Source organism: Thalassobacterium sedimentorum (assembly GCF_031127905.1).
Classification (GTDB): Bacteria; Verrucomicrobiota; Verrucomicrobiia; order Opitutales; family Coraliomargaritaceae; genus Thalassobacterium; species Thalassobacterium sedimentorum.
Window position 1 is genome coordinate 1 of the sequence record NZ_JARXIC010000021.1, and the last position, 57,671, is coordinate 57,671.

52 protein-coding genes (1 of these 52 running past the window's edge) are annotated in these 57,671 nt (G+C 51.2%); 35 read left to right on the forward strand and 17 right to left on the reverse strand.

What is annotated here, in order from left to right; genetic code table 11:
- Positions 1-623: 623 nt before the first annotated feature.
- Entirely contained in the window at positions 624-1,526 is a 903-nt protein-coding gene (locus tag QEH59_RS12415) for a hypothetical protein (protein WP_308985696.1), read from the reverse strand.
- Positions 1,527-1,982: 456 nt separating this feature from the next.
- Between QEH59_RS12415 and QEH59_RS12420 the strand changes: the two genes are divergently transcribed.
- A complete protein-coding gene (locus tag QEH59_RS12420; protein ID WP_308985697.1) occupies positions 1,983-2,588 on the forward strand; it encodes a DNA adenine methylase in 606 nt (201 codons plus the stop codon).
- Between the two features lie 4 nt (positions 2,589-2,592).
- Entirely contained in the window at positions 2,593-3,441 is an 849-nt protein-coding gene (locus QEH59_RS12425; RefSeq protein ID WP_308985698.1) for an 8-oxoguanine DNA glycosylase, read from the forward strand.
- 589 nt (positions 3,442-4,030) lie between these two features.
- Here QEH59_RS12425 and QEH59_RS12430 read toward each other — a convergent pair.
- From QEH59_RS12430 to QEH59_RS12450, 5 genes are all read right to left on the reverse strand, one after another.
- Positions 4,031-4,636: a 7-cyano-7-deazaguanine synthase gene (locus QEH59_RS12430; RefSeq protein ID WP_308985699.1), complete on the reverse strand. Its 606-nt coding sequence runs from the start codon at positions 4,634-4,636 to the stop codon at positions 4,031-4,033.
- Positions 4,618-5,823 carry a PfkB family carbohydrate kinase gene (locus QEH59_RS12435; protein WP_308985700.1) on the reverse strand — a complete coding sequence of 402 codons (1,206 nt, stop codon included), beginning with the start codon at positions 5,821-5,823 and terminating at the stop codon, positions 4,618-4,620. Before QEH59_RS12435 ends, QEH59_RS12430 begins: the two co-directional genes overlap by 19 nt.
- On the reverse strand, positions 5,823-6,155 hold the full coding sequence (locus QEH59_RS12440) for a hypothetical protein (RefSeq protein ID WP_308985701.1): 333 nt from the start codon (positions 6,153-6,155) through the stop codon (positions 5,823-5,825). Before QEH59_RS12440 ends, QEH59_RS12435 begins: the two co-directional genes overlap by 1 nt.
- A gap of 287 nt (positions 6,156-6,442) precedes the next feature.
- On the reverse strand, positions 6,443-6,865 hold the full coding sequence (locus QEH59_RS12445; RefSeq protein WP_308985702.1) for a hypothetical protein: 423 nt from the start codon (positions 6,863-6,865) through the stop codon (positions 6,443-6,445).
- A 187-nt stretch (positions 6,866-7,052) separates the two neighbouring features.
- Positions 7,053-7,556, reverse strand: coding sequence for a DUF3347 domain-containing protein (locus QEH59_RS12450; protein WP_308985703.1), 504 nt, complete (start codon positions 7,554-7,556; stop codon positions 7,053-7,055).
- Between the two features lie 79 nt (positions 7,557-7,635).
- Between QEH59_RS12450 and QEH59_RS12455 the strand changes: the two genes are divergently transcribed.
- Entirely contained in the window at positions 7,636-7,830 is a 195-nt protein-coding gene (locus tag QEH59_RS12455) for a hypothetical protein (RefSeq protein ID WP_308985704.1), read from the forward strand.
- A gap of 380 nt (positions 7,831-8,210) precedes the next feature.
- Here QEH59_RS12455 and QEH59_RS12460 read toward each other — a convergent pair whose 3' ends face one another.
- The 5 genes from QEH59_RS12460 to QEH59_RS12480 form a co-directional block, all read right to left on the reverse strand.
- Positions 8,211-9,020 carry a DUF2231 domain-containing protein gene (locus tag QEH59_RS12460; RefSeq protein WP_308985705.1) on the reverse strand — a complete coding sequence of 270 codons (810 nt, stop codon included), beginning with the start codon at positions 9,018-9,020 and terminating at the stop codon, positions 8,211-8,213.
- Positions 9,021-9,111: 91 nt separating this feature from the next.
- On the reverse strand, positions 9,112-9,699 hold the full coding sequence (locus QEH59_RS12465; protein WP_308985706.1) for a DUF3347 domain-containing protein: 588 nt from the start codon (positions 9,697-9,699) through the stop codon (positions 9,112-9,114).
- Between the two features lie 4 nt (positions 9,700-9,703).
- Positions 9,704-13,480 carry an efflux RND transporter permease subunit gene (locus QEH59_RS12470; protein ID WP_308985707.1) on the reverse strand — a complete coding sequence of 1,259 codons (3,777 nt, stop codon included), beginning with the start codon at positions 13,478-13,480 and terminating at the stop codon, positions 9,704-9,706.
- The gene (locus tag QEH59_RS12475) at positions 13,470-15,389 is read right to left on the reverse strand and encodes a heavy metal-binding domain-containing protein (RefSeq protein ID WP_308985708.1); all 1,920 of its coding nucleotides are present in this window, start codon (positions 15,387-15,389) and stop codon (positions 13,470-13,472) included. Before QEH59_RS12475 ends, QEH59_RS12470 begins: the two co-directional genes overlap by 11 nt.
- Positions 15,382-16,719, reverse strand: a complete 1,338-nt coding sequence (locus tag QEH59_RS12480; RefSeq protein WP_308985709.1) for a TolC family protein — start codon at positions 16,717-16,719, stop codon at positions 15,382-15,384. The genes QEH59_RS12475 and QEH59_RS12480 overlap by 8 nt, the downstream gene beginning before the upstream one ends.
- A gap of 485 nt (positions 16,720-17,204) precedes the next feature.
- Here QEH59_RS12480 and QEH59_RS12485 point away from each other — a divergent pair, with 485 nt between their 5' ends.
- The 30 genes from QEH59_RS12485 to dmeF all read left to right on the forward strand — a co-directional run bounded on the left by QEH59_RS12485 (position 17,205) and on the right by dmeF (position 50,651).
- The gene (locus tag QEH59_RS12485) at positions 17,205-17,663 is read left to right on the forward strand and encodes a hypothetical protein (protein ID WP_308985710.1); all 459 of its coding nucleotides are present in this window, start codon (positions 17,205-17,207) and stop codon (positions 17,661-17,663) included.
- Between the two features lie 96 nt (positions 17,664-17,759).
- Positions 17,760-19,058, forward strand: coding sequence for a TolC family protein (locus QEH59_RS12490; protein ID WP_308985711.1), 1,299 nt, complete (start codon positions 17,760-17,762; stop codon positions 19,056-19,058).
- On the forward strand, positions 19,045-20,193 hold the full coding sequence (locus QEH59_RS12495; protein WP_308985712.1) for an efflux RND transporter periplasmic adaptor subunit: 1,149 nt from the start codon (positions 19,045-19,047) through the stop codon (positions 20,191-20,193). Before QEH59_RS12490 ends, QEH59_RS12495 begins: the two co-directional genes overlap by 14 nt.
- The gene (locus QEH59_RS12500; protein WP_308985713.1) at positions 20,186-23,338 is read left to right on the forward strand and encodes an efflux RND transporter permease subunit; all 3,153 of its coding nucleotides are present in this window, start codon (positions 20,186-20,188) and stop codon (positions 23,336-23,338) included. The genes QEH59_RS12495 and QEH59_RS12500 overlap by 8 nt, the downstream gene beginning before the upstream one ends.
- Before the next feature lie 29 nt (positions 23,339-23,367).
- Positions 23,368-23,952 carry a hypothetical protein gene (locus tag QEH59_RS12505; protein WP_308985714.1) on the forward strand — a complete coding sequence of 195 codons (585 nt, stop codon included), beginning with the start codon at positions 23,368-23,370 and terminating at the stop codon, positions 23,950-23,952.
- Positions 23,953-24,003: 51 nt separating this feature from the next.
- Complete coding sequence (locus QEH59_RS12510) at positions 24,004-24,180, forward strand: hypothetical protein (RefSeq protein WP_308985715.1); 177 nt, start codon at positions 24,004-24,006, stop codon at positions 24,178-24,180.
- A gap of 85 nt (positions 24,181-24,265) precedes the next feature.
- The gene (locus QEH59_RS12515; protein ID WP_308985716.1) at positions 24,266-24,694 is read left to right on the forward strand and encodes a hypothetical protein; all 429 of its coding nucleotides are present in this window, start codon (positions 24,266-24,268) and stop codon (positions 24,692-24,694) included.
- Positions 24,695-24,798: 104 nt separating this feature from the next.
- Positions 24,799-26,070: a TolC family protein gene (locus QEH59_RS12520; RefSeq protein WP_308985717.1), complete on the forward strand. Its 1,272-nt coding sequence runs from the start codon at positions 24,799-24,801 to the stop codon at positions 26,068-26,070.
- Between the two features lie 30 nt (positions 26,071-26,100).
- A complete protein-coding gene (locus QEH59_RS12525) occupies positions 26,101-27,201 on the forward strand; it encodes an efflux RND transporter periplasmic adaptor subunit (RefSeq protein ID WP_308985718.1) in 1,101 nt (366 codons plus the stop codon).
- 20 nt (positions 27,202-27,221) lie between these two features.
- Positions 27,222-30,332 (forward strand): efflux RND transporter permease subunit, encoded by a 3,111-nt coding sequence (locus QEH59_RS12530; RefSeq protein WP_308985719.1) that lies wholly within the window; start codon positions 27,222-27,224, stop codon positions 30,330-30,332.
- Between the two features lie 13 nt (positions 30,333-30,345).
- Positions 30,346-30,672, forward strand: a complete 327-nt coding sequence (locus tag QEH59_RS12535; protein ID WP_308985720.1) for a P-II family nitrogen regulator — start codon at positions 30,346-30,348, stop codon at positions 30,670-30,672.
- Positions 30,673-30,744: 72 nt separating this feature from the next.
- Entirely contained in the window at positions 30,745-31,023 is a 279-nt protein-coding gene (locus QEH59_RS12540) for a hypothetical protein (protein WP_308985721.1), read from the forward strand.
- Positions 31,024-31,099: 76 nt separating this feature from the next.
- Positions 31,100-31,642, forward strand: coding sequence for a hypothetical protein (locus QEH59_RS12545; RefSeq protein WP_308985722.1), 543 nt, complete (start codon positions 31,100-31,102; stop codon positions 31,640-31,642).
- 23 nt (positions 31,643-31,665) lie between these two features.
- A complete protein-coding gene (locus QEH59_RS12550; protein WP_308985723.1) occupies positions 31,666-32,475 on the forward strand; it encodes an AlbA family DNA-binding domain-containing protein in 810 nt (269 codons plus the stop codon).
- A 24-nt stretch (positions 32,476-32,499) separates the two neighbouring features.
- Positions 32,500-34,449, forward strand: coding sequence for a heavy metal translocating P-type ATPase (locus QEH59_RS12555; protein WP_308985724.1), 1,950 nt, complete (start codon positions 32,500-32,502; stop codon positions 34,447-34,449).
- 17 nt (positions 34,450-34,466) lie between these two features.
- The gene (locus QEH59_RS12560) at positions 34,467-36,053 is read left to right on the forward strand and encodes a putative Na+/H+ antiporter (RefSeq protein ID WP_308985725.1); all 1,587 of its coding nucleotides are present in this window, start codon (positions 34,467-34,469) and stop codon (positions 36,051-36,053) included.
- A gap of 77 nt (positions 36,054-36,130) precedes the next feature.
- Positions 36,131-36,817, forward strand: coding sequence for a hypothetical protein (locus tag QEH59_RS12565; protein ID WP_308985726.1), 687 nt, complete (start codon positions 36,131-36,133; stop codon positions 36,815-36,817).
- A 312-nt stretch (positions 36,818-37,129) separates the two neighbouring features.
- Complete coding sequence (locus tag QEH59_RS12570) at positions 37,130-38,053, forward strand: cation diffusion facilitator family transporter (RefSeq protein WP_308985727.1); 924 nt, start codon at positions 37,130-37,132, stop codon at positions 38,051-38,053.
- 123 nt (positions 38,054-38,176) lie between these two features.
- Positions 38,177-38,608 carry a hypothetical protein gene (locus QEH59_RS12575; RefSeq protein ID WP_308985728.1) on the forward strand — a complete coding sequence of 144 codons (432 nt, stop codon included), beginning with the start codon at positions 38,177-38,179 and terminating at the stop codon, positions 38,606-38,608.
- Between the two features lie 134 nt (positions 38,609-38,742).
- The gene (locus QEH59_RS12580; protein WP_308985729.1) at positions 38,743-40,080 is read left to right on the forward strand and encodes a TolC family protein; all 1,338 of its coding nucleotides are present in this window, start codon (positions 38,743-38,745) and stop codon (positions 40,078-40,080) included.
- 21 nt (positions 40,081-40,101) lie between these two features.
- Positions 40,102-41,970, forward strand: coding sequence for an efflux RND transporter periplasmic adaptor subunit (locus QEH59_RS12585; RefSeq protein ID WP_308985730.1), 1,869 nt, complete (start codon positions 40,102-40,104; stop codon positions 41,968-41,970).
- A gap of 21 nt (positions 41,971-41,991) precedes the next feature.
- Positions 41,992-45,102, forward strand: coding sequence for an efflux RND transporter permease subunit (locus QEH59_RS12590; RefSeq protein ID WP_308985731.1), 3,111 nt, complete (start codon positions 41,992-41,994; stop codon positions 45,100-45,102).
- On the forward strand, positions 45,102-45,899 hold the full coding sequence (locus QEH59_RS12595; protein WP_308985732.1) for a cation efflux transmembrane domain-containing protein: 798 nt from the start codon (positions 45,102-45,104) through the stop codon (positions 45,897-45,899). Before QEH59_RS12590 ends, QEH59_RS12595 begins: the two co-directional genes overlap by 1 nt.
- Before the next feature lie 122 nt (positions 45,900-46,021).
- Positions 46,022-46,369 (forward strand): hypothetical protein, encoded by a 348-nt coding sequence (locus QEH59_RS12600; RefSeq protein ID WP_308985733.1) that lies wholly within the window; start codon positions 46,022-46,024, stop codon positions 46,367-46,369.
- A gap of 199 nt (positions 46,370-46,568) precedes the next feature.
- The gene (locus QEH59_RS12605) at positions 46,569-47,228 is read left to right on the forward strand and encodes a HupE/UreJ family protein (protein ID WP_345785344.1); all 660 of its coding nucleotides are present in this window, start codon (positions 46,569-46,571) and stop codon (positions 47,226-47,228) included.
- A 31-nt stretch (positions 47,229-47,259) separates the two neighbouring features.
- Positions 47,260-47,862 carry a hypothetical protein gene (locus QEH59_RS12610; protein ID WP_308985735.1) on the forward strand — a complete coding sequence of 201 codons (603 nt, stop codon included), beginning with the start codon at positions 47,260-47,262 and terminating at the stop codon, positions 47,860-47,862.
- A gap of 10 nt (positions 47,863-47,872) precedes the next feature.
- A complete protein-coding gene (locus QEH59_RS12615; protein WP_308985736.1) occupies positions 47,873-48,007 on the forward strand; it encodes a hypothetical protein in 135 nt (44 codons plus the stop codon).
- A gap of 32 nt (positions 48,008-48,039) precedes the next feature.
- A complete protein-coding gene (locus QEH59_RS12620) occupies positions 48,040-49,278 on the forward strand; it encodes an MFS transporter (RefSeq protein ID WP_308985737.1) in 1,239 nt (412 codons plus the stop codon).
- Positions 49,279-49,363: 85 nt separating this feature from the next.
- Positions 49,364-49,639, forward strand: a complete 276-nt coding sequence (locus QEH59_RS12625; RefSeq protein WP_308985738.1) for a metal/formaldehyde-sensitive transcriptional repressor — start codon at positions 49,364-49,366, stop codon at positions 49,637-49,639.
- Positions 49,640-49,658: 19 nt separating this feature from the next.
- On the forward strand, positions 49,659-50,651 hold the full coding sequence (gene dmeF / locus QEH59_RS12630; protein ID WP_308985739.1) for a CDF family Co(II)/Ni(II) efflux transporter DmeF: 993 nt from the start codon (positions 49,659-49,661) through the stop codon (positions 50,649-50,651).
- On the opposite strand, the gene QEH59_RS12635 is transcribed toward dmeF, so the two are convergent.
- The 5 genes from QEH59_RS12635 to QEH59_RS12655 all read right to left on the reverse strand — a co-directional run bounded on the left by QEH59_RS12635 (position 50,626) and on the right by QEH59_RS12655 (position 55,991).
- Positions 50,626-51,213: a hypothetical protein gene (locus tag QEH59_RS12635; protein WP_308985740.1), complete on the reverse strand. Its 588-nt coding sequence runs from the start codon at positions 51,211-51,213 to the stop codon at positions 50,626-50,628. The two genes, dmeF and QEH59_RS12635, sit on opposite strands and share 26 nt — an antisense overlap.
- 85 nt (positions 51,214-51,298) lie before the next feature.
- The gene (gene glgP / locus QEH59_RS12640) at positions 51,299-53,020 is read right to left on the reverse strand and encodes an alpha-glucan family phosphorylase (RefSeq protein ID WP_308985741.1); all 1,722 of its coding nucleotides are present in this window, start codon (positions 53,018-53,020) and stop codon (positions 51,299-51,301) included.
- Between the two features lie 25 nt (positions 53,021-53,045).
- A complete protein-coding gene (locus tag QEH59_RS12645; RefSeq protein WP_308985742.1) occupies positions 53,046-54,647 on the reverse strand; it encodes a putative Na+/H+ antiporter in 1,602 nt (533 codons plus the stop codon).
- Between the two features lie 15 nt (positions 54,648-54,662).
- Positions 54,663-55,058, reverse strand: coding sequence for a DUF3347 domain-containing protein (locus tag QEH59_RS12650; protein ID WP_308985743.1), 396 nt, complete (start codon positions 55,056-55,058; stop codon positions 54,663-54,665).
- A gap of 213 nt (positions 55,059-55,271) precedes the next feature.
- Positions 55,272-55,991, reverse strand: a complete 720-nt coding sequence (locus QEH59_RS12655; protein WP_308985744.1) for a class I SAM-dependent methyltransferase — start codon at positions 55,989-55,991, stop codon at positions 55,272-55,274.
- 237 nt (positions 55,992-56,228) lie between these two features.
- Here QEH59_RS12655 and QEH59_RS19005 point away from each other — a divergent pair, with 237 nt between their 5' ends.
- Positions 56,229-56,399, forward strand: coding sequence for a helix-turn-helix domain-containing protein (locus tag QEH59_RS19005; protein ID WP_425609244.1), 171 nt, complete (start codon positions 56,229-56,231; stop codon positions 56,397-56,399).
- Positions 56,400-56,517: 118 nt separating this feature from the next.
- Here the strand turns inward: QEH59_RS19005 and QEH59_RS12660 are convergent, their stop codons facing one another.
- Complete coding sequence (locus QEH59_RS12660) at positions 56,518-57,327, reverse strand: DUF5677 domain-containing protein (RefSeq protein ID WP_308985745.1); 810 nt, start codon at positions 57,325-57,327, stop codon at positions 56,518-56,520.
- A gap of 197 nt (positions 57,328-57,524) precedes the next feature.
- Between QEH59_RS12660 and QEH59_RS12665 the strand changes: the two genes are divergently transcribed.
- Positions 57,525-57,671 carry the beginning of a competence protein CoiA gene (locus tag QEH59_RS12665; RefSeq protein ID WP_308985746.1) on the forward strand. It continues 648 nt past the right edge of the window, so the window shows 147 of its 795 coding nt (coding positions 1-147); the start codon lies at positions 57,525-57,527; its stop codon lies beyond the right edge, outside the window.

A 57,671-nucleotide genomic window follows, 5' to 3' on the forward strand; every position in this document is an offset into this window, starting at 1 on the left:
ATTATCACATCAATGTCTCGGGGCAGGGGCACTTCCTGGAGGTCGGCAGCGGTAATACCGACATTCGGGTGTCGAACAGGTCCGGAATGGATGAGATTCGTGCAGAAGTGGAATAAATGGGCGTTGTTTCTGGTCGTGCAGTATCTCTTCAATCTCAGGTGGTAGGCTTTCCCCTTGGCGTTGAACTATGTTTAGATGCAGTTTCTTTTCCTCTATTATAATTGCTGCAGGCATTTGCAGAGAAACCCATGCCGTGTCTGAAACCTGTATCTCCACATCGCGTAGGTTAATCATTCCAGAGCCTGCCCGGACATACTCTAAAAGCTCTTCGACTGGTATGTTTCCGATCATTATTTTTCCCTTTTTGGTTATTCAACTGAGCACTCTGATCTAGGCATGTTTACCTATGTCTAGATTGCATGATTAATTGCTCAAACTATCTTTCATTTATGTGAAAAGGAGGCCAATCTGGCAAGTCCTCAAGCTCCTTCTCAAGGGCAAGAAGTAAATGGTGTGCTCGTTCACTATTTCGATGAGCTATGAAGTTCGGTATGCAATAGAGGCGTCTCTTAATTCTATCGTTCATTTAATACTCTTTTTGTAGACGATGCTATATGCTGGAGTCACCGATAGTGCTTAGCCATTTTCTCTAGGAATTCGGGGACTTGATCCTTATTGCATAATGTCCCCCAAGCGTTCCCTGCAACTTTAAGGTCTTCTGGATCTGGATCAGAAATCAGGGATTCGGCCCAGCGATGGCTTTGCTTAAATATTTTTCGGAGCGGCTGCGTTCCGGAGTTTCCCTCAGTCCAGATTACTAAGCCATGAACATGCTCCTGACGATTTAACCAGTCGTGCAGGTCGCGAACCGCATTTTCAGAAATAGGGTGGTAAATGGTCAGTGCTGCAACATTTGCAGAATCATCGGGGACTGGGCCGAATTTGCATGCTATTTTACTCGAAGAAGCATTTGGTTCACCACGTTTAAACATGCGATTGATGTTCCCAGTTCTCCTCTTTACTTCAAGGTTGATGATACAGTCGGCTAGACCGTCCTGTATTTGTAGCTTCCAATCGAAATCCTTATCCGTTCCGAACTTCTTGGGAGCGTGGCTCACCGACCGAATTCCACGCCAAAACTTGAGCCACCAGATCTCATTGAGACAATCCAAATGCTCCCGCCCTAAAAGCCGTCCTTTGAAAAACAAAGGCCATTGCTTAGGCAGATACAGCCTGCCCATTTGAGCTGCCTGAGCGAGCCTCAGCAAATTTCCGCATGTAAGAAAGCTCCCTTCCATCGCCTCCGAGTCTGTCTCGGAACCTGTGTTAAACTGATTCTTAGGCACCTGATATTCAGCTTGTGGGTTGACTCCATGCTGAACCCAAAATCCGTAAGGCGTAAAACTAGATTGCAGCAAATGGAAATCAATCGCAGACATGTCTTCCGCCAATTGACGAGACAAGACCGCCGCCTGATCCGGCAAAACGTAGTGCTCCAATTGCCTGCTGAGTTCGTCGCGATTCATATCCATAACAAAGATAATTAGTTAAGGGATAAGAAGCTCCTTATGGCTATCTCAAAAGTCAGTCATGAGTCTCTTGCTCTAGAGTTTTTTTGCCTCTCGTGCTAATCTAGCAACGCGATAGAGTTGCTAGATACGATACTAGCCATGTTGCTTTGCAGTGGCTCGCAGACTTGAGCCACACACGCACTTGAATCCCATTGCCATAAATATACGAATCCTTTGTGTCTCATCTCCTCCTGACGCTACGTGTAAGTTTTACGCTTCGCCGTATATTTAAGCGCGACCTAGTTTGTAATGCCAGTCAGGGATTGTGTCTGACTTCACAATGCTTGCATCTTACATTGCAATTTCAACTTCAAGTAAACTCTCTTGACATCATCGTCAAAAGTGACGATGTTCTTGGACATGAGGTATCCGGGAGGAAAAGGTAAGTGCTTTCATCAGATCATAAATCTGATGCCTCCACACCGTGTATATATCGAGAGCCATCTAGGTGGCGGTGCGATTCTTCGCAGTAAAAAGCCTGCCCCGATATCCTATGCTATTGATGCTGATCCAAGGGTTATAGGTAACTTTAGGCAGAATCACTCCTCGCTTGCTGAGTATCAAGAAATGGATGCCGTCGAGTTTTTGAAAGCTTATCAATTCTCTGGAGACGAGTTAGTTTACTCAGATCCCCCATACCCGAAGTCCACCCGTCTTAAACAGAAAATTTACCGTTGTGAATATGAAGATGCCGACCACGAAGAGTTACTCGAAACGCTGATCAGCCTCCCATGCCAGGTGATGGTCTCTAGCTACGAAAACACCCTATATTCGAGTATGCTTAAGGGGTGGAACGAGGTTAAGTTTCCAAACAAGACACAAACTGGAATCAGAATCGAGAGCCTCTGGACTAATTATCCGAAGCCAAAAGAAGTACACGACACGAGATACCTTGGGGGAACTTTTCGTGAGCGCCAAACCATTCGCAGAAAGCAAGAGCGCCTGCGTAATAAAATTTCCGCCCTGCCGACATATGAACGGCAAGCATTGTTTGAATGGATATCGGAAGCCTACTAAGATCATGAAGCAGAAACAAATAATTTTTATAGACGCATGTAACACTACCGTGAGAGTTGAGTTCCCGCCCGCAGCAGAGGAGCTACTGCCTGGAGTAAGGTGGGGCAACGCATGCGGTTTTTCTACACCAGCCTATTGGAAGTATCATGTGCTCGAACGCAGATTGACCGCCAACCGAATTGAACATCGGCTTGGAAGGAATCTTGCAGAAGAAATCGGAGCCTGCCTTCTCGGCGGTCATGGAATACCTGCAAGTGTAGGTCTGGCAGCGTATTACTACTTGCGCGATCATGGGATATTTGAAACCGCACCCAGCGAGTCGCAAATAAAGTCTCTTTTAGAAGCAGGAATTCCGCATGATGGTAAAATTATCCGCTATCGTTTCACAAACCAGAAGTCCAAATATTTAGCAGGTAGTCTCAGCAAGTATCACGACGAATATAGCTCTGATTTAACGGGGAGAAAGCTGCGCGACTGGCTTTCGACGATGCCAGGGATTGGGCTTAAAACAGCGTCATGGATTACTCGGAACTTCGAAGATTCTGATGATGTGGCGATTCTAGATATTCACTTACTCCGAGCGGGCATCATTGGGAAATTCTTCAGTCCTAACTTAGATGTTACGAAAAATTATTTGGATCTCGAAAATAGATTTCTGGAATTTAGTGCATCGCTCAGTGTGAAACCATCCGAACTAGATTCAGTGATATGGTTCGGAATGATGTCTTCACCTAGTTCAGTAGATAGAGCGTTGAGTCGCGTTGATATGAAGAGTGGTGAAGCAATCAAGTTAACTCGGCCTAGAGCCCACCCACGCAAGACCAACTCCCGTCAATTGGCTATGGCTGTTTGATTTTCGCAAAAAAGAGTCACCAGTCAGTCCCAATGCGCATAAATTTAGGCCTAAGCCCTCACTAACAATTGATAAATAGCCGAGAACAACCCCGGCATCGCGGTATATCAAAGATTTAGCGTGTTTATATTTGGACATTGTTATGGCTGGCTCCGCAACCAGCTGAATTAGTGTACCAAGTTCACCAATGACTAATTCATCTGCCTTGTGCCTGATTGCCTTCGAATTGATGAAATCTGAACTACATAGCCCGAGAGAATGCTCTTCAGAAAGATACTTGTAGCACTGATTTTCAGGGGTATGGATCAATATGTGTATGGGGTGCAGGGCACCAGCAGAAGGTGCCGGACGATGCTGAACTTCTAACCCATTACTATCAATCTCACTTATTATTGTCCTAGAGGTATACCATAAAAGCGTATTTTTCTGGGATTCCGATAATTTACCGAATTCTCGCCTCGTGCGCCTACGATCAATAATTTGATCAATTGAATCGAAGGTTATATTCGCGGGCTTCTTGAGAGTGAGTTTCTCGCCAAACTGCCAATTAAATCGCTCTGTCCTGACAGCAAAGTCTCTCGGTATCGGGTCAAACATGAGGATTGTTTAGTTCATACAGAACTTCCAAGTGCTTGTAGCACCCCCGGCAGCGTCCGCATGGGAAATTTGATTTATGGCAACTGTGAGACCATCCGAGTAGTCCTCGTGGAATTTGGGATTCAACAATAAGCTCAAGAGTCGATAAATTCACCGCAGGTGCAGTTAGTTTCATCTCTCCCTCCTGCATTTGAATCAACTCAGAAATTTTTTCAATAAATCCAATACTACCATCAACGTGGTAAGTATCCGAACGCACGGTACCAATCATCAACTCGGCAATACCAAACTGTATCGCCTTCATCGCTGCGACAGTGATCAAAAATTGATTTCGGTAGGGCCACCAGTCCGACTCGGGTGCAATCGTCAATGCAGGCGTGCCAGATAAGTCTCCAGAGCCTAAGCAACTAGCATCAATCGGAATCACGTAATGCTTAATGTTTATTCGCTTACATATTGAAGCTGATGCTTTTATTTCTGCCTTTGCAGGTATCTGACCATAATCAATGGTTATTCCAACTGCTGGACGTTTCCAATATGCTAGGCAGACTGAATCCATGCCTCCGGACATTAAGATGGCTACTCTGGAGGTGTCCATGCTGTCCATACGGATTGATAAATCGCGGCGCTAAAATCGGAGATTACCTCGCATCCTGACCCTTTCATCATTTTTAGATCCTCGGGGCCTACGCTTTCGGCATACACTACGACGGGCTTACTTAAGGATCTTGCGTAGCCGATCTCGTAAAGCGTTCCAGGGTCGCAACCGTCTGTAATTGCGATCATCAAGTCGCATCGGTGAATACCATCAATGTCCTTTTGTACTACCTTTTCCGCAGACCCCACTCCTACGTCATGAAGCGGGGAGAATACTTCAAGGCCAGCTTCCTGAAGCAGACTTCTCATCTCGTTCACTAACCAGACCTGTGCTAGATTAAAGAACGGGCCGGCAAGATAGATCATGGGTTTTCGCTCCTTAGGCTCATATTCTATCGGCTCAAGTGGAAACGATTCAAGTGAGCCGGGCGTTGGCACTGCCTTTGTTGCGCAATAGTATGCAGCGGCCTGTGATGCTTTTTGAGCGGCGTCATTAGCCCTTATACCTTGATCCATCCACCAGTATGCAAAATGCGCTGCAAATACATCCCCGGAGCCAATTTTCCAAACCTTCTTTGTTTTGAAGGCATGGCCGTAAGTAAACTCGCCATCCTCATAGGCAATAAAACCCGCTGCACCTCTTTTAAGAACAACGACTTCAGCACATGAAGACTTTGCGACTTGTTGAATCATCTCGTGCACATCCCCAGAATTCGAATCTGCTAGAATTCGAAGCTCTGACTGATTTAGAACGAGGGCAAGGTGCTCAGCTGTAGAGCCATTCGCTCCAAAAGGACTCGCAGTCTCAACGTTTTGAGGGTCGTAGACCGCCCATTTAGCATGAATGATAGGGTCGATTTCTAAAAAGCCGTAAGATAGGACTTTATCTTCTCTAATACTGAGTTCAGGGAAAGGACCTATGGCTGATGATATAAGAGGCGTTGACAACGGGTGCATGTACTTGAACCCGGCGGATTCACCAATGGGCTCTGCCTTAACTTGAAATTTCTCAACCTTAGCCCGAGCGCTGATCTGACGGATATCATCGGCAGATGCAACAGAATGGAGCGTTACTGAGCTCCCCATTGCAGCAAGTGCTGATGCAGCTCGGCCACCAGAACCGTAAACTTCATTCCACGCGGGGCGAACACAATACTCTTTATATATGCTCCCGACTATGTGAATCATCAAGCTCCCTCCGAGATACTGATTCGAACACGCACGACACCACCTTCGATTTCAATAACCTCTGCTTGGTAAGCATTTCCGGCACTAATACAGTCTCGCAATCTTTCATGTATCACTGCTCCTACGGTATCACTTTTGTGGAGCACTACGATAGCTTCTTCGCCATCTTCTACATGCAGCGTAACGTCCAGTAAGTCCCCAACTTGAAGTAGATTAACAACGTCTTCATCTGGTGAATGAATCTGTGTCGTTACATTTAAGCTATGGCAGGGACTGTCAAAATCACCACCGCCCCAGCGAGTGCCACCATTACCGCTTCCTCCTCCTGACATAATAAGAAATCCTAACTAGTTGATCGTTTTAAATTACTGGACGTATTCATTAGTGAGTGAGTATTTGAGCTCTGTCGAACGGAAAGTCATTTCAGACTGAATTCGTGATTTAATTAGTATTAGAATGGCTGCTTTGTTATTTTCCACATGAGAATTCACCTTATGCGTAACTCAGCTACAAATTGGCTCAAGGTGTCGTGGAAAAGTGTGCCAGCACGCTCTTTGCGTAAAATAAAGCACCGTGGATCATCGGTTTGACGATCCACGGTGCTGCTGAATTTGATGGCCTAGCGGTGTGGCGTATTGGAGCCGCGGTCGATGGACTTGTGCGTATCGCCAACGCTATCCACCTTAGCCATGAACATGCACTCTTTGCCGTGTTCATTCACGAAGCGAACTGCGCCGCGATCACTTTCAGGGCGAGGGCTTCCACGAGTTGCTTTGGCTTTGCTGTCACAGCTGGGGCAATTAATCATTGCGCCTTCTTTGCAAAGCTCCATGGCCTGCTCCTTGGACTTGATCTGGATCGTTGATACGGTGTCGCACATAGTGCAGACTTGAGCGACGGTGTCGCCGGCTTTGAGGCTTTGGAAATCCTCGACCGAAGATAGACTTCTTTCAGGCTTCCAATCTGGCCCGCGAGGTGCCGCAGTGGAGATAGCGGCAACGCCGAGAATTGATAAGAGGACTACAGACAACAGCTTTTTCATATATTACCTTTGTTTTGGTTGGATTGTTTTAAGACGCGTCGTGCGCCTAATAGTTTAAACGTAACTTAAGCTTGAAACCCTCAGAGAATTTGAAGTTTTTTGCCTTATATATTCTGGCGATAATCGAGTCGCTAGGGGGGGGGGGCAAATGTCCCGGCCGCTCACGAGATGAGCCTGCTCGACCGCTCTACTTGCTTTTGCCCAGCGCGTCGATGTTTCCACAGCGCAGCATAGACGCCCCTAAGTATGGATTTGAGATAACTGTGTCGGCTTGAATCCAAGATCCGCCTTCATTGCCAAAGGCCATTGGGCAGCGTGCGACATAGAGTAGGGTGCCCCTCTTAATGCCGACGTCTTCGACTAAACTTTGCATCTCGGTCGAGAGTTTCTGAAATGCTACGCGAGCGTGGTCGAGGTCATCTGCTTTCCTGAGTTTACTGGCAGCTCGTTTAATTTTAATGATAGATGGCTTCATGCTCAGAGCAGGCTGTAAATTCAATATCTTGGTATATTGAGTCGCCGCCGTTTGAGTCTCCGCGAAGTTGTCCGCCGCGAGTGCCTGTTGCACCTCGAAGTATTGCTCCATTAATTCCTCAACAAAATCGGGCTGTATTTCTTCCGAATGCGCAAACAGATTGGAAGTTGCGAATAGGACAACGGCTATCGCCAGGATACATCTCTTAAATTTCATGTGTTGTTTTAGTTCTTTTGCTTTCTTGCAAGTGATGAAGCAACTGACTGGCGTGTCTCTTTGCTAGATAGAAGCTTTTATGCTGATTGAATCGTTTTGCGCAGTAAGGGCAGCAGATCCGCACGAATTCCTCATGGACTTTTATGCGCAGAAAGACGTCGCTGCGAAGGGGACGATCGCAGACTACACACTCTGTATTTTCATTCGCACACACAAAATAGCTTACTGCTCAGCAGTCGTCATTTTCTTTGATTGGAATAACTCACATGAGTAAGGTCCAGTTTCACAAACAGAGCATTTGTGCTCAAATTTGCCTTCTTGAAACAAGGTCGTGAGCGCTCCTTGGCATCCAGGGCACTCATGCTGGAAGTATGCAGGCTCTCGGTATCCTTCATCGGCCCATTGCATATAGTATGATTCCGATGGTTGAACCAAGACAGACTTACACTGAGGGCATGCCGTGCCAGCTTGACTGCCGGATACACTGGCGTTTTCTGAATGAGAGGTGCTGGCACATCCCGATAAAAAAGCAATCGAAGTGACTGCAAGTAGGCTGCTTATTAATACTTTATTCATGATGAGGTCCGGTTTGTTTGATTGATTGTCTCTTCAACCCATTAAACGCAGCTGATTGCCCGAACCCTCATTAATTCCTCAGAAAGGATAGTTTTTTCCGTAGATCAATGTGCCTCCCAGATGGGCTGCAACTGGCACCAGGACAATCAGTATGAATGCAAGGCTTCGATAAACATTTAAGGCGCGGGGAGACTTGAAGTTTGCCAGCAGCAAGGCGAGTAGCCCGATTGCTGCGATACTGGCGACCGAGACGCCAAGCCAGCGGTGCCACGTTAAAATATCTGCCAATTCGCCGCTGTAACTACTCTGACTTGCGGCAATCCAACCAAGCACTGCGGCCAGAATGGCCATCGAAGCGCCCGCTATAAAATTAAGTCTGGCGGCAAACCGCCACTTTTCGGATTTGAAGAAGAGGCTCATCGCTTCCAGCAATCCAGCAATGGGAAGCAGCGCTATTGGCAAATGAACGGTTAATACGTGAAAATTTCCGAGTAATGCCAGCCAATGGCTACTTTTCGTATCATCAGTTGAACCATGGTCTGTGGCGTGGTCATGCCCACCGGCATCCTGATCGGCGTGGGACGATGCGTCTTCAATAGCCTGATTCTGTCCGTGATCGCGCTCAGTATCATCTGACGCCATGACTGCAGTCTCCCCATGGGACGCTGCCTGCATATCCAGGTTCGCCAAATAGGCTTCAGGGTCTGCATTGAATTTGCGAACACACTTTTTACAGCAAAATCCGATGGTTTTGCCTTTATATTCGGTCGTGTACCAAGATTCCGCCGGTTCCTCTGGAGTTACGGGGCACATCTTATTCACGGGCTCTGCTGCTGAGAGCCCTAGCGAACTAAAAAATAGAAAGAGTAGTGTGAGTCGTTGTATCATGCAATGGATGAGAATGGCTTAAAAGGTCTCCGGCACCCCATACGCAATCGGTAGTCGCTTGGGTGCCGAAGACGATTAAGTCATTTTTCAATTAGTGAGAGTGCCCGGAATGGTCTTCTTGCATGGCTTTGCCACCATGCCCCGAGTGATCCATTGTTCCACCGTGTGCGGAGTGATCCATTTCACCTGCGATTTGTTCTTTGATGCTTCCGCAGCGAAGCATCATCGAGCCATAGTAAGGGTTGGCTACGGTTTTGTCGGCTTGAATCCACTGACCACCGTTGCCATCAAATGCCATCGGGCAAAAGGCGGTGAAGAGCGGGGTGTTCTTGGTCACGCCGACATGCTGGATTAGAGACATCATTTGACGGGAGATATCGAGAAACGCAGTTCTTGCGACTTTTATGTCGGACGCTGAGGAAATGGTCTTTGCGGGGACTCTCAGATCGGCTGCTTCTTCGTGAGCTTCACCTTCGTGAGGTGCCTTTTCCATCGCTTTGAGAAAAGTTTGGGCTCCGACTTGAGCGGCTTTCAGGTCATCCCCCGCCAGAGCTTGTTGAATGCTAAGGTAAGGGGCGACGAGTGTATCCACGAACTGTGGCTTGAAGGCATCGCTGTGCGCTTGGAGCGCGGATACGCTGATAAGAAGCCCGAGGGCAAGCTGTAGTATTTTTTTCATAGTATTATTGATTTTTATTGGATGTGAATCGGTGGGATATTTCTGCCAGTCCGCAATAAAGCACGGGCACGACAAAAATGGTGATAATGGCGAGCAACATGCCGCCAAAGGATGGGATGGCCATTGGCACCATGATGTCGGAGCCACGCCCGACAGAGGTCAGGACAGGAAGCAGAGCCAGGATTGTGGTGGCACTGGTCATCATCGCCGGTCTTACACGGCGGTCGCCTGCTTCGACTGTAGCGGCGCGGATTTCCGCGATCGTTTTCGGATTTTTCTCGCGGAAGATTTGCTGTAGATAGGTGCAAACGATCACACCGTTATCCGTAGCAATTCCGAAGAGTGCTAGGAACCCAACCCAAACGGCCACGCTGAGGTTAATGGTGCCCATTTGAAACAGCTCCCGAATATTGTGCCCAAAGAGGTCGATGTTGAGAAACCATGGTTGTCCATAGAGCCAGAGCATGATGAAACCACCCGACCAGGCGAAGAGGATACCGGAGAAGACGAGGATCGTCGTCGATATACGCTTGAACTGGAAATAGAGAATTAGCCAGATAGCGAAGAGTGCAATCGGTAGCACCACACGTAGCTTCTTCTCCGCCCGCACTTGATTTTCGTAGCTGCCAGTAAACTTGTAGCTGACACCAGCAGGAATATTTAGCTCACCGCTTTCGATCTTCTGTTGTAGGAAGTCTTGAGCCTGTTCAACCACTTCGACTTCGGCATAGCCGTCTTGCTTATCAAAAATGACGTAACCGACTAAGAAGGTATCCTCACTTTTTATCACTTGAGGGCCTCTTAGGTAATTCATAGTCGCTAGTTCGCCTAGCGGTATCTGAGTGCCGTCTGGCGCTGCGACCAGAATACTCTCGATGGACTCGATGTTGTCGCGAAGTTCACGCATGTAGCGCACACGCACTGGATAGCGCTCGCGGCCTTCGACGGTCTGGGTGATCGGCTTGCCGCCGACGGCGACTTCGATCACGTCCTGAACCATTTTTATCTTGATGCCGTAGCGAGCGATGGCGTCGCGGTCGATGTCGATTTCCAAATACGGCTTACCGACAATACGGTCGGCCAGCACGGCTTCGGCTTTGATCGAGGGGACTTGTTTCAAAAAGCCCTCCACATCCAGCGCTACCTTCTCCAGCGTCTCCAGATCGGGACCATACACTTTGAGCCCCATCGGTGCCCGCATGCCACTTTGCAACATCACGATGCGAGCGGCAATTGGTTGCAGCTTTGGTGCGGAGGTGGTTCCCGGCACCTTTGCCGCCTTGACGATTTCGTCCCAAATATCATCTGGACTGTTGATTTCGTCACGCCATTGGCGGAAGGGACGACCGTCCTCATCGGGAATCAGTTCATCATTCGCATCGCGTTGAAATTCGTCTTTGGCTCTATCATAGGCATAGGTCAGAATACGCCCGTCATCGTCGGTGATATACTCGGACTTATAGCTAATAATCGTCTCGATCATGGAGATCGGAGCGGGATCGAGCGGACTTTCCACACGCCCCAGCTTACCCACCGCACTATCGACTTCGGGAATGGCATTGATCGCCATATCCTGCTTGCTCAAAACATCCATCACTTCGCCAATCGAAGCATGCGGCATCGTGGTCGGCATGAGTAGATAGGAACCTTCATCGAGATCCGGCATAAACTCTTTGCCTAGTCCGGGGACAGCATGTGCCATTTTTATATATGGCTTCGAGTTTTGGACTGATTCGGGCAACCAGCCGAAGAGACTTCCGAAACCGAGCCAAACGGCGAAACCAAATACAATAATCAAGGTGCTGAAGCCTAGAAAGAGCATCTTAAGATGCAGTAGGAATGCCAGGATACGTGCGTAAAAGCGGATGAATATATAGAAGAAGCCAAGCAGTCCACCTACGGTAATGAGAACGAACAAAATGTTGTGCAGATGCTGTTCAGGGCCTAGTGGCTTCCAGTCGGCTGCTAGCCAAAAAGCGACTAAAATCGCGACGAAGAAATTGAAGGTGAACAATGTTCCGCGTTGGATCTTTTCGGGGATCTTTGGGCTGCTCAAATGGAATGCGGCAATGGCAACGGCCAGCACGCCCAACCACCAAGGAAACCAACTGACAAAGATCGCGGAAAACAAGCCAATGACTCCGATGCCACCCCACAGCCCAATCTTGGCCAGATGTGATTTATAACGACCAGCGATAAACCAGTGTGCCAGTGGTGGAATAATGGTTAGGGCGACGACGATCGAACCAATCAGTGCAAAGGTCTTGGTGTAAGCCAATGGGCGGAATAATTTACCCTCTGCGGCCTCCATCGTGAACACTGGAAGGAAGCTAATTACGGTGGTCAGCACCGCCGTGACCACTGCGCTGGCCACTTCAGTGCAGGCCCGATAGACGACTTCTAATCGACTCTCCTCGGGCGGTGCATCGTCGAGGTGCTTGAGTATATTTTCGATCAGAACGACGCCCATATCGACAATCGTGCCGATGGCGATCGCGATACCAGAAAGTGCAACGACATTGGCATCCACACCAAAGATTTTCATACCAATAAAGGCAAAGAGCACCGCCAATGGAAGCACACCGGAAATCAGCGAAGCACTGCGCAGGTGCATAACCATAAGCACCACGACAATAATTGTAACGAGTATCTGTTGGCGCACCGCATCTTCGAGGGTGCCGAGTGTTTCATAGATCAGTCCAGTGCGGTCGTAGAAGGGGACGATCTCCACTTGGCTTAAAGTTCCGTCCTCAAGAGTTTTCTTGGGCAAACCGGACGAGATTTCGGCAATCTTAGCTTTGACGCGTTTGATGACGGCCAGCGGATTCTCACCGTAGCGGGTGACGACCACGCCTCCCACTGCCTCAGCTCCTGCCTTGTCGAGTGCACCGCGGCGTAGGGCAGGGCCGTATTCGATTTCTGCAATTTCTTCGAGAGTGATCGGCACGTTGTTGCGCTGTGTGATGACGGTCTTACGCAGATCGTCCAGATTCTCAATAAAACCGAGTCCTCGGATTACGTATTCGACCGCATTGATCTCAATCGTCCGCGCACCGACATCCAAATTGCTGCCGCGCACAGCAGCGAAGACCTCGTGCAGGGCGATATTATAGGTCCGTAAGGCATCAGGATCGACATCAACTTGATACTCCTTGACGTAACCGCCGATGGAGGCGACTTCCGCCACACCATCCACACCCTGAAGTGCGTAGCGGACATACCAATCCTGGGTGCTGCGGAGTTCGTCCAAGTCCCAGCCGCCGGTCGGCTCACCTTCGGGATCCATGCCTTCGAGCGTATACCAATAGACTTGTCCGAGTGCAGTGGCATCTGGCCCCAGTTGAGGCGAGACCCCCTGTGGCAAGGTGCCTGTCGGCAGGCTATTCAGTTTTTCAAGTATGCGGCTACGGGTCCAGTAGAACTCGGCATCGTCTTTGAAGATGATATAGATCGAAGAGAAACCGAACATCGAATAACTACGGATCGTCTTGACCTCGGGGAGGCCAAGTAGCGCCGTCGTCATCGGATACGTGATCTGATCTTCGATATCCTGTGGCGAACGCCCCATCCATTCGGTGAAAACAATCTGTTGGTTTTCGCCGATGTCGGGAATCGCATCGACCGGAACCGGATCACGGGGCAGCAGGTCCGACTCCCAATCAAAGGGGGCGACAGCGATGCCCCATATGATCAGGACAACCGTGAAGAGAATGACGACCAGTTTGTTTTCCAGACAGAAACGAATCAGGCCGTTGATTGGATTAGATGAATTATTGGCCATGGTTTTCGTGTCCGCTTTCGGTTGCTGTAATTGTTTCTTTAACTTCGCCACACTTGATCATCATGGCTCCGAAGTATGGGTTTTGTAGCGGCTTACTGGCTTGTAGCCAATCCGCGCCCTGGTTGTCATTTGCCATCGGGCAATGAATAACGTAAAAGTCGCTATCTAATGACGCGGGATCTGCCTTAGCGGCTGCAATCAGCGCATTCGAGAGTGTCTTGAAGTGGGGGATGCGGAATGCGTCGAGCGTTTCTGCGGCTAGCATATCATGCAAGAGTGCAGGAAGATCTCCGCTATGCCCCGTTACCTTCATCATGGCTTTGGCTTGTGCTTTGGCAGCATCGAGATCGTCACCTGCTAGGGCGGACTGCATCGTTAAGTAGGGTGCGATTAGCTGTGGCGCAACGTCGCCCTCGATTTCTAACATGACCATGCCCTCGTGTTGCGATTGACCGCCAGCAGACGCATCGCCTCCATGATTATGCCCAGGAGTCGGGCCACCGCCTTCAGGGTTCATCATGCTGGGTTTGGCTTGGATTTGCAGGGCACTGTCAATTTTGAAGGCTCCGTTCGTGACGACTCTTTCACCAGCATCGAGTCCAGAAATGACAAGGAAGTGGTTACCTGCTCGGGGCCCTAGGACAATTTCACGCCCCTCATATGTCGGCCGTTCCGTATTGGGTTTTTCCACATAGACAACCGCTCGTTTTCCAGTGCGGAGAACTGCTGAGGTAGGAACGATGATCGGTGCAGCTTCTGTGGCGTTATCAACGTAACCGAGTTCTTCTGCGCGAACGAGATCCATGCCGCAGACATCGCATTGACCTGGGCCGTCCTTTACGATTTCTGGGTGCATCGGGCTGATCCATTTGCCAGCTAGTTCGGGTGCGTATACCTTGCCGTCTTCCGCTAAGCGTGAAGCTATTATGCCGCGCACAAACATTCCCGGCTTCAGTTTTGACTCAGGGTTCGGCACATTCACACGGATCGGTACAGTACGTGTCTTCCGGTTTACTTCCGGCTCAATAAAGGCAACTTGTCCGTGAAAGGTTTCACCTGGAATCGCTTCAACAGAAAAAGAGACGTCCTGACCATAGCGGAGCCATGGCAGGTCTGACTCGTAGGCATCCAGATATGCCCAGAGACGACTTAGATCCACGATCTTAAAAAGTGACTCTCCCGTCTTTACGTAATCGCCTTCTTTCACGTGCTTTGCCACGACGACACCTCCGATGGGTGCTTTAAGGATAAAATGATCTTTCGCTTCGCCGCTCTCAATAATGGCGTCGATCTGCTCTGGAACGAGATCCCACAGCCGGAGCTTATCGCGGGCAGCGCGGGTGATCGAGCTATTTGGGTCGGAGCGGTATGAAGTCAGTAATTCACGCTGAGCGGAAAGCAGGTCGGGACTATACACTTTGGCGAGATGATCCCCCTTAGCGACAGGTATGCCGGTGAAGTTAACAAACAGCTCATCAATCCGGGCAGGGAAACGAGCGGTCAGCGACTTCTCCAATGTTTCATCGTAGTCGAGTTTTCCGACTAAGCGAATTTCAGCCTCCGGATAGTCTTTAAGGACGGCGGTGGTTTGGATGTCCGCCAAGGCTCGTGAACTCTTGCTCATGCTCAAAGTGCGCGGGCCATCGTCGGCTCCAGAATCATTTTCGAGTGGGATCAGATCCATACCGCAAATCGGGCAGTCGCCCGGCTCGGGCTGCTGAATTTGAGGGTGCATGGAGCAAGTCCAAATCGTTGGTTCGGCGGCGTCCGCCGATTCCGAAGATGCCGATCCCTCGGCACCATGGTTATGGCTCTCGGGGCTGGTCTGTGTCAGACGGCCAACTCCGATTCCAATGACGAGTGCTGCCACCGCAGTGCCAGTTATGGTTAAAATTAGTTTCTTATTCATTCTCTTCTGTTACGTAAAAAGTTCCTAGGATGGGTTGATTGGCTAAAGTTTGGATGACCACGCGTTGTTGCGATGCGTCCGAAGCCGCTCGCCAATAGAGCAACTGCAAATCGAGTAAAGACCGCTCGCTGTCGATGACCTCTAAAATTCCAGTGCGCCCGTTTTGATAGCTTTGACGCGTATTTTCGACTGCCTGTTCGGCGAGTCCGAGCAGCTCTTCACCATAGAGTGTCAGTCTGCGATTAGCGTCTTTCAAGAGAGCCAAACTGGCGCTCAACTCGGCGCGGAGAGCGTTGTGCCGATTGTCGTATTCGTATTCATTCGAACGCTTGTTGGCCAGTGCTTCCGCTTTAGCGGCATCATACTTACTAAACCAAATAGGGATGTTGACGGCTACAGTCACGCCCCATGGATCGTTCCCGGCGTCAGGAGTTGTTGGATTTACCTCGGGATCGCCGACCTGGATATAATTGATGCCGAAAGTGATATCGGGATAACTCTCTAACCGGGCAATTTCACGGCGGGCTTCCGCGCTGGCGACTTTACGTTCCAGCATCTGTAATTCTGGGTTACTGGTGCGGATTGCCTGGACTAAGGCAGGCCCGTCCAAAGATACCGGTTCAGGTGCTTCCCATTTTGGCCATGCCAACAGCGCGGTTTCAGGCAGTGCCAGCAGTTCACTCAACTTGGCCGACTGGGCGACGCGCTTTTGAGTGAGCGACTGTAGGCGGTCATCTATTTTACCGACCTCCACTTTTAGGCGAAGTAAGGCGTTTATCTCGCCCCCCGCACGGACTTTTTCCTCAACGATTGGCTCCAGTTCACTCAGCAAATCACGATTCTCACGAGTCAGCCGAATCGCCTCTTCAGTGAAGCCGTATTCATAGAATCCGAGAGAGACCATGCGAGCCACCATCAGTTGCTGGCTTTGGTAGGCATACCAAAGTGCCTCGGCATCCGCAGAAGCAGCTGCCTCGCGGCTGCTCAGCTTGCCAAACCATGGAATGCGTTGGCTGAGCATCAGAACATTTTCCTGCGGGCCGGTGCGGGTCTGCACCGACTCCACAAAGCTCGTTATTTGAAACATCGGATCCGGTAACGCGGAAACCTGCGGGATACGCTGCATCGCTGCATCGTAGCGCCGTTCAAAAGCTTTGAGTTGTGGATTCGCGATTTGCGCCTGCTTTAAGTAGTCTTCCAATGAAGCCAAGCTTTGAGCCTGGGGAGGCTCTATTGTATCGGACGCGTTCAAAATAGGAGCAGCGATGGCACATGCCATCACCGCTCCCATGCTACTAACCACACAGTATTTACGAAATATTCGAGTCATCTATGCGCACTTAAACGCAGCTAAAACCGGAAACCCTCATTTTTTCTTAAAAAAATTTGGATGAATTAAAAAAAAGGAAATCCTGAAATTTTGACCAAGCAGAGTCCCTGCTTAAAAATTGTGACATTTAAATTCAGTATAGCCTGAATATTAAGTCTTTCAGCATGGAACGCCGTTTTTGTGCGCCCACGCAAAGATCGCATCTAATCGGCACGTGTGCTGATTCGTCGAAATTTATCCTGACGCCACGGATAATAAATCCATCTAGAATGCCACTTTGACCGTAATCCAAACTTTTATCAGGTAACATGCATTTCCACATTTAGCATGCCGGTGTGCGTAGCGGCAATTTATCGTAGGGCTTCATCTTGGCGAAAAATCATGATGATGCTCGACATGGAAATCTGGATCCTAATATGCGAATAAAGACGACCTAATCCAATTGACATGGAATAATCCCCATCTGTATTCATTCCAACTTGTTCATGTTTCAAAAATACACAGCTTACTGCCTGATCTTTATGATGGCAATAAACGGACTGCTAGCGACTACTGCTGCTGGTGGGGCTGTGCTTTGCCTGCATGATCATGACTTTGGCCATGTGCTCTCAGGGCAACATGCTGATGAAGGCGGCGCATGCCATGGAGATGAAGCTGAATCACACATTCAAAATTCCCATCCTAGTGCAGCTGATAGTGTCCTTTTTTCAGTGAGTGACCAACACTGTATTGATATTTCAATCAGCTCATCGAATGAGCCGATTCAGCGAGTCGCGGATTTGATTTCGATTAAGAAACCAGTCGTCGCAAGCTATCAGTATCAGCTCTTTACTCCGGTCAAAAAAACAAACGTAGCTCCTCAGCTACGTTTTGCGACGAGAGCTCCACCAATTTCCTGCGGTGCGCTAGAACAGTGCGTGCGCAAGACTGTGCTCCGAATTTAAAACCTGATTAGTGAAAGATGCACGTAGGGACTTCCTGCGTGTGACTTAGACACGTTCGAACGTGTCTAATGACGATTTCAACTAACAGGTTTTTTCATGCACACATATAAGTATTTACTAACAACTCTATTCATTTTCTATGCTTCACTGACACATGCTACGTCAGAAAGCGCTCTAAAACTCACAAGCCGCGATGCGGTAACACTGGCTCTACAGAAGAACCAATCATTGATGGCTGCTCGCTCAGCGATTGAACAAGCAGGCGCTTATTCCCAGTATGCGGGGAGGCTCGACAACCCCGAACTTAAACTTGGTTACGCGTCCGACCGCACGTTCAACGACGAGGGCGAACGGGCTTATTCCATCGGCTTCGAGCAACGCTTTCCAATCACCAATCGACTCAAGCTACTCAAGAACGTCTCAGCGATTGAGGTGAAGTTAGCTGGAGCGGAACTTCGTGATCAAGAGCGCTTACTCATCCGCGATGTCGAAAGCGCAGCCGAACTCATTTCGAGCCTGAATCAACGCCTGTCGTTATTAGATGGCATGATAGGTCTTCAGGCGGACTTTGCGGACTTTTTAGAAACGCGCATACAGAATGGCGAGGCCTCTACGCTCGACTTGAATCAGGCGCGTGTATCTTTGTTTTCGGTTAAACAGGAAATCCAGAGCCTGACCAAACAACGCGATGTTGCACTGGGCTCATTGCGTAGCCTGCTTGGACTTGAACCAGACACGGAACTGGAAATTCTAACCGAGCAAACTCGGCTGTTACGCTTGCCTGAGATGGCAACTCTCGATGGTGAGATTCTACTATCACACCCTGAGTATCAGCTTAAAGCGACACTCGGAGAAATCGCTCGTAGCCAAACAGCATTGGCTAAGGCGAATCGGTGGGCTGATATCGCAGTTGAAGTCTTCTTTGAAGAGGAGCGGTCCGTAGATGAGCCTGATGGTTTGGGGCGAGATCGTTTCTTCGGGATTGGAGTATCAATCCCGCTCCCCCTACATGACCAGAATCGTGGCGAAATCAGAGCCAGCCGCTACCGTGAACTTCAGATTCAACATGAACTGAATGCCGTCACCTTGCGTCTGAAAAACGAAGCCGAAACACTCAAGCGCAATACAGCGGCAACTTATAGACAGGCGTCAAAATACCAGGAAGACGCAGTCAGCTTAGTGGAGCAAAACCTCAAAGAGATCAAAAACGCTTACGCCGCCGGACAAGTCGATTTAGGCGAAGTCTTTCGAGTGCAAGAGCAGCATCTAACTATTCAAAGCACACAACTAGAGCTCTGGCATGAGCTCAAACAATTACTGATCGAATGGCGAGCTGTGACAGCCCGCAACCTTACCACTTCAGCCAATGGAGACCTTTCTAATGAAACTTTATAGACAACTACTTTTTATCGCCTTGCTCACTTTTTCGGGCGCCCACGCAGCAGAAGAAGCACGCGGACAAAACACTATTATTCTAGATGATTTAGCCGTAAAAAACCTTCGCATTCAAACGGAAGAAGCCGAGGAGCGTGACTTCGAGAGCACTGTCTTTGCAATCGGACGTATTGAGGAAATCCCATCGCGCCGCTCGGTGTTATCTTCTCGTATTGCTGGACGAGTCAGCACTTTGAACGCATTCGAAGGCGATATCGTCAAAGCGGGTGATGTGCTGGCAACGGTGGAAAGCCGTCAGATGGGTGCCCCGCCTCCAAGTGTTTATCTTAAGGCCCCGCAAGGCGGACTAATCGTGGCCTCACATGTCCGACTAGGGCAACCCGTCGAGCCATCGGCAGAGCTACTCGACATCTCCGACCAGTCAAAGCTGTGGGCGGTCGCAAAGATTCCCGAGCAAGAAGCTGCACAAACAGAAATTGGCACCCGAGCCCGCATTCATATTCCTGCACTAGGTGATGAACTCATCGAGGCTACGTTGACACGTTTCGGTGTGGAGGCAGACCGCCAAGCAGGCACAGTAGAGGGCATTTTTGAACTCGATAATACGGACGGAAAACTCCGCCCCGGAATGCGAGCTGAGTTCTCCATTGTGCTGGAGACGAAGCCCTTCGTCCTCTCAATTCCCCGCTCGGCGATACAAGGTGATCCGGCAAGTCGTGTCATCTTTGTCAAAGACTTCGAACTGCCAAACGCATTCGTTCGGGTGCCCGTGGTTCTTGGTGAGGAAAACGATCAATACATTGAAGTGACCGGTGGCATTTTCCCTGGTGATGAAGTGGTCACACAGGGTTCCTATGTCCTCAGCTTTGTCGGTGGCGGTTCAGGAATGTCTTTAAAGGAGGCACTCGATGCCGCGCACGGACATGCTCATGCCGAAGATGGATCGGAGCTCGGTGAAGGTGAAGAGTCAACCGAGCAGAGCGATGGACACAATCATGAAGAAGGAGGAGAACACGGAAATCGCTTAAGTCTGCCACTCATGATTTATGCAGGCGTGATGACGCTGATTTCGCTCATCACCCTTCAGATGCTCATGAAACGACGTCATGAAGAAAGTGAGGCTGAAGATGCTTAATAAACTCATCCAGTTTTCCCTCTCCCAAAGGCCGCTTATTTTAGCCTTTGCCTTGGTTGTTTTTATCCTTGGCATCAAAACAGCCAGTGAGCTTCCCGTTGAAGTTCTACCAGACCTGACCAAACCGACCGTCACCATTTTGACGGAGTCACCTGGTTTCTCACCCGAAGAAGTTGAAACCTTGGTCACCATCCCCTTGGAAAATTCCTTGATGGGTGTGACCGGGGTCACCCGATTGAGATCGGTGAACGACATCAGCCTATCCCTAGTCTTTATCGAATTCGAATGGGGCACCGATATCTATCAAGCACGCCAGTTCGTGCAGGAGCGACTGACAGGTGCGAGCGAGGCTCTACCCGAAGGTGTCACTCCCTACATGACTCCAGTGGCTTCCTTAATGGGAAATATCATGCTGGTTGGTCTGGTCGATCCATCTGGTCAAACAGAGCCGATGGATCTACGGACCTTAGCCGATTGGACGGTATCCAGACGATTACAGTCGATTCCCGGAGTGGCTGAAGTGCTCGGAATGGGAGGTGGTGTCAAACAGCTACAAATTCAGCCAAATCCCGACAAACTGTTGGCGATGGGCATCAGTTATGAGGAACTCCACGAAGCCGCTGCCAACGCAGTCAGTAACAGCACAGGCGGATTTTTAACCGAATCTTCCCAAGAGATCATGGTGCGTAATCTGGCCATGACCACAGACCTCGATGCGATTGGCAATACAGTGGTGACTCACGTCAACGACCGCCCGATTCGCATCAAAGATGTCGCCAACGTTGCATGGGATATAGAACCGATGCGTGGAGATGCGGGTATGGGTAGTAAGCTCTTAGGTAATCACGAGGATACCAAAGGTTACCCCGGCGTCATTCTCAGCGTCACCAAATCCCCTGGATTCGACACACTCAGCTTAACCGAAGATGTCGAAACCGCGTTGGAGGATTTGAAACAATCGCTGCCCGATGGGGTTGAGTTGGTCACGCTCTACCGCCAGTCCGATTTTATCGACCTAGCGGTCGGGAATCTAGAAGAGGCTCTACGCGATGGCGCAATCATGGTCGCCATCATCTTGTTCCTCTTCTTGCTCAATCTAAGGATCACTCTTATTACTCTGACTGCGATCCCCTTATCCTTGGGCATGACAATTTTGGTTTTCGACCTCTTAGGGTTGAGCGTTAATTCGATGACCCTCGGAGGTCTCGCGGTCGCCATCGGAATGGTTGTCGATGATGCCATCGTCGACGTAGAAAATGTATATCGACGCTTGCGGGAAAACGCACTGCTAGAAAGACCGCTCAACAAACTCGAAGTCATTGCTAGAGCGTCTGCCGAAGTGCGTTCGTCGATTCTCTATGCGACCGTGCTGATTATTTTGGTCTTCTTGCCTTTGATGGCATTAAGCGGAGTCGAAGGTCGACTGTTCACTCCAATCGCCGTTGCGACGATTGTCAGTATGGCAGCATCGTTTATCGTATCCTTAACAGTGATACCCGTGCTCAGTTCCTATCTGCTAAAAGCAAAGGCCGATCAAAAACATGCGGATGGTATTATCGAACGCGTATTTAAGAAAGTCTTCAATGCGACCTGGCTAAGACTTTCGCTTTCTCAGCCTTTTATGGTTCTGTTTGTATCTGGTGCACTTGTCGTGCTTGCGGGAATCTCATTTTCAAAGATGGGTGGTAATTTCCTCCCCGCCTTCCGCGAGCCGACTGTCTTAGTTGCCATGACGACTGCGCCGGGCACATCGCTCAAGCAAACACGTGACTTGGCCGACACAGCGCAAGATCTGCTCCTTAAAATCCCAGAAGTTGAGACGGTTGGCTATCGTTTAGGTCGTGCCGAACGCGGCGATCACGTGGTGCCTGTTTCAACCGTCGAGTTTGATCTTGAATTTGTCAGAGAAACTGAGCGCGAACGCAGCGAAGTCGTGGAAGACATCCGCGCAACGATGCAAACCATCCCCGGCACCTTCAGTGCTCTAAGTGGGCCGTTGGCAGATCGCATCGGTCATATGCTCAGCGGTGTGTCGGCAAAAGTTGCGGTTAAAGTCTTTGGTCCCGACCTGAATGAGCTCAGACGTATTGGCACCGAAATCGCCGAAATCGCTCGCGAGATCCCGGGGATGGAAGAAGCCCGAGTCGAGCAGCAGGCTCCGATTCCACAGCTTCGTATCGAAATTGATCGCAAGCGTGCCATGGCTTATGGCGTCACTCCAGGTGCTCTAAATGCGGAACTCTCTGCGTTAATGGGAGGCGAAGCAGTCAGTGAGATTTACGAGGGGCAGCGAGTCTACGACTTAGTCATACGGCTTCCGCAGGAATGGCGCGAATCACCCCAAAAGCTCTCGCAGCTTTATATCGACACACTGAGTGGCCAACGCATTCCTCTAAACTACATCGCGGATATTCGGCATGCTACCGGTCCCAACAATATCCTACGTGAGAACACGGTGCGTCGTTTCGTGGTATCCATTAATCCGACCGTCGAGGACTTGAATGCTGCCGTGGAGACACTGCAGTATGAAGTAGCCGAGCGTATCCAACTCCCCGAAGGCTACACACTTTCCTTCGAAGGTGAATACGAAGCTCAGGCTAAAGCGAAACGCACGATCCTAATCACCTCGGCAATCGTGTTGTTGGTTATCTCGTTCCTACTCTATAGCTACTTCAAGAATTTTGCGTTCGTTTTATTGGTCTTCACCATTGTGCCGATCTCACTGGTAGGAAGTATATTCCTTACCGAAATGACGCTGAATAATATCAGCATCGCCACCCTGGTTGGCTTCATTGCGGTGAGCGGGATTTCCGCAAGAAACAACATCATGTTGATTTCGCACTACCTCCACCTCATGCGCCATGAGGGCGAAAGCTTTACCCGCAAGATGGTGGAACGAGGCACACAGGAACGCCTTATCCCGATTCTCATGACCGCAATCTCTGCCGGTCTTGCTTTGGTGCCACTGCTCTTAGCGACCGACGAACCGGGCAAAGAAATCCTCAACCCGATTGCAGTCGTCATCGTCGGCGGACTCGTCACCTCCACTCTGCTAGGGCTCGGTGTAACACCTGCAATCTTTTACAGCTTCTGCCGAAAGTCGGCAGAAACATCCGTCAAACGTAAGTCCGCAGCGTCGGATTAACAAAATCACACATCCCAAAAAGGAAAAAAATGAAACAAAGAAAACACCTACTCACCGCACTCATCACCATCGCGCTGCTCACCTGGAACACCAGCTATGCAGCAGACGATCATGACCATGATGCAGGTCACGATCATTCAGCTCATGCCGCTGACGCGCACGATGCTCACAAAGATGCGAAGTCCGAAGACGACCACTCCGGGCACGATCATTCAGAAGCTAAGGCTGGCCCCAATGGTGGCCGCATCATTACATCGGTTGAACCACACCTTGAGTTTTACCTCACAGAAGAGCGTATGATTCAGATCACATTTCTGAATGACCATGGTGAGCTGATCGCTCCGGAGGAACAAGTCATCTCCTTAATCGGCGGTGATCGTCAAAATCCGATTCGTCTTAGCTTCACTCTTAAAGGCTCCGCTCTAATCTCCGACAAAGCACTGCCAGAGGGTAACAACTTGCCAATCGTCCTCTCAATCAAGCCAGACGCGAAGTCAAAAACTGTCCGTGAAAAATTCAACTTGAATCACAGCGATTGCCCAACTTGTAAATACAAAGAGTATGCCTGCATCTGCGAGCACGGCGGAGAAGATCACGAAGGGCACGATCACTAATCCCTGCGGAGAAAATGCATAGGCGACAAACCTATTCTTAACTGCAAAAAGATGGAGAGTCCAAAGATGAAACATGACCACAACCAAGCCCGCGGCACCGAAGATGAACACGACGGCATCCTGTTCTGGGCGGTCACCGTCAATCTAGGGCTCTCCGTCTTCAACTTTATCGCCGAGATGGTCTCTGACTGTATCGACATTTTCAACACACCACAGACGAGATCATGAATCTGAAGGATATTTCGATTCAAACGATCAATAAAACAAAAGGAACTCTTGACTGTTCGTGGTGTTAAATGAATAACTATAAATCGTGAAGCGTAAAATAACAGTAGCTGCTCTCTTGAGCCTCTTCGCCTGGAACGCCGTCTTTGGCGGTGTGGGCGGGCTGTTGCTATGTCTTCACCAAAGCATGACGCTTCATCCTGAATTGATCTCAGGAAAGGTATTTGATTGTGCATCCGTTAGTGTCGATCAATCAGCAGAGTTGAAATGTATTTCGGAGTCGGAATCCTGTGTGGATGTCGAACTGGAAGCAGTCGATCTCCCTCAAGTGCGTCTCGACGAAGCTCAATCCGCTCCAGTTTTCAATCCGCTTCATGCGCTACTCAGTACGACTTTTGAAGTCGTCGAACAGAATTTTACGCTAAAAGAAATTGCTCACATCGTTCAGGCTCAGGCACCGCCCGAGTTGTTGGATACGAGTGTTCTCGTCGCGCAGACCGTTAATCTGCGTCTCTGATATCCTGATAAAGTTAGTTTGGTCGGTGCTCTTGTCGGGCACGCTTCCATCGTGCGAACCACCCATCGTGGATTCGCCGTGCTTAACTTCTATCAGGATTTTTCATGTATCAATTTTCAAAACGTAAACAAATAGTATCACTTCTTATCTGTGCGCCATTGAGCGCACTCCTGGCCCAAGAGCCAACCTCGGAGGAAACCCCTCCGATCCATTACGAAACCGCCCTGACCCGGGTGATCCAAAATGATCCCGCCCTGCACGGATTCGACATAGCGGTGGATGCCGCGGAAGGGCAGGTCGAACAAGCTGGACTCCGTCCCAATCCGGTTGTCGGAGCGGAGATGGAGAACTTCTTCGGCAGCGGCCCTTTCCGAGACGTGCAAGGAGTCGATATCACACTGGGGATCACCCAGTTGATTGAAACCGCGGGCAAACGCACAAAACGCACCGAGCTGGCTCGCACTGAACGAGCACTGGTCGATTGGGAGCGCGAGTTGCGTCTCGCCACCGTCGAGTCAGAAGTGCGCACAGCCTTCGTCGAAGTCCTGGTCGCCCAAGAGGCGCTGGAACTACGAAAAGAGCAGTTGACACTGGCCGAGCGCAGCCGAGAGGAAACCGCTCGTCTGGTCGAAGCCGCACGCTCCAACCAAGTCGAGTTGACCCGTGCGGAACTGGCCGTGCGTCAGCAGCAGTTCGCGATCAATCAAGCCGAACGCGCCCTCCAAGCGGCTCGTGCGAGGTTGGCCGCTCTCTGGGGCGAATCCGGCGGCAGCGATTACACCGTCGCCGGTTCGGTCGAGTTTGACGCCGACTTGCCAGAACTAGTCCAACTGGTGGCTTTGCTTCCACGCAGCACCTACCTTGCCCAATACGAGGGGCACCGGCGCAACCGTGAGGCGGCGCTCACATTGGAGCAAGCCCGGGCGAAGCCCAATTTTGAAGTCTTCGGCGGAGGCCGCTACTTCAATGAGGAGTCCGGTGATGCGGCTTTCGTGGTCGGCGTGGAAATCCCGTGGCCGCTCTTTGACAAAAACCAGGGGAATATCCGCACGGCAAGGGCTCAAGTCCGCGCCGTTGAATACGAAAAAGCGGCCACGCGGCGCGAACTCATCGTCGCGCTGACCGACGCCTACCAAAACTTGGTAGCCGCTCACGCGGAAGCACAAAGTGTCGAAAACGACCTGCTGCCCACCGCCGAGCAAACGCTCGACGAAACCGAAGAAGGCTATGAGCGCGGGCAGTTCACACTGCTCTCCGTGCTCGAAAGCCGTAGCACGCTCTTTGAGATACGCGAAACCTATCTCGACGCGCTGAGTCGCTACGCCAGCGCACAAGCGCAGATCGAAGCTCTGACACGCCCCTCCACAATCAAATAATCAATCTATCCATTTCAACAATTTCAAAAAATGAATTCATTATCATTACACTTATCGAAGCAATTCAAGCGCTACGCGTTTTCCGCCTCGGCACTCTTCATCGTCCTCGGGTTGGGAACGACCGCTCAAGCGCAGTCACACGCGGGACACGATCACAGCGAAGAAGCCGAACACGGCGAATCGCACGAAAAACATGCCGAGCATGACGACGAGAAAAAGGAAGTCGCTGAGCATGACGATCATGGGAAAGAAAAAAAAGCGTCCAGTGAAGAACACGGGGACGAGCACGGTGACGAGCACGGAGGTCCAGTCGAACTATCATCGAGGGATATGAACGACTTCGGAATTGAAGTCAAAGTAGCCGAACCGGGCGAAATTCACGACGAACTACGCCTACAGGGCGAAGTGAGCATGAATGAAAATGCGATGGGCCACGTGAGCCCGCGTTTCGATGGCGTGGTCACTTCGATCAAAAAGCGTCTAGGGGATTCGGTCAAAAAAGGAGACGTTCTAGCCTCCTTGGAGAGCAACGACACCCTGCGCCCCTTCGATCTCAAAGCACCGCTGGATGGCACGATTGTCGCCTTCCATATTACACCGGGTGAAAGTCTCGCCTCTGGCGAAGTCGCCTATACCGTGGCGGATACGTCGACCGTATGGGTGGACTTACGAGTCTATCAACGCGACCTACCAAAGGTTCACGCCAAGCAGACGGTGCGCATCTCAGCTGGTCATGAATACAGCGAAGCCGAGGGCGAAATCTCCTACGTGGGTCCCATGATCGACGAAACAAGTCGCACTGGCTTTGCCCGTGCGGTGCTACCTAATCCAGACGGTGCTTATCGTCCGGGTCTGTTCGTAATAGGAAACGTGCTGCTCGATGCCTATCGCTTGCCGGTCGTCGTGCCACGTTCGGGGGTGATTTCGATGGATGGTGAGAACATCATCTTCGTGGAGTCTGAAGACGGCCATGGGTATGAAAAAAGAGAAGTCACACTCGACAAGTCGGACACCAAGAGTGTCGCCATTCGCAGCGGGTTAAATCGTGGTGAACGCTATGTTTCTAAGGGAGGTTTCTTCCTCAAAGCTGATTCGCAGAAGGAAGACTTCGGCGACGGACACGGCCACTAAAATAGAAGGACACCAATACTATGAAACGTTTAGTTGAACTAGCGCTGCATTCGCGGCTACTTGTAATCGTCCTTGGGCTGCTGATGATGGCAGCCGGATTTTGGGGTTATAAAAAACTTCCTGTTGATGCCTTCCCTGATGTGTCGCCGAACCTCGTGCAGGTTTTTACCGTCACCGATGGTCTGGCACCTGAAGAGATTGAGAAATATGTAACCTTCCCCGTAGAGTCGTCGATGAACGGATTACCAGGAGTGGAAAATATCCGCTCGGTCTCAAACTTCGGCCTTTCAGTGGTAAATGTTTATTTCGAAGACGGAATGGATATTTACTTCTGCCGACAGCTCGTCGGCGAGCGCCTGACTGAAGCGCGGGAGTCGATTCCGGACGGATTCGGGGAACCCGCAATGGGCCCAATCTCGACGGGAATGGGGCTGGTGCTCTTCTATTACTTGGAAGACACCACTGGCCAATACTCGTTAACGGAACTGCGGTCGATTCAGGATTGGATTATCAAATTCAATCTGCAAAACGTGCCCGGTGTGACGGAAGTCCTAGGAATCGGCGGATTCGAGAAGCAGTTCCATGTCGAAGTCGAACCTTTGGCTCTAGAACGCTACGGATTCACCGTGAATGAAGTCATCGAACGCATTGAGGATAATAATCTCAATATCGGTGCCCAATTCATTGAGAATAACAACGAGGAATATGTCGTCCGCTCTGTCGGTCTAGCGACTTCACTCGAAGACATTCGTTCGATCCTGATGGGCAGTTCCGACGGTATCCCAATCACAGTAGGTGATGTCGCGGCAGTCAAAGAGGGAAGGGCGATCCGCCGCGGACTTCAGACTAAAGATGGAGTTGCTGAAGTTGTTTCGGGACAGGTAATCAAGCTGTTCGGAGCAAATGCTTCGACTGTCATTCAATCTGTTGAAGATAAAATTGAGCAGATCAATCAAAGCCTCCCCGAAGGTGTAAACATCGTCCCCTACTATGAGCAAAAAACACTGGTCGAATCGGCGGTCAATACCGTCACTTCTGCCTTGGCGCAAGGAATCGTGTTGGTGGCGCTCGTGCTGATCATCTTTATGGGCGGCTGGCGACCAACTATCGTAGTGGCCACAGCACTACCATTCTCGGTTTTATTCGCCACACTAGGCATGTATTACTTCGGTATCTCGGCAAATCTAATGTCGCTGGGAGGTCTTGCGATTGCCATCGGGATGCTGGTGGACGGAGCCATCGTGGTGGTCGAAAATGTCGATCAACACTTGAGAGAGGCTTCTCCGAGGGAATCGAAAATGGGCATCGTCGCACGCGCATGTGGCGAAGTGGCTAGACCCGTCGGCTTTGCCGTGGCGATTGTAATTCTCGTCTTCCTGCCGCTGTTCACATTGACCGGCGTCGAGGGTAAGACCTTCCGTCCATTGGCTTACGCGATCGCCTTAGCGATGAGTGGCGCATTGATTTATGCACTGATCGTTGGACCGACTTTGGCGTATTTCTTGATGCGTGCCCCCAAAAAGAAAAACACCGAAGGAGAGGATTCGGCAAAGTCAGGCGAGAGCTTAATCGTGCGGGTCTTGCAGGCACCGTATCGTCCGCTAGTGACGTTGCTGGTGAAACAGCGCTGGATCGCTGTCGTTGGAGCCGTCGCTCTTTTAGCTGCAGGCGTGTGGATTTTTCCCAAGCTGGGAACGGAATTTACGCCATCGCTTAATGAAGGCACGATTGTGGTCAAACTGAAGATGGCACCTTCTATCTCCATCGACACTTCTAAGCAAATGACGCAGGCAATCGAGCGGCGCATCCTAGAAGTGCCTGAAGTCACAAAAGTTGTGACCCGTATTGGCCGAGGTGAAGTCGGTGCACACGCCGATCCAATCAATGCGGCAGAACTCTACTTGAGTATGACTCTTCCAGAAGAATGGCGTGAGCCGTTTGATCAGGAAGCCATGGTCGAGGTGATTCGCGAAGCCATCGGTAAACCACCGGGTGTGGTCGTCAATTATACGCAACCGATTGAGATGTCGGTGGACGAGTTACTCGAAGGCGTTCAGGCTGAACTAGCAGTCAAACTGTTTGGTGAAGACTTAGATCTCCTGCTGGTCAAAGCCAATGAAATCGCTGCCACACTGGGCGAAGTCGAAGGTGCACGCGATGTGCAAGTCGACCAGGTGACTGGTTCCCCGCAACTGCTGATTCGCATTAATCGCGGAGCAGCCGCACGTTATAATCTAAACGTGGGTGATATACAGCGCGTCATTCAGGCAGGCATCGGCGGTAAAGAAGCCGGACTGATCTTCGAGGGCATTCGTCGCTACGAAATCCTTGTGCGCTACCCCGAATCATATCGCGGGAGTGTCGGAGCCATCAGTGAAACAATCATCCGCAGTCCAGATGGTTCACTCGTGCCGCTCGATGAAGTAGCCACGATTGAAGAGCTCGTTGGCCCACGACAAATCACCCGCGAACGCAGCCAGCGCTTTATCGCAATTCAGTGTAATGTGACGGGGCGTGATATCGGTAGTTTTGTTGCCGAAGCCGAAAAGGCGATTGCCTCCGAGGTGGATCTGCCTGCGGGATATTTGACGACTTGGGGCGGCTCATACAAGCTGCAACAGGAAGCCAATAAGCGCTTCGCCGTCGTGATTCCGATTACGCTGCTGCTCATCCTCTTGATGATCTATGCCGCGCTAGATTCGTTGAAGAACAGTATGCTGATTCTGCTCAACATTCCTCTGGCCCTGGTCGGTGGTATCGCGGCACTTTGGCTCGCGGGCGAAAATCTCTCGGTTCCCGCGACTGTTGGGTTCATCGCCCTGTTCGGTATCGCATTGGGCAATGGCTTGGTGCTGATTACTTACACCAACCAACTCATGAGGGAAGGGCTCGATGTCGGCAAAGCTTCTGTCGAAGCCGCATGTCGCCGACTACGCCCCGTATTGATGACAGCGATCACGACTGGTCTCGGCTTGCTGCCGCTGTTGCTCGCCACTGGGACAGGCAGCGAAGTTCAACGTCCGCTTGCCCTCGTCGTGACAGGTGGATTGGTCAGCTCGACGCTGCTCACACTACTGGTCGTGCCCGCACTCTACAAGTGGTTTGCCATCAACCCCAACAAGGAAGCCTAAAAAAGGAAACACAATGAAAGAAATTAAAGCATACATTAAAGCAATGAAACGCGAGGCGGTCACCCGTGCTCTGCATACAATCGACGGTCTGGATGGAGCCAGCTACTCAAACGTCCTTGGCTTTGGCCGAGGCAAAGAGAAAAGCTCTGGATATACACCGGACTACGATATAACAGGCGCATCGAAGCATGTTAAAGTGGAAGTCGTTTGCGAAGACGCGCTCGAAGCGGATGTCGTCGCGGCCATCCACCGCGCAGCCCACACCGGGCTGCGCGGCGATGGTCGTATCTTCGTCAGCGACGTCGGGCGGAGCATCCGCTTACAGGAGGTGCCCGAATAATCCTAGTCGCGTTCCGGCCATCTTTGCCTCAGCTGCTTATAATAACCATCCTCCTTCCAGCCGACGATTCCCATGTCTCGCAAAAGACGAAGTCGAGCCGCCAAAGCAAAGCGGAAAGAGGAAGCGCGGATCGCTAAAATCAAGAATCAGCGCGTCAAGGAAAAGCCGCAGAGACGACAGACCGCGATCTGTTTTATACTCATATCGCTGCTCTTCATCGGCCTGCCGCTGATAGTAGTCGTGGCCTCCCAGAAATCGGGAGGCCACATTCAACTGCCGGTAGTGTGGTTAGTGTTCGATGCTCTCTTCCTTTCTGCAACCCTATGGGTCATCTACGATTGGTTGAAGTAAGCACCATAGGTATCGCTTGCTCAACAGATGTATCACGACCGCGTTAACTTAAAAATATAGATAAGGACGAACGAAAATGACTAAAAAAAATCAAGGCCTCTCTCGCATGGTGACCCTGACCGAATCGGTAGATGTCAAAACGACTCCAAAAGCAGTTTGGAAACTGATTTCAAACTTCGAAGAAACCTGGCTGAACTCAAACCCCGACCACTTGGAAATCACGGTGTTGTGTAAATACAAGCAACACATTTGTGATGGCTTCGCATACTGGCAGCGCGAGAAAGTGGGCAGCGCGACGGTCGAATATATCGCAAAGCTAGAAGACGTGACCAAAGAGAAGGCGTATTCATGGAGCACGGTTGCTAATTATGACATTTGTCGAATGAATTTCAAATTGGAGATGGGAGGCACCTTCCTCATCGAAGAGGTGGAGAAGGGATTCACACTGCGGCATGATTTTTGGATTTTCAATCATGGCACAGTGAAGGGCCTGTTTTTCAGGTGGTTTGTGCTCAATTTATTCGGCCACAAGAGAGCGATCTCGAAACATTACAGGACTGAGCTTGGCTACTATAAAGAAAAGTTGGAGAAGGACGAAGCGGAAGCCACATGCCACTAGCGGAGAAAATCAGAGACCATAGCATGCGATCACTCATTCGATATAATAACCGAGCGGCCTATTGGGGAGTCTATGTCCGGTATGGTTTCTTGGGGGCGCTGTTACTAGTGCTCGTCGTGCATCCGGTCTTGGAGGTGCTCCACCAACTGCGTTTGAAGGATCCGCTTCGCTTCTCTTGGGAGGCATTCGTCTTTCAACCCATTCTCGGTGCCTTGGATGATTCCGCATGGCCGGTGACACTGGCTGTCGGAGTTGTCGGCATTGCGGTCGGGTGCGCTTTCGGGGCGCTACACCTGCGTGCGATGAAAAAACCTTTTGAGAATGTGCCGTTACTGGAAACGACCAAAGATCTTGACCGGTATATTTCTGGGGGTGAAGGTGAAGAAGTCGAGTTCAAGTCTTCGCTCCGTTGGGATCGGAACTTGGGCAAAGTGAACAAAGCGTTGGAACTGGTGATTGCGAAGACCCTATGCGGCATGATGAACCACGACGGCGGACTCTTGCTGATCGGAGTGGAGGATGATGGAAACATCGCAGGCATCGAAGACGACTTCAAAACACTCAAACACGAAAACTGGGATGGATTTCATCAACGCATCATCGCTTTGGCTTCGAGCAACCTCGGTGGCCAATATGTCGGTCTGCTCCGGAGCCATTGTGTTCTTGCGGAAGGCAAAGCCGTTGCGGTGATCCAAGTGGCACCCGCGCCGACGCCGGTCTTTTGCAAAGACGGCAATGCGCAACGCTACTACTTGAGAGCGGGCAACACCACCCGTGAGCTGGATAGCCGCGAGGCCTTGGAGCATGCCTTTGAGAAGAGAAAAAACGTATGAACACACCCCAGGAAAGGCCACGATATGACTGAAGAACATTCTGAAAATACAACGTCTTGCGGTTGCGAGCATACTCACAGCGATAAGTTGCCATCTGAGCCTGTTTTAGTCGGCGTATCCGGTCTACTCGTCAGCCTCGGTTTTATCACGATGTGGCTTGGGGCACCTCCGTGGGTCGAGATACTGGCCTTCGCCGCCACCACATTGACTGGCGGGGCGCTGGTTTTTCCTTCCGGTTGGAAAGCACTCCGATCGCTCAAGCTGAACATGAACGCATTGATGACGGTCGCCGTCGCCGGAGCATGGATCATCGGTGAGGGAGCAGAAGGCGCGGTGGTCGTTTTTCTATTCGCACTCTCCGAGTGGCTGGAATCGGTCAGCGCGGAACGGGCGCGAAAATCCATCCGCAACCTACTCTCGCTCGCCCCTGAGACCGCTCTGCTGAAATCTGATGATGGCACGACGGAGGAAGTCGAAGCCTCAGGTGTCAAAGTGGGCGAAATCGTGGTCGTGCGCAGCGGACAACGTGTGCCGCTCGACGGCGTCGTTGTGTCGGGAGACTCATCGGTCAATCAGGCACCCATCACCGGAGAGTCCGTGCCCGTGGACAAGGCGCTAGACGACGAAGTCTATGCCGGCACGATCAACTGCGAAGGTGTGCTGGAAATCGAAGTGACGAAAGTCGCTTCGGATTCGACGCTCTCGCGTATCATCCATCTAGTCGAAGAAGCGGAGCAAAGCCGCGCCCCGACGCAACGCTTCGTCGACCGGTTTGCCGCGATCTATACGCCGCTCGTATTCATATTCGCTATACTCACAGCCTTGCTGCCTCCGCTCCTCTTCGGTGGGGAATGGTTCACCTGGGTATATCGGGCACTAGCGCTGCTGGTCATCGCCTGTCCCTGCGCACTGGTCCTCGCCACGCCGGTCTCCATCGTATCGGGTCTCACCGCGCTGGTGCGCGGTGGGGTGCTCGTCAAAGGAGGCATCCATCTGGAGGCCATCGGCAAAATCCGCGCACTCGCCGTCGATAAGACGGGCACGATCACCGAGGGAAAACCCAAGGTGATTGCGATCCACTCACTGTCCGAGGCCACGGACGAAGACGTGCTCAAACTCGCCGCCGCCATCGACACGCATTCCGAACATCCCATTGCCCGCACAGTCATTGATGAGGCGAAGAACCGCGGGCTCAGCTACACTCCGAGCACCGAATACGAATCACTCACAGGCCGGGGTGCCCGCGCCCAAGTGGAAAATGGGCGCAGAGGATTTGTCGGCAATTACAAATTACTGGAGGAAGCAGGGCTGTCCGTCGAAGGGCATGAAGCGATCTTGTCCGGGATCGAGTCCCGCGGCCTTTCCCTCGCTCTTGCCGGCTACCTGCCGACCGACGACTCCCCGGGAGAGGTGCTCGGTGTGATTTCCATCGGCGATGCCATCCGCCCAGACGCTCGGGACGCGCTGGATCGCTTGCATGCAGTGGGCATTGATAAAATTATCATGCTCAGCGGCGACAACCAACGCACGGTCGACGCAATCGCGAAAGAAGCCGGAATCGACGAAGCGGTCGGCGACCTTATGCCCGAGGATAAAGTCGCCAGGGTTCGTGAGCTCGTCGCCAAGTATCAGCATGTGGCGATGATCGGAGATGGCGTCAACGATGCCCCAGCACTCGCCGTCGCCACCGTCGGCATCGCGATGGGTGCCATCGGCAGTGACACCGCTATCGAGACCGCCGACATGGCGCTGATGAATGATGATTTGGGTAATCTAGCCGGAGCTATGGAACTAGGTCGCCGCACCCTCGCCATCATCCGTTTCAACGTCGCCTTCGCGCTTTCGATCAAAGCGGTCTTCCTCGTGCTCGCCTTTCTAGGGCTGGCAAACCTGTGGATGGCGATCCTCGCCGACACCGGAGCGACCCTACTGGTCATCGCTAATTCACTCCGCCTGTTGAGGTCTGAAAAGTAATCCATCGAGAATCAACCATGAACAAAATCACCCGTTATTTCCCCTTTATCGTTCTCTGTCTGATGCTGACAACAGGCCTTCAGGCTTCTGGAAGTGCCGATACGGCAATTGCTGATCAAACCGCACACGCGCCTCCGAGCCTAGAGTATTACAGGGAGGTCGAGGCCATGCGCGCCGAACAGCTGGGTCTGGAAAGTGGCGAATTGGGGCTCATCGAAACCTTGAAGGTGCGTGCCACTGCGGACTCGATCAATGTGGTAGCGACCTTGCTCTTTTTTGGAGCCATCATCCATACTTTCCTCGCTGGAAGTTTTATGAGGCTTTCGAGAAAATTTGAAGCAAAGCATCAAGAACAGATACGCAATCACGGCAGGCGGTATGTGGAGGGCAAAGATCCGGTCGATTTCAAAGCCACGCTTTTTCATTTTCTGGGAGAAGTGGAGGCCATTTTCGGGATCTGGGTCATCCCCTTATTACTCTGGATTGAACTGACCCACGGCTGGAGCGCAACCGCCGGCTACATCGACTCGCGCAACTATGTCGAGCCCATGTTCGTGGTCATCATTATGGCGATTGCCAGTTCGCGCCCAGTCATCGCGTTTGCGGAGAATGCACTGAGTGCGGTTGCTTCAATCGGCAAACACAGCCCCGCCGCATGGTGGCTATCCATACTCATCATAGCACCCTTGTTGGGGTCATTCATTACCGAACCGGCGGCGATGACCATCGCCGCGATGCTTCTGGGGCAACAGTTTTATCGCTACGAACCTACGTCGAAGTTCAAATATGCCACGCTCGGTCTGCTTTTTGTCAATGTGTCTGTAGGTGGCACGCTGACACACTTTGCCGCACCTCCGGTTCTGATGGTGGCTTCCACTTGGGAGTGGACGATGCCCTTTGTGTTTCTGAATCTTGGAGTCAAAGCAGTCGTTGGTATTTTGATTTCGACCACGATTTACTTTTTCCTTTTCAAAAAGCACTTTGGGGAGTTGGCGGTCAAAGCGAATGCCCTTGAGGCTAACTCGGCAAAAACAGACGAAGAGCCTGTGCCTACATGGGTCACGGTAGTGCATTTAGGCTTCTTAGCATGGACGGTTTTTACGCTGCATCATCCCGCGCTCTTTGTTGGTGGATTTCTGTTCTTCATCGCGTTCACCATCGCCACTGACCACCACCAATACGCCATCGCTTTGAAAGGGCCACTCTTAGTCGGTTTTTTTCTGGCAGGCTTGGTCACTCATGGTGGGCTTCAGGCATGGTGGATCGAACCGGTTCTTAGCTCACTGAGCGAAATCCCGCTCTTTCTGGGATCCACTCTCTTGACTGCTTTCAATGATAACGCAGCGATTACTTTCCTAGCTTCGCAAGTTCCTGCCTTTGATCCGGAATTCGCTTTGGATCCTGACAGAGCGATCACGCTGCAAAAGATGGTCGTTGCCGGAGCCATTACTGGAGGTGGTTTGACCGTCATTGCCAACGCACCCAATCCTGCGGGGCAAAGTCTATTGAGTAAATATTTTGGAGGCACTGTGTCCCCACTGAAATTACTGGCAGGGGCGATATTCCCAACACTGGTCATGGTTGGTATATTTTTAATTTTTTAGTCGCCCCGTGCTGACGCTGCTCATTTATGCACCGCTCCTTCAGGGCGTTGCGCACTAGAAAAAACCATAACGAAACGATGAAAAAATTTCTAATATTTCTGATCACCTGTGTGCTATTGCAAGCCCTGCTTGTCGCAGAGACAGTCACCCTCAAAAGTAAGGACGGCCGCAGTTTGAGCGGTGAGCTTCTTGATTACAGCAAGACAGAAGGAAGCGTTACAGTTAAGATTGAGCCGACAGGGAAGAAGATGACGTTCCAGACCAATGTTCTCGATGCGGCCTCCGTGAAGCTCATTGAGAGTTGGTATCAATCGTATGCAGCTTCCAAAATGTTATACCTTAAAGTCAAACGAGAGAGCGGTGATAAGGGCGCAAAATACTACGAAATCGAACTGAGTTCTCGTGCCGATGCGGCCATTAATAAGATTCGGGTCAATTATCAAATACCAGTTAAGCTCAAGAAGGAAGTGATGGTCAGTAAAGCAACCACAAAGACTGTGCGGGTAAAAGGGAGAAGGAAAACGGTGAAGGTTCCCGCGAAATACAAGGATGTCTTTTCTACGAAAGTTGAAAAAGGAGAAATTGAAGTCCCCAGATTGGAGGCCGACAGCTATAAAACCTTAAAGACACCGCTGATCGCAACCAACGGAAGCGACGGAGAGCGTTCGGTCAAAGGCTTACTGATTTCGCTCTACGTAAATGGTAAATTGATCGAAGAGTTCGAATCTCAGAATGGAGTTAAAGAATTAATTCGCGACTATTAGTTCTACATTGTTTAACTACAGTATCGGGGAAGTCACGAAGAGCATTGCCATCTTGATGGCAATATGCTGATGCCAGACGCCTCACTCACCTGATACTGTGCTATTCCCACTTCGCTCTTGGACTCTTCAGCGTAGGCTTCAACTATCGTTTCTAACCCGAATATAATTCGAATTTGCCGCCAACCATGATTCTTCATAGAAAAATGCGTATCACCATTGCGGCAGTTTGGCCTTGTTAGCATCCAGTTAAGTTTCGCCCACAGTCCAATGAAAACGCTCCGGCAGATTCACTCGCAAAACCCACAAAAAACCATGTCACATAACCACGACCACTCTCACGGCACAGAAAATGTCAGCGACGGCGTTCTCTTGTGGACGGTCATTGTTAATTTAGGGCTCTCGGTCTTCGAGTTCGTCGCTGGGGCGATCTCGGGGAGCGTGGCCTTGATGGCCGACGCGCTGCATAATACTAATGATGCAGCGGCACTGCTCATCGCCTACATCGCCCGTAAAATTTCCCGCAAGGGTGCCGACGAGCACTACACTTTCGGGTATCGACGAGCCGAGCTGATCGGCGCGATGATCCAGTTGACCGCACTCATCCTCGTGGGGCTCTATCTCGTCTACGAGGCGGTGCGCAGGATATTCGAGCCGGAGCCACTGCTTGGAGGTTGGATCATGGCTGCGGCTGGCGTCGCACTCATCGTTGATGTGATCACAGCTTGGCTCCTTTGGTCGATGTCCAAGGGAAGCCTTAATGTTAAGGCGGCATTTCTACATAACCTGACCGACGCTGGTGCTTCGGTCGCGGTCTTACTCGGTGGCGCGGCCATCTACTGGCTCGATTGGTCTTGGGTCGATCCCGTGATCACACTCATCATTGCGGGCTACATTCTCTACATGTCCTCCGGCATGTTGAAGAAAACCTCGCGTATTCTGATGGAAGGCACACCACCCGAACTTTCTGTGGATGAGATCAAGGAAGCCTTGGAAGCTCTCGACGGAATCGAAAACGTACACCATATCCACGTGTGGGAACTCGACGAGCATCACCGTGCGCTTGAGGCTCATGTCGTGATCGGGGAAGCCCGCAGTATGGAGGAACTGGAATCACTCAAGACGACGATCAAGACCCACTTAGATGAGCGCTTCTCGATCGGCCATAGTAATCTTGAATTCGAATCAGCGGGAAAAAGCTGTCACAGTAGAGCAAACGAGAAGCACTGCAATTCCTAGCCTGTCTGCTTACGCCGGTCTCACCGTTATCCCTAGGCACTCGCTCAAAGAAGTATCGGTAAAGAGGGAAATAAGCATACAAAGACTTGACTTAAATTATATTTCAGTGACTAGGTAACATTGATGATACGCAAGATAACAGCAGCTGCTCTCTTGAGCTTTTTTGCCTGGAACGCCGTCTTTGGTGGTGCTGGGGGACTGCTGCTGTGTCTTAATAAAAGCCCGGAACTCTCTACTGAGTTGATCTCCAGCAAGGGCTCTGACTGCCCCCCGGTGTGCGTTAGCGGATCAGCACAGGGGTCAGCAGAAGTGAGCAGTCTTTCTAATGAAGAATCCTGTGTGGACTTTGAATTGAAAGCAATCGAACTACCGCAGGTGCGTATCGACAAGGGAGAATCCGCTCCGGTTTTGACTGCACTGCAATGTGAGGTATCCGATGCCTCCATACCGAATTTTACGCTAAAAGAAATCGCTCACATCGTCCAGGCTCAGGCACCGCCGGAGTTGATGGATGCGAGTGTGCTCGTCGCGCAGACTGTAAACCTGCGTCTCTGATATCCTGATAAAGTTAGTTGGTTAGGCTCTCTAGTTGAGAGCACTCCCATCGTGTGAACCACATTCTGTGGATTCGCATTCTTTAACTTCTATCAGGATTTTTCATGCACTTATTTTCAAAACGTAAACAAAGCATGCCAACTCGCGCATGTATCTTCTATAAACCATTTACTACTGCCTTTGCGGTTTGCGCCTTCGCCACGGGCACAATCTCAGCCGAACTGGCGGACGCAATTGATCGACCACACACTGGCGAACCGCAGGGAGAGCTCACAATACGGGAGGCCTACACTTACGCGCTGGTCAACAGCCCTAGACTGGCGGGCTACGAAATCGACATTCGGATTTCTGAATCCGAGACCCTTCAGTCCGGGCTCCTACCGAATCCCGAACTGGAAGTCGAAGCGGAGGAGTTCGGCGGCTCCGGCGAGACCTCAGGTTTCGATAATGCGGAATCGACCGTGCTGCTGAGCCAGTTGCTTGAACTGGGAGGGAAGCGCAATCATCGGGTCAAGACTGCAAAGTTGGGTGAAGACGTCAGTCGATTCGCTTACGAACAAGCCCGCATCCATTTACTGACGGAAGTCTCCAAGGCCTTTATCTCGGTATTGGCGGCTCAAGAGCAGTTGGAGCTGCTTCAGCAAAACGTAAAGCTCGCATCGCAAGCGCTCGCCGGGGCGGAAACACGTGTAGAAAGTGGTGAAGCCTCGCCACTCGAACAGCTTAAGGCGCAATCCGTCTTAGCATCTGAAGAAATCAGTGCACGGCAAGCCGAACGGAAATTGGATGCAGCACGGCGTCAACTGGCCGAACTCTACGGCAGCGACGATCCGAAGTTTTCCCGTGCGTCAGGAAAGTTACGGCAATCCATACCACTGCCGACGCAGGAGTCTTTGAAACAGGCCTTCGAGCGACATCCCGAAATGCTTCGCTGGGCGGCACTCCTCGAACAATACCGTCAAGTAGTTGCCCTCGAAGAATCGAAGTCGATTCCAGACCTGACTTTAGGCGTAGGACTCAAACACTTCAACGGGAACGACAACCTTTCCGGCGTCGTTCAATTCAGCGTGCCGATTCCTCTCTTCGACCGGAATCAGGGCAATATTCGAAAGGCGCGAGAAGAACTGGGAAAAGCGTATCAAGACTCACGGGCAAGCCGCATTAACGTCTTGGTCGCGTTGACCAGCACCTATCGAAAACTGGAGTTTCTGCGTAGCGAAGTAGAGAACATCGAGCAGAACCTTTTAAGCTCATCTCAAAGCGTGCAGGAAAAAACCTACCGCGCTTACGAGGAAGGCAAAGCCAGCTATCTGGAAGTCATCGACGCGCAGAGGATGTTTGCCGAAGCACGCATCCGGCACAACGAGACGCTAGTCGAATACAACAAAGCCTTCTTCGAACTGGAAGCCTTAGCCGGACGTCCGCTTTCGGAGATCACTTCAAGTGAGAACAACGAACACGAAAACCTTTAAATCAAACAGAGATCAAACATCATGAAAAAATTCATCAAACGACTAGGTTGCACCGCGCTACTCGCGATTGCGATCGTCTACGCCTCAGCCCCCTTACTCGCTGATACGGATGCAGGAAAACCTGCCGCCACCGAGAAAGCCGAGGATTGTTCAAGCTGCGAAACGGACGTGGCTCCGAAATCTACAGCACTGTGCGAAGCCCATGGAGTATCTGTTGATCGCTGCTATATTTGTGACCCATCGAAACGTGAGAAAGGACGCCTTTGGTGTAAGGAGCACGACCGCTACGAAGATCGTTGCTGGATTTGCCAACCACAGTTGGAAGACAAGGATCGACTCTGGTGCAAGGAACACAGCCTCTACGAAGATGAGTGCTTTTACTGTCATCCGGAAATAATCGAGAAACAAAATGCTTCAGAGGCAGCTTCTTCGACGTCTCCACAAGCAAGTGCTTCAATCTCTTCCGAAGTCTGCGAAGCCCACGAAGTATCTGTTGACCTATGCTATATCTGCGACTCATCGAAAAGAGAAGCAGGGCGGCTATGGTGCAAGGAGCACGACCGTTACGAAGACCGTTGCTGGCTGTGTCACCCTGAGTTGGAGGATGAAGACCGCCTTTGGTGTGATGAGCACAGTCTCTACGAAGACGAATGTTTCTATTGCGACCCGGCTCGGGCAGCTAATGGCACACAACAAGGTTCTTCCAAAGAATCGGACGCTCCTGCGCTCTGGTGCAAGGAGCACGATGTTGCCGAATTGGAATGCGGCATCTGTCAGCCTCAACTCGCCGGCCAGCTGGCACCAGGCAAAAGTGTTAAAGTCCGCTTTGCTTCGGCTGAATCCTCTTCCAAAGCTGGCATTGCTACCGCATATCCCACCGAAGGCCTTGCGCAGCCATCAGTTTCGGCTTTTTTCGAAGTGAGCTACAACCGCAACAAGTTGGCGCTCGTGACACCACTCGCCGATGGAATTGTTCGCGTCGTTCACGCGGACGTGGGGCAATCTGTGCGGAAGGGAGATGTGCTCGTTGAGATCAGTTCCGACGAAGTGGCCTCGGCAAAGGCCGACTTTCTAACCCGACAAGTAGACGAACGTATCGCAGAATTGGCGTATCAGCGCGAAAAGAAGTTAAAAGAGGAAAAGATTTCAGCTGCTCGTGATTTTCTTGAGGCTGAGGCAGTTCATGAAATAGCCCAGTTAAAGAGTAAAATGGCTCGGCAGAAACTCCTCAATCTGGGGTTCTCCGATGCAGAAATTGCACAAATCGCCAAAGATCAAGACAGTAGCTCCACCATCAAATTGCGTGCACCATTCGCGGGAACACTAGTTGCGCGTGAAGCAGTTGTAGGGGAAGCCGTATCCGAGTCCGAAGGAAAGGCATTGTTCAAGGTTACAGACCTATCGACCCTCTGGCTGGATTTATCAGTAAGCCCAGAGTATGCCGATTCTGTTCAAGTCGGGCAGATATTAACCGCACGTTTCGACGGCGGTGCCAGAGATATCGAATATCCAGGCGTGATCACTTGGGTGGACTCTGCCATCGACCCTCGCAACAGAATGCTTAAGGCCCGTGCGGAGATACAAAACCCACACGGAGCCATACGGCAAGGTATGTTCGGGCATGCTGAGCTGGCGCTTACGGGGGCGGGTAACGCCGTTTTGCTGCCGAGAGATGCCATTCAACATCATGAAGGCAGGCCTTATGTTTTTGTTAAAGAAGCGCCTGACCTTTATGCATTGCGCCACGTGAGTCTCGGACAATCCGGGAACGATATGGTCGCCGTGACCGAAGGTCTTGAAGCAGACGAACTCATCGTAACCGAAGGTGCCTTCATTGCCATGTCGGAGTTCCTCAAATCTCGTTTGGGTGCAGGTTGCGTCGACGATTAAACCCTTTGCTGATCAAATAAAATGGAATCACTTTCAAAACTCTCTTTGCAGAATCGCCTACTGGTTCTGCTGCTCTCAGCTATCTTCATCGGACTTGGCTCATGGAAATTATTCCAACTGCCCGTCGATGCCTTTCCGGATACGACGCCTGTCCAAGTGCAGATCAACACGGTCGCACCTGCACTGAATCCCGAGGAGATCGAGCAACAGATCACCTTGCCCGTCGAGCTGGCGATGGGCGGATTACCGGGGCTCGAAAGCGTCCGCTCGGTTTCAAAGTTCGGATTTTCACAAGTCGTCGCCACATTCTCGGATGTCACGGAGATTTCACAAGCGAGACAGTATATCTCTGAACGGCTTTCCACGGTTGAACTGCCCGAAGAAATCGAACGGCCCCAACTCGGGCCGATCTCGACCGGACTGGGTGAGATCTTTCACTATACACTCAGTTCTACCGACCCCGATCGTTCTCTGGAGGAACTTCGGACGCTGCATGACTGGGTGATCAAACCAGAGCTACGTAAAGTCTCTGGTGTCGCCGAGGTCAACTCTTGGGGCGGCTACGAGCGCCAGTATCATGTGATCGTCTCGCCGCAGAACTTGGTCAAATTTGGGCTCACTCTCGACGAGGTATCTGAAGCATTACAGGCAAATAACAGTAACGCGGGTGGCGGTATCCTCACCCGTGGTGGCCAGTCGTTACTGATTCACGGCCTTGGTCGTGTGGAGTCGATTGAAGAGATCGAGAATATCGTTATCGCCTCCTATGGGGGCAGTCCACTACGTGTCAGAGACGTAGCGGATGAGGTGAAGATCGGCTACGAAATCCGTAGAGGTGCTGTCTCCGCACAAGGGCAAGGCGAGGTGGTGCTCGGCCTAGCGTTCATGCTGATGGGGGAAAACGGCAAGGTTGTGACCGAAGAACTCAAAATACGTTTAGACAGCCTCCAGCGCTCGCTGCCTGAAGATGTAGTCGTCAAGATCGTCTATGATCGCACTGAACTTACCAGTCAGGTGATCGGCACCGTCCAACACAATCTTGCTGCGGGGGCCATTCTTGTTGTGGCAATCCTCTTCGTCTTGCTGGGGAATTTTAGGGCGGGTCTTTTGGTCGCTTCAGTTATCCCGATATCCATGCTCTTCTCTGCATTCGGCATGAGTTACTTCGGAATCGCAGCCAGCTTGTTGAGCCTCGGCGCAGTCGATTTCGGTATGATTGTGGACGGCTCTGTCGTCATGACTGAATCGAATATGCGCAAGCTGGGGCAACGACGCGTCGAACTCGGTCGCCCCCTCACGAAGGCTGAGCGCTTGGAGATCATTATCAGTTCGACCAAGGAGGTGGCACGCCCCGTCATCTTCGGAATGGGTATCACCATCGTAGTGTTTTTTCCGATACTGACGCTCGAAGGAACCGAGGGTAAAATGTTCAGACCGATGGCTCTCACCTTCATCTTCGCATTGGGCGGAGCATTGATTTATGCACTGACTGTCACACCAATCCTCAATTACTATTTCATCAAGCCCAGCGCTAAAGAAGAAGCGGGTGTTATTGCAGGGACATTGACTAAAGCATACGCCGCAAGTTTGCGGTTTGCTATGCGTGCTCGTGTGTTTGTCTTGGCGGGGGTAGCGGTCATCTTCGCCCTGACACTATGGGTCGGAGCGAAAATGGGCGGCGAATTTGTGCCCCGCCTGAGCGAGGGAGCCGTCACCATCAATACGATTCGCCTCGCTGGGGTTTCGATTCCTGAGTCTGTAAAATACAATACACGTATCGAACAGCTCCTGTTGGAAAACTACCCGGATGAGATTCGCCATATCTGGAGCCGTATCGGCTCGGCGGAAGTCGCCACCGATCCAATGGGGACGGAGCTGACAGATATTTTCATCTCCTTGAATCCCCGGGAACAGTGGACCAAAGCCAAAAGTCAGTCTGAGCTTGTGGTGGCAATGCAAACGACTGTGGCCGAGTTACCAGGCTTAAACATGGCCTTTACCCAACCGATTGAGATGCGGCTCAACGAAATGGAATCCGGCATTCGTTCCGATGTAGGCATCAAGATCTACGGCGACGACTTTGACGAACTGGTGCGACTGAGTGACCAAGTGCAGCGCATTCTGCTTGATGTCGAAGGGCATGGGGACATCTCCGTCGATCAGTTGACCGGACAGCCGACACTGAAAATCGACATCAATCAGGACGTGATCGCACAGCATGGTATATCTACGCGGCACGTGATGAGTATTGTCGAATCCATCGGTGGCACCCGAGCCGGGCAAGTGTTTGAAGGGCAACGTAACTTCCCCCTTGTTCTGCGCTTACCGGATGCCTTGCGCACCGACATGGAAGCTTTGCGTAATACAATCATCCCTACTGCTGAAGGGCAGCAACTTCCCCTACACAGACTCGCCGACATTCGGATCGAAGATGGCTCTGCCACGATCAACCGTGAATGGGGCCGACGCTTAATCCGTGTGCAGGTCAATGTAGATGATCGCGACGTTTCCTCATTCGTCGCCGAGGCGAAAGAGAAGATTAACGAATCACTGGAACTGCCCGAGGGCTATGTGCTCGATTGGGGCGGTCAGTTTGAGAATCTCGAACGCGCTCAGACACGCCTCGCCATTGTGGTGCCAGTTACATTAGCGGCGGTCTTTTTCCTGCTCTACTTCAGCTTGAAAAATATGCGTGACGTATTGCTCATCTACAGCGGCATTCCCCTCGCACTGATAGGCGGTATTCTCACTCTTTGGTTTAGAGGCATTCCCTTTAGCGTGAGTGCCGCCGTCGGCTTCATTGCCTTGAGCGGCATCGCCGTCCTGAATGGTCAAATTCTGATTTCAGCGATTCGGTCTTATAGCGAACGCACGGCAGATATGCGTGAGGCAGTCACACAAGCAGCCTGCCAACGCCTGCGTCCTGTGCTGGCAACGGCTTTGACCTCGGCTGCGGGATTCTTACCTATGGCTGTATCCACCGGCGTCGGTTCGGAGATTCAGCGTCCTCTGGCCTCTGTCGTGGTCGGCGGTATTCTGACTTCGACTTTTTTGACCCTTATGGTTCTGCCACTGCTCTATGAGTTGTTTGGCGGGCGCAATGATGGCCAAGATGACGAAACTCAAATGTAATGTCTTTGTTTAAATCCAGCTACCAGGTCGAAAGATTGGACTGTCCCTCGGAGGAGCAAATGATTCGGCTCAAGATGGAAGGACTTGAGGCCATCCTATGCATATCCGTAGACATCGAGCAACGTAGGGTCAGTGTCATCCATCGTGGCGAAGTGGAGCCAGTCTCGAAGGCGCTTTCAGAATTGGGCTTGGGCTCACGGTTTGAATCTTCCGAAAAGGTAGACACAGATACGGTAGGAGATCGAGATACCCAAAAACAGATTCTGTGGTGGGTGCTTGGCATCAATGCCGCGTTCTTCGTAATCGAAATGAGCTTTGGCATACTTTCGAGCTCGATGGGGCTGATCGCAGACTCGCTCGACATGTTAGCCGACGCCATCGTCTACGCGTTGAGTTTAATGGCTGTAGGCACTGCAGTAGCGACCAAGAAGAAGGTCGCGAAAATCAGTGGGCTTCTCCAGATGCTATTAGCACTCGTCGGCTTTTCGGAAGTGATTCGCCGGTTTTTCTTTTCAGAGACAATGCCGGATTTCAAAACGATGATTTCCGTGGCTGCTTTGGCTTTGGTTGCCAATGTGATTTGCCTTTGGTTGATTCAGAAAGCTCGCTCGGAGGAGGCTCATATGCAAGCGTCCGCGATTTTCACTTCGAATGATATTATCGTCAACGGAGGCGTCATTGTGGCGGGACTATTGGTCTACTTGCTCGGGAGCCCATGGCCTGACCTCCTAGTGGGCGGAATCGTGTTCGGATTCGTCATGAGGGGAGCAATCCGCATCTTGAATTTATCAAAGTAGTGTTAATGAACAGGTCTACCATATCCATTGACAACTTAACCAAGAGAATCACTTTGAAACCGATGCACCTGAAATCGGTCATAGCTTTTGTGCTCCTGAGCCTCCTATCCTTTAATTCTCTTTTGAGTGTTACTGGAGGCTTTTTACTACGTATGCACCACGACCTGAGCTTTCATTTGAGCAATGAAAGCTATTCGGATACGGAGTCGACAGCAACGCATTCCCATACGAGTGAAGACGAGCACCATCACCATGAACTTAAGGTGGTTGCCGAGATGGATCCAGCGGTCCGAGGCGTTGATCCATGGGGTAAAGTGCAGATGCCGAATTTCGGCGTGATCGCATATTTACCAGACTTTGTTTTTAGCCAACCGATGCCTGAAATGGCTAGTGGTTTCGTGGCTAGGGCGCCGCCTGATGTGCTGCCTCAACAGCTCGTTTCTCTTAGAACCCAAGTTCTGAGACTTTAAAAATCCTGATTAAGTTTCGAACGACCCCGTACGGTCGTCTCGTCCGTAAGATCGCATGTCCAATCATGCTTTCAATTAACTTATATCAGGATTTTTTATGTATTCATTTCTAAAGCGACCACTCACTCAATTTTGTAAAACGTATCAACGAGGCATCTCGATGCCGAAAACCTTCCCCGGCTACCTCTGGGTCGGGCTCATGTTGGCCGTGTTTCTAAGCACCTCGAACGATGTGCTCGCGCACGGCGTGACTGCTGGCGACAAGGGCTATATTCAGGAAATCGTGGGAGTTCAAATACTCCCTTTTATTTATCTCGGAGCTAAGCATATGATGACTGGCTACGATCATTTGCTCTTCCTCTTAGGCGTAATTTTCTTCTTATATCGCTCTAAGGATATTGGCATTTATGTCACTCTCTTTGCGGTTGGGCATGTCATTACCTTGATATCAGGTGTATTGATGCACATCAGCGTCAACGCCTATCTCATAGATGCGGTGATTGGTTTTTCCGTGGTTTACAAGGCGCTGGATAACATGGGTGCATTTCAACAGTGGTTCGGGTTTCAGCCTAATACGAAGGTCGCGACCTTTGGCTTCGGGTTAATTCACGGCTTTGGGTTGGCTACCAAAATTCAAGACTATGACCTAGCTCCCGATGGTCTCTTGGCCAATTTGATTTCTTTCAACTTCGGCGTAGAAATCGGGCAAATCCTAGCGCTCTCCGTGATCCTGATCGCGATTAGTTTTTGGCGAAAGTCCGGAAGCTTTATGCGCCATGCATACACGGCCAATACCGTGATGATGATGCTCGGATTTCTTCTGATGGGTTATCAGATCGTTGGCTACTTAAATTCATAAATTACAATCACTCATTTAAAAATTAAATCATATGTATAATTCAAACATACCTACTGAGCGGGAGATTCCTTCGACCGCAAAACTGATCAAATCTACAATCATCGCAGCCGTCATCGCGGTGGTGTTGCTCGTCACCGTTGTGATGCCTGCGGAATACGGTATCGACCCCACTGGAATCGGCAAAGCCATTGGCCTTAAACGGATGGGAGAAATCAAAGTTTCGCTCGCGAAAGAAGCAGCCGCAGATCAAAAAATGGATGAAAGCGCTACGGTTAATGAAGTTGTTGACGCAACAGTTCTGGATACTGCCCCCTCCCAAAATGAGACGATGCAAGTAACGCTGGCACCGGATGAAGGCACGGAAATCAAGGTCCAGATGGCAAAGGGCGCGACTGTGAACTATCAGTGGAGCACCGACGGTGGAAAGGCAAATTTCGATGCGCATGCTGATTCCCGCAAGTTGAACATCGACTATCACAGCTATGAAAAGGGCTCTGAGTCTGAGAAGCAAGGCACACTGATCGCAGCGTTTGATGGTTCGCACGGTTGGTTTTGGCGTAATCGCACAGCTCAAACGATGACGATCACGCTAGAAGTCAGCGGAGCCTTCACAGATATGAAACACATGAAATAGAGCCACAAGAATGAATAAACTAATCACTAAACTAGGCGGAGGTCCTGGGCTCTTCTGGATCGGTATTCTGATCGTCGTCATCATACTGATTACGCTGTTTTTAACAGGGGGTGACGACTTCGGTGGTCACGGTCACGCGCATTAATGTGCGAACTCTAGTCGCAGGAGCTTGAAAAGATGCAGACAGAAAATCGGAGTATGGCGGCTAATCTCAGGCTGTATCCATGGTATGCCGCATGCTTTAATGCTCATTTCTGGATGCCGGTTTTCTTTCTGTATTTTTTACAGAACCTCAGCATGTCACGCGTGCTACGACTGGAGGCAATCTACTACATTGCCGTCGTGATCCTTGAAGTGCCTTCTGGCTACTTCTCGGATCGCTTCGGTCGCCGCCCGACTTTGCTTATTGCCTGTGGGGCCTTACTCGTCGCTTACACCTTATTTTACTTTGGAACAAGCTTTGGATATTTTACAGTTGCCCAAGTATTTTTGGCTGGAGGTTTAGCATTCAACAGTGGCACGGACACTTCCTTGCACTACGACTCATTGGTCGAAGTGGGGCTTGAGCATACCTATGGCGCACGGGAGGCCAAAGTCATGCAAAAGAGTATTCTCGCTGGTGGCTTGGCGGCAGTCATGGGAGGTGCCATCGGTATCTTCGAACTGCGCTACGCTTATTTGTTGTCTGGATGTATGGCCGTTGCGGCTTTTGCCGTCGTCCTGAGAATGCGAGAGCCTCATGTGCACCTGAAAACGCTGCTTCCAGAGAAACCGGTCAATCAGTTTAAGGCATGCTTTCGCTTATTAAGACATCCGTTACTGGCTTGGATTTTTGCTTTTTACGTCCTCATGACTGTGCTCAATCATATTCCATATGAGTTCTACCAGCCTTATCTAGCGCTGCTACTACACCAGATGGCCTCCATGACCAACGGAGCCAGTCTGAGCACAGGAATCCACGCTGGACTAGCGATGCTCATTGCAGCCGTATTCGCTGGATACAGTGATCGCCTCTGCAATCGCATAGGCTTGAAACGGCTCTTTTTAGGACTGATTGCGTTTCAAACGCTGACGATATTCGCAATGGGATTCACACTTCATGTCTTAATCGTAGGTCTGGTATTATTCCGCACCGTTCCGAGAGCGGTAATGACGGCTCCAATGAATGCCGCAATCGCACCGCTGGTAGGCAGCGCTCAAAGAGCAACCTTTTTATCCATTCAAAGTTTAGCAGGACGACTGGCTTTTTCCGGCTTTCTCTTCGCGCTCTCGATGCTGACAGTCGATTCAGAACCGACTGGATGGAATGCGCTTTCCACTAAGCTCCAGGTTTCGGGTGCTGTTGGGCTTACAGGTCTGATCCTCTTAATGTTTTTCAACCGTAGGCTTCCAGTCACTTTCGCCTCGAAAAATTAGTGGCTCAATGGTTGAGCTGTATAACGAGTCAATTTTGTTAAATTCTCAACTTGCATATACCCTACCGGGGTATTCTATATTTCTAATGGGACATTTATCTAAAGACAATAAGAAGTTGATCGCCCGCGTACGGCGATTGAAAGGGCAATTGGAAGGCGTCGAGCGTATGCTGACTTCAGATACAGACTGCTATGAGATACTCCAGAATGTTGCGGCCTGTCGTGGTGCTTTCAATGCACTGACTCGCCAACTGATCCATGAGCATATTGAGCATCACCTCATTGAAGAGCCTACAGCATCCGATGCCACCCGCACGGCCTCCAAAGAGATGCAGGCGATCATCGACAGTTTTTTGAAATAATCCAGAGACGAAGGATAACATGAAAAACAAACCAGACCTTTCACGCTGGCAGCATAGCCACAGCTTTGGGCAGGAAGTTCGCCAGCAAGGCGAGTCGCGCACGCTGCTGGTAATCGTAATTACCGCCACGATGATGGTGGTCGAGATCGGTGCCGGGATCGCCTATGGCTCAATGGCACTCTTAGCCGATGGGATGCACATGGCTTCGCATGTGGCGGCATTGGGAATCAACGTCTTTGCTTACAAATATGCCCGACGACATGCGCACGACGCACGCTTCAGTTTCGGGACGGGGAAGGTGAATGCGCTTGGTGGCTTTACTGGCGCACTGCTGTTAGCGCTTTTTGCCACAGCCATGGCATGGGAGAGTCTGGAACGCTTTTGGAATCCGACTGAGATTCAATTTAACGCCGCCATCATCGTTGCAGTCATCGGCTTAGTGGTAAACGGTGCCTCGGTCTTCATTCTCGGAGCTGACCATGACCACGGGCACGATCACGGTCATAACCACGAGCATGATCACGGACATAGCCACGAGCATGATCATAGTCATGAGTGCGAACATGCCCATAGCCATGAGCACAAACACGCGCATCACGATCACAATTTACGTTCCGCATATCTCCATGTGTTAGCCGATGCTTTGACCTCGTTGACTGCGATTGTAGCGCTTTTAGCCGCGAAATATTTTGGCTGGATCTGGATGGATCCGCTGATGGGGATCGTCGGCTCGGTGTTGGTGGCCAAGTGGTCGATCGGGCTTTTAAAGCAGACTAGCCGTGTATTGCTGGATCATCAAGCGACTGAGGAGATGACGGATACAGTCCGATCAAAGATTGAGGACGATGGCTACAGCCATGTGAGTGACCTTCACGTCTGGACGATTGCACCTGATCGCTATGCAGTGATCGCCACCGTCGTATCCGAGACACCGGAGACAGCCGACTGCTATCGAGCGCGTTTACATACGAGACAACTCGCTCACATTACGGTAGAGGCTCACGCCTTGTAGTTTCTTGGCAGGCGTCGCCTGCGGGTTCTTCTGCTGAGAGTTCGAGTAGGTTCTTTTCAAGCAGCTCCAGCTGTTCGGTGACGATGGTGGCCAGCTGCGGATCGTGCTCTGCGAGGCGATGCATCTGCTTTTTAATCATGCGGATCTCCTGACAGGAACTGGACAAAGCTTTCAGCTCGGAAATCTGCCGCATACGCCAGACCATCAGGTTGATGCCCTCGCTGATGCTACGGATTTTGCGGATATTTGAGCTGATGTGGATCGAGTCTAAGTGTCCTTTACCCACAGCGTAGAGGTGGAGGTATATTTGGTTGAGTGGTTGGCCGAGCAGGTGACGTAAGAGCAGCCAGCAGACCAGCTGGATCACTCCACCCAGTAAGACGACATGCCAGAGGTGTTGGAAGAATAAGTCCTGCCAACTCATCTCTGGTCCGAGTGCCTTTTGGAAGACGGCATAGCCTGCCATGATCAATGCGATGGCCACAGCTGTCCACAGTGCGGTCACGGAGGAAAGGCTGCGCCCCATCTGGGCAGAGGGTTTCGGAGGGTATGCGCCACTCATGGCTGCTCCTTTTCGTTCTTTTTGTTTTTACATCGTGGTAGTTGCATAGGTTTGTTGATTGAGGGTTAATTTGTATGGGCGGAGGTCATTCGAAATAGGCTTTCACCACATACTGTTGCACCATCCGCTGCGTATTGAAGTGCGGGGCATTCAGTGCGATGGCGTGACGCATGACGCGCAGCCAATCGTCGCGTTGCCCGTAGTACGTCGGTAGGACGACCTTTTCGAGCTTTTGGTAGAGGGACTTGGCATCCAGAGGCGTGCGGTTTTTGCTTTTCTTGCCTTTTGCTAGACCGTCGATGGCCCAGCCGGTCACGCCTTCGATGCAGCCCTCGATCCACCAACCATCGAGCACGCTGAGGTTGGGCACGCCGTTCAATGCGGCCTTCATTCCGCTGGTGCCACTGGCCTCCAAAGGCGGCATCGGGGTGTTGAGCCATACGTCCACGCCTGCGGTGAGGATGGCTCCCAGTTCCCAATCGTAATCTTCCAAGTAAACGAGGCGCACGTCAGGGCCGAGCGCTTCGCTTGTCTGGACGATTTTACGGATCGTCTGCTTGCCTGCCTCGTCCTTTGGATGGGCTTTACCACCGTAGATGATCTGCAGTGGGCCGACACGGGATGCTATCTGCTTGAGTTTCTCCGGGGCTGTGAGCAGGAGTTCGGCTCGCTTGTAGGTGGCGGCCCGACGGGCGAAACCGATGGTGAATGTATCGAGGTCGAAGCCTGCGACCGTGCGGCGGTTGACTTCTTTGATGGCTCGCGCTTTGGCGGCTTGGTGCGCCTGCCACACCGCCTCCTCGGGTATGTTCAGGGCGGCCCGCAGACTGGCGTTATCTTCGCGCCAGCCGGGGATGTGGCGGTCGAACAAGTCCGCGAAAGACGGTGACGCCCACGTGCCCAGATGCACGCCGTTGGTGATGTGGTCGATCTGGTAATGGTGGGACGCGTCTTTCGGCTGAAGCATCTCTCTTGACACTTCGCCGTGCTTCTTGGCCACGCCGTTGACATAGTGGCTGAGGTTGAGCGCGAGGTAGGTCATGTTCAACTCGTTCTCGCAGCAGAAGACTTCGTGTATGTCGAAGATGTCGTCGCGCCCAAGGGTACTACGCACTTGGTCGAGCGGAAATTTGTCGTGTCCAGCTGGCACGGGGGTGTGGGTGGTGAAAACGCACTGCTTTTTGATCGCCTCAACATCATCGTGGTCGAAGCGTTCGCGCTGGAACCAGCGCGCACGTTCGTCCAGCAACTCCAGACCGAGCAAGGCGGCGTGCCCCTCATTCATGTGGAAGCGAGCCACGTCGTGATGGCCGAGCGCACGCAGCATCCGCACCCCGCCGATGCCGAGGACGATTTCCTGACACAGCCGGTATTGGGAATCGCCGCCGTAGAGATGGTCGGTAAGGGTGCGATCCCAGTCGAAATTTTCCGGCAGCCCGGTGTCGAGTAGAATCACCGGCACTTCGTGGCCGCCGATCCCTTCGACCGTGTATTGCCAAGCACGGACGTGCACGCTGCGTCCTTCGATCTCGATTTGGATGCGGGGCGATAGTTCGCGGCAAGATTTGGCCACGTCCCACACGACCGGGGACTCTGTCTGCCCGCCGTCGGCGTCGAGCGTTTGTGCGAAATAGCCCTGGCGGTGCACCAAGGACACTGCGACCATCGGCAGCTTGAGATCTGCGGCGGAACGGATGGTATCGCCCGCGAGTATGCCGAGGCCACCGCTGTAGGTAGGCAGTTTCGATTCCAAGGCGATTTCCATCGAGAAATAGGCGATGGTTTGTTGGGGCTTTGTTTCGTTCATATTATTTTTGTTGGTTAGATAGTTTTTAATGGGGGAGGAAGAGAAACACTGCCGCCATCACACAGGTGGGGAGTAAGGCTCCGGCCAGAAGTTTGAGCGGCGAGATGTCGCCCCCGAAGTATTTGCTAAGAATACTTTGCCCGGCGGGATTGGGCGCGTTGGCGATCACCGTAAGTCCGCCTCCAGTGACTGCTCCGGCGACGACCGCCTGTTGTAGAGCTACGGCACGCAGCCCATCGGCGGCGGTATGTGGATCGAAGGCGGGCACTTGTGAGGCCAGAAAAGTGATGGCTGCGTTGTCGTTGAATGCCGTGAGTAGTGTTGCACCGATAAAGAGTGGCACCTCGGACAACGATGAAAGCACTGGAGCAATCCACCATGCCTGTAGGCCGCCATGGGTCACGAGTCCGGCCAAGAAAAATCCGACCAAAATCGGCCCTTTCAGGGAGATGGAATATTGATGATGGTCGGTCGCGATCACGAACGCGATGAAGAACAGGAAGCCCCCGATAAACAGCGGGGGATGGTGCAGCGTGAAGACCGTCCAACCAAGAAAGCACAAATGAATGACCACTACCCAAGATGGCACGGATTCCCGCGAGGCTCCCTCCATCTTTGTTGAATCTACTTCGGTTCCCTCCGCCAGTGCGGCCAACTGTTTCCTGAATACCAGATAGTAAAGAGACGTTGCTATCAGGATGCCGATCATCGCGCGGATACCCAGATGGACGAACACGAAAGGCAGGCTCCACTCCCAGACCGTCGCGACCATCAGAACCGGCGGCGCGGCAAAATGTGTGAGTGTGCCGCCCACCGAAACGTTCACGAAGAGCAGCCCCAAGGTGGCGTATTTGAAGGTGGCCGAGGGTCGGTGTTGATAGAATTGCCGCGCTAGCAGCATGGCGGCAATGGTCATGGCAGCGGGCTCGGTGATGAAGGAACCGAGCAGGGGCGCGACGATCAGAATAGAAAGCCACCAGGCCGCCGGGCTGCGCCCGCCCAATGAGGCCACGCCGCTTAAAGCCTTTTCCGCAAAGGAGACCACTGCCCGCGAGGCGGCGATCGCCATAATGACCACGACAAAAAGCGGCTCGGTGTAATTACGCGTGTCGATATAACTATAGGCTGCCGTCCATCCCTTCGAGAGCGTAAGCGTCACCAGCAGTGGCAGCACCCAAATCCCGAAAATGACCTCCACCTCGCCGAGAAAATGGAACAGGGTGGCTCGAAAATCGACGGGGTCTTTATCATCAATATAACTTCGAGGATTGGCCTGCTTCAGTCGCTCTTGGTGGGATCTTTCGTATTTGTGAGAGAGCCTAAGGAAACGCCCCGCAGCAAAGGTATGGATGATCGCACCGAAAAAGAGCAGCGTCGCCACGAGGTTGATCGGGTCGGCTGCAATACGCACTTTCAGCGTCTCGATGAGACCCAGCGAGTCCGCTTCGACGCCCAACTCCAATGCATGTGCCGCTTCGGCTTCGGCGTAAGCGTCCAGCGGCAACGGCACGGGCGGCGTAAGCACCGCATGCCCCGGCTCAACCACGCCTCCCCCGGAGCCATAGAGGCCGACTGCAAGCAGAAGCCCGAAGATGACCGTTAGCCAAAGTGTGCTCTGCTTAACCATAATCAGAGGTGTGACTTAAGAACCGCAGCAGCCTTCAGGCGCGGCCACCTGCGTGCCGTCGCTCTGGATGGTGATTATTGGCCTGCCGCAGTTGGGCATCTGCTGCCCCATGTAGGGGTTTTGTGTTTTGAACGCACTCTGCAGCCAGCGACCACCTTCCACCATCGGGCAGACCATTACCACATATTGCCCCTGCTTTTCAGCTATCTGGATGATGGCCTCGCTCAAAGGCTTGAAGGCTGTGCGTGCTACGGTGAGGGATTTGGCTTCCGCCACCGCCATGGCCAGTCCGGCCAGTCGGGTTGCATCGAGCTTCTCTGCTTTCGCCGACAGTTCATAAGCCGCCGCGTTGGCTAAACCGAGATCGTCGACAACCAGTGCGCTGGAGATCGCTTCGTAGCCTTTGGCCAAGGCTATAATCTCGTCGTTCGAGCGAGGTGTAGAGGCCGTCGTCGGCTCTGCAGTTTCTGCGGAGAGATTCCGTATGCTTAACGATATTATAACTGCAACGCTCAGTAGGAGAAATACCTGTGGGCGACGTGGGTTGAGGATACTGACTGATTTCATTATTATGTGTAGGTGGTTGACTTGATTGAGTAATAAACGGTCTATCCAGCCGGACGTTTACCGGTGATTGATCGGTAACATGTGTGGCTCTACATTACAGCATTTGCCCAATACCACGGTGGTGATTAGCCCCCGTTGATGACGCTTAATTAAGGCGAAAGCACTGTCGTCAAACTCGATTCGATTCGCTCCCAGCTGTTCTTGCTCTCGCGTGGCTTCGTCGATCACATGCAGTGCTGAAGGATGGAAATGGTCTCCCGGTTTGAAATGAGCCGGTAGATTGACGTAACTGTAAGCGAGAATGCCACCAGTCTTGAGCACCCGCAGGCATTCTTCAATCGCTCGCTTGGGATCCGGCAGGGTTTCCATTACCCAAGTCGCGACAACCGCGTCAAAAGTTTCACTTTCAAAGGGTAGGTTCAGGAGGTCGCCATTTGTAAAAAAGGCACTGGAGGTATTTTCGCGAGCGCGATCCAGCATGGCGGTGGACGTATCGACTCCAGTGATACTATCCGGTTGGAATGCGGATCGAATTTCTGGAATCCTATGTCCCGTGCCGCAACCTGCATCGAGCACACGTCCACCTTTCGGAATACGCGCCGAAGCATCCTCTAACATTTGATCCAGCGCAGGGCGTGCTACCTTACGATCCCAATCTCTGGCAACAGACTCATAGGCTGTAGCGACCATCCCAGAGACTTCCAGCTCATGGTCGCGCAGAAGTGCGAGCAATTGCAGAAACTGATTCGCATCATAAAGATTTGGTTCGTTCGTCATCGTTTTTACAAGGGGTTGAAGATTGGCTTACGTTGGAGTTAAACGCAGCTCGTGGATGAAACCCTCAAAAAATCTATGAATATATCCCTCGTAATATTGCGACTGCGTCCAGAGTCAGTCTCGCAAAAATACGAGTCGTGGGAGCGCTGATCCCCAGTCGCAGCGACACTTTAGAGCCATCCGATTTCCCACAGGAGATATGCAATAAATCAAATGCTTCCGAAACCGGAGCTCTCTATGGCATCGAGAGCATTCGCATCGCCACGCTTCGAGAGAGCATTTATCGAAAACATGATCCGTAAATGCGAGGGCAACCGAGAACTAGCCGCTCAACACATGGGGATCAATCCTTCCACGCTCTATCGAAAATTAAGCGAAGCGGATGCTACCACAAAGGTAGTGACATGACCCGTCTTTGAACTTTTGGCTCCGTCATCTCCGGATGACGCGCTAACCAGATTTTGCAAGCGAAGCCGACAAGAAACAATAGGGCGATAAGTAGGTAAGAGAGGTATCCTATTAAATTCTATATTCTACGTCCGACTCCTGCTTGCTCTTGCTGTGAGAGTTGGGACTGCACATATCCAGTAAGATTCTTCTGGGCTATATGAATAGGTTTTAGCGATTCGTTGCTATCTCCTAATTCATTTAAAACAGTAATAACAGATAGAGCTATTGAAAACCCGATTACCAAAAAGGGAACTTCAAGTCCTGTATCAAGTGGATTTGATAGAATTCTGTAGCCAGGGAGATCGTCTAGAAATTTCATTGTTTCTCTGTGCCGAAGCACCACTTCCGGCCCAACATGCACGGCTTGGCATAATTCTCGATATGATGGATACAAAGGCTCATATTCAGCCTCCTTCATCATGTCCCTGAGGTTTGGTGGTGCGACGATAGGGATGTCGCGTCCATCAATTTTCCGTTCCGTAATGCTCCTGGTTAGATCTAGCACTTTCTTAGAATCCTCCCAAAGCTCAGGGTCTTCATCTTCGAGCTCATTGTTCATTGCCCTGTAAAATTTCTCGAGAGAACGACTGTAGCCAGCCCACCGTCCTTCCTTCTGAATTTGCTCGGAGGGCTTGCAAATCCATGCAGTCCGCATTGAAGTCTCCAAGGCAGATCTCGCGCAAGCGGCGCATGTAAAGAAATGTTTTTCACCATTCAGTGCGAGTTCGTGAAATGCTTCTGCGTGCTGTAAAACTACTTGCATCATTGCAGCTACACTGGACTCATACTCGAATCCCATAAATAGCAAATCTGTCCCACTGCCGGTTTTACTTCTGCATTCCTGAAGTAGCTTCCCTAGGAGTTGGTTGGCGGTTGTATTGTTCATGGGAGCTCTGTGCTTTCTGTTATAGGACAGACGTATCTGTGTCTTCATATTACGTTCTTGTTGAGAAAGAAAGGGTATTTATTTTCGTGCTAAATATAAAAAAATCATAGCATCCGACTTCAGCCGATGGTTCGAACCTTGAGGTCTTTCGTTAGAAAAAAGTTGAGGTGCTTTATTGTGTTCGGTTTTATGGTGAAATGAACTGGGCACTATGTGAGGGGAAAAAAGTAAAAGCTACTAAGAGAGCTGAAGCTATTTGCCCGCTTTGTGAGCAACCTCTAATCGCAAAATGTGGTGATATTATGCCTCCTTATTGGTCGCATCGTAAGGGTGATTGTGATCCA

Excerpts from the sequence above, each read along its gene's own strand:
- QEH59_RS12415 (WP_308985696.1), bottom strand. The coding sequence starts at position 1,526 with ATGAATCGCGACGAACTCAGCAGGCAATTGGAGCACTACGTTTTGCCG.
- QEH59_RS12420 (WP_308985697.1), top strand. The coding sequence starts at position 1,983 with ATGCCTCCACACCGTGTATATATCGAGAGCCATCTAGGTGGCGGTGCG.
- QEH59_RS12425 (WP_308985698.1), top strand. The coding sequence starts at position 2,593 with ATGAAGCAGAAACAAATAATTTTTATAGACGCATGTAACACTACCGTG.
- QEH59_RS12430 (WP_308985699.1), bottom strand. The coding sequence starts at position 4,636 with ATGGACACCTCCAGAGTAGCCATCTTAATGTCCGGAGGCATGGATTCA.
- QEH59_RS12435 (WP_308985700.1), bottom strand. The coding sequence starts at position 5,823 with ATGATTCACATAGTCGGGAGCATATATAAAGAGTATTGTGTTCGCCCC.
- QEH59_RS12440 (WP_308985701.1), bottom strand. The coding sequence starts at position 6,155 with ATGTCAGGAGGAGGAAGCGGTAATGGTGGCACTCGCTGGGGCGGTGGT.
- QEH59_RS12445 (WP_308985702.1), bottom strand. The coding sequence starts at position 6,865 with ATGAAAAAGCTGTTGTCTGTAGTCCTCTTATCAATTCTCGGCGTTGCC.
- QEH59_RS12450 (WP_308985703.1), bottom strand. The coding sequence starts at position 7,556 with ATGAAATTTAAGAGATGTATCCTGGCGATAGCCGTTGTCCTATTCGCA.
- QEH59_RS12455 (WP_308985704.1), top strand. The coding sequence starts at position 7,636 with ATGCTGATTGAATCGTTTTGCGCAGTAAGGGCAGCAGATCCGCACGAA.
- QEH59_RS12460 (WP_308985705.1), bottom strand. The coding sequence starts at position 9,020 with ATGATACAACGACTCACACTACTCTTTCTATTTTTTAGTTCGCTAGGG.
- QEH59_RS12465 (WP_308985706.1), bottom strand. The coding sequence starts at position 9,699 with ATGAAAAAAATACTACAGCTTGCCCTCGGGCTTCTTATCAGCGTATCC.
- QEH59_RS12470 (WP_308985707.1), bottom strand. The coding sequence starts at position 13,480 with ATGGCCAATAATTCATCTAATCCAATCAACGGCCTGATTCGTTTCTGT.
- QEH59_RS12475 (WP_308985708.1), bottom strand. The coding sequence starts at position 15,389 with ATGAATAAGAAACTAATTTTAACCATAACTGGCACTGCGGTGGCAGCA.
- QEH59_RS12480 (WP_308985709.1), bottom strand. The coding sequence starts at position 16,719 with ATGACTCGAATATTTCGTAAATACTGTGTGGTTAGTAGCATGGGAGCG.
- QEH59_RS12485 (WP_308985710.1), top strand. The coding sequence starts at position 17,205 with ATGTTTCAAAAATACACAGCTTACTGCCTGATCTTTATGATGGCAATA.
- QEH59_RS12490 (WP_308985711.1), top strand. The coding sequence starts at position 17,760 with ATGCACACATATAAGTATTTACTAACAACTCTATTCATTTTCTATGCT.
- QEH59_RS12495 (WP_308985712.1), top strand. The coding sequence starts at position 19,045 with ATGAAACTTTATAGACAACTACTTTTTATCGCCTTGCTCACTTTTTCG.
- QEH59_RS12500 (WP_308985713.1), top strand. The coding sequence starts at position 20,186 with ATGCTTAATAAACTCATCCAGTTTTCCCTCTCCCAAAGGCCGCTTATT.
- QEH59_RS12505 (WP_308985714.1), top strand. The coding sequence starts at position 23,368 with ATGAAACAAAGAAAACACCTACTCACCGCACTCATCACCATCGCGCTG.
- QEH59_RS12510 (WP_308985715.1), top strand. The coding sequence starts at position 24,004 with ATGGAGAGTCCAAAGATGAAACATGACCACAACCAAGCCCGCGGCACC.
- QEH59_RS12520 (WP_308985717.1), top strand. The coding sequence starts at position 24,799 with ATGTATCAATTTTCAAAACGTAAACAAATAGTATCACTTCTTATCTGT.
- QEH59_RS12525 (WP_308985718.1), top strand. The coding sequence starts at position 26,101 with ATGAATTCATTATCATTACACTTATCGAAGCAATTCAAGCGCTACGCG.
- QEH59_RS12530 (WP_308985719.1), top strand. The coding sequence starts at position 27,222 with ATGAAACGTTTAGTTGAACTAGCGCTGCATTCGCGGCTACTTGTAATC.
- QEH59_RS12535 (WP_308985720.1), top strand. The coding sequence starts at position 30,346 with ATGAAAGAAATTAAAGCATACATTAAAGCAATGAAACGCGAGGCGGTC.
- QEH59_RS12540 (WP_308985721.1), top strand. The coding sequence starts at position 30,745 with ATGTCTCGCAAAAGACGAAGTCGAGCCGCCAAAGCAAAGCGGAAAGAG.
- QEH59_RS12545 (WP_308985722.1), top strand. The coding sequence starts at position 31,100 with ATGACTAAAAAAAATCAAGGCCTCTCTCGCATGGTGACCCTGACCGAA.
- QEH59_RS12550 (WP_308985723.1), top strand. The coding sequence starts at position 31,666 with ATGCGATCACTCATTCGATATAATAACCGAGCGGCCTATTGGGGAGTC.
- QEH59_RS12555 (WP_308985724.1), top strand. The coding sequence starts at position 32,500 with ATGACTGAAGAACATTCTGAAAATACAACGTCTTGCGGTTGCGAGCAT.
- QEH59_RS12560 (WP_308985725.1), top strand. The coding sequence starts at position 34,467 with ATGAACAAAATCACCCGTTATTTCCCCTTTATCGTTCTCTGTCTGATG.
- QEH59_RS12565 (WP_308985726.1), top strand. The coding sequence starts at position 36,131 with ATGAAAAAATTTCTAATATTTCTGATCACCTGTGTGCTATTGCAAGCC.
- QEH59_RS12570 (WP_308985727.1), top strand. The coding sequence starts at position 37,130 with ATGTCACATAACCACGACCACTCTCACGGCACAGAAAATGTCAGCGAC.
- QEH59_RS12575 (WP_308985728.1), top strand. The coding sequence starts at position 38,177 with ATGATACGCAAGATAACAGCAGCTGCTCTCTTGAGCTTTTTTGCCTGG.
- QEH59_RS12580 (WP_308985729.1), top strand. The coding sequence starts at position 38,743 with ATGCCAACTCGCGCATGTATCTTCTATAAACCATTTACTACTGCCTTT.
- QEH59_RS12585 (WP_308985730.1), top strand. The coding sequence starts at position 40,102 with ATGAAAAAATTCATCAAACGACTAGGTTGCACCGCGCTACTCGCGATT.
- QEH59_RS12590 (WP_308985731.1), top strand. The coding sequence starts at position 41,992 with ATGGAATCACTTTCAAAACTCTCTTTGCAGAATCGCCTACTGGTTCTG.
- QEH59_RS12595 (WP_308985732.1), top strand. The coding sequence starts at position 45,102 with ATGTCTTTGTTTAAATCCAGCTACCAGGTCGAAAGATTGGACTGTCCC.
- QEH59_RS12605 (WP_345785344.1), top strand. The coding sequence starts at position 46,569 with ATGTTGGCCGTGTTTCTAAGCACCTCGAACGATGTGCTCGCGCACGGC.
- QEH59_RS12610 (WP_308985735.1), top strand. The coding sequence starts at position 47,260 with ATGTATAATTCAAACATACCTACTGAGCGGGAGATTCCTTCGACCGCA.
- QEH59_RS12615 (WP_308985736.1), top strand. The coding sequence starts at position 47,873 with ATGAATAAACTAATCACTAAACTAGGCGGAGGTCCTGGGCTCTTCTGG.
- QEH59_RS12620 (WP_308985737.1), top strand. The coding sequence starts at position 48,040 with ATGCAGACAGAAAATCGGAGTATGGCGGCTAATCTCAGGCTGTATCCA.
- QEH59_RS12625 (WP_308985738.1), top strand. The coding sequence starts at position 49,364 with ATGGGACATTTATCTAAAGACAATAAGAAGTTGATCGCCCGCGTACGG.
- dmeF (WP_308985739.1), top strand. The coding sequence starts at position 49,659 with ATGAAAAACAAACCAGACCTTTCACGCTGGCAGCATAGCCACAGCTTT.
- QEH59_RS12635 (WP_308985740.1), bottom strand. The coding sequence starts at position 51,213 with ATGAGTGGCGCATACCCTCCGAAACCCTCTGCCCAGATGGGGCGCAGC.
- glgP (WP_308985741.1), bottom strand. The coding sequence starts at position 53,020 with ATGAACGAAACAAAGCCCCAACAAACCATCGCCTATTTCTCGATGGAA.
- QEH59_RS12645 (WP_308985742.1), bottom strand. The coding sequence starts at position 54,647 with ATGGTTAAGCAGAGCACACTTTGGCTAACGGTCATCTTCGGGCTTCTG.
- QEH59_RS12655 (WP_308985744.1), bottom strand. The coding sequence starts at position 55,991 with ATGACGAACGAACCAAATCTTTATGATGCGAATCAGTTTCTGCAATTG.
- QEH59_RS19005 (WP_425609244.1), top strand. The coding sequence starts at position 56,229 with ATGGCATCGAGAGCATTCGCATCGCCACGCTTCGAGAGAGCATTTATC.
- QEH59_RS12660 (WP_308985745.1), bottom strand. The coding sequence starts at position 57,327 with ATGAACAATACAACCGCCAACCAACTCCTAGGGAAGCTACTTCAGGAA.